This window comes from Pseudarthrobacter sp. NPDC058329, assembly GCF_042879835.1.
Lineage (GTDB): Bacteria > Actinomycetota > Actinomycetes > Actinomycetales > Micrococcaceae > Arthrobacter.
On record NZ_JBHVZR010000016.1, the window covers coordinates 57,672 to 111,952 of the forward strand.

Genomic DNA, 54,281 nt, shown 5'->3' on the forward strand with positions numbered 1-54,281 from the left:
ACGGGTACTGGAAATCCTGGGGGCCCTGGCCATCGCCGGCACCTACATCTACCTTGTCCTCAACCAGCCCGCGGACATCACCGGCGGTCCGGGAAGCGCCTCGGCGCTGATCGCCCTCTCCGGCTTCCTCGTTGGTGCCATCCTCCTTGTTGTTGCCGTCCTGCCTACGCTGCCGACGTCAACCGTGGTGCTGATCCCGGTGGCCCTGGTGCTGAATATCGTGCTCGGCCAGTTCGTGGGCAGCACCCTGGTCCCGTTCTACCTCGACGCGATCGGCACGGTACTGATCGCGGTCCTCGCCGGCCCGGCAGCCGGGGCAGCAACCGGCGCGTTGAGCAGCATCGTCTGGTCCTTCTTCAACCCCACGGTGCTGCCCTTCGCCGCGGGCGCGGCACTGATCGGTTGCCTTGCCGGCCTGGCTGCCCGCTACGGCCTGTTCCGCCGTTTCTACCTCGCGCCCGTCGCCGGGTTCCTCACCGGGATTGTCGGCGGAGTGGTGTCGGCCCCGGTGGCGGCCTTCGTCTTCGGGGGCACGTCCGGTGTGGCCACCGGAGCCATTGTCAGCGCCTTCCGTTCCATGGGGGACACCCTCCTGGCGGCGATCACCAAGCAGGCCCTTATCTCCGACCCCATGGACAAAGCCATCGTCTTCACGGTGGTGGCCGTTCTGGCCTACGCCCTGCCCCGCCGGGCCAGCCTGCAGTTCCCGTTTGTCCGGCGGCACCGCGTGCTGGCGGGCAAGGCGCCCGAACAGGGTTCCTGACCGCCCGCCCATGCGACTGCATCCGCTGACGTCCCTCGCGGCTGCCGGCAGCGCGGCAGTCATCACGACGGCGGCAGCGAGCTGGCATGTGTCCCTCGCCGTGATCGCGGCTGCCTTGGGTCTCGCGGCCTTTGGCGGCATACTCCGCCGACTGCTTCCCGCGGCAGCTGCCATCCTGGTGCCGCTCTGTTTGTCGCTGCTGGCCCTGCACGGCCTGTTTTTCCCGGAAGGGGTTACTGTGCTGGCCCAGTGGGGCCCGGCCCGCATCACCTCCGAAGGGCTTTTCTTTGCGCTCCAGCGGGCCGCGCAGCTCTCGGCCGCCGTCCTTGCCCTCCTGGTGTTCTCCTCGAGCGTCAGCGTGCCGGACCTGGTGGCGGCGTTGTCAGCCAAAGGCCTCCAGGGCCGGGTTGCCTTCGTGCTGGCCTCCACCCTGACCCTACTGCCCGCTGTCTCATCCCGGTTGGAAACTGTCAGGCAGGCCCAGGAAGCGCGCGGACTGGTGATCCGCCGCGGCCTGCTGCACCGGATCGCAGCATTCCGGCTGCAGGCCGTTCCTTTGGTGTCGGCACTGGTGGAGGAGGCAGGAACCCGAGGCGCCGCACTCGAAGCCCGCGGCTTCGGCAGCACCGGCCCCCGCACCAGCTACCGGGAAGTGCCGGACCGGCCATCCGAGCGGTTGCTGCGGATCCTTCTGCTGGTGGCCGCTGCGGCTGCGGTGGTGGCGCGGTTGTGGCAGGCGGGCGTCTAGGTGCGTACTTCCCTTGCCCTTGGCGCGGCCATCAGGAGCTTTGCCTTCCACGGCGATGACGTGCCAGTCCTTCATCACGTGGATGCCTCCTTCACCCCCGGAACCTTCACGGCGATCCTCGGTGGCTCCGGAAGCGGCAAGTCCACCCTCGGCCGGCTCCTCGCGGGCTGGCTATCCCCAGTGGCAGGTGGGACCCTTCACGGGCACCTTGAACTTGCGGGGACCCGGTTGCACTTCAGCGGAGCTGATGACGATCCGCGCATCAACCCTGCCTACTGGGCCGGCCAGGTGGGTTTCGTCCCGCAGGACGCTTCGTCCGCCTTGTCCACTGTCAGGGCCACCGTGGCCGAAGAACTGGCGTTTGGCCTTGAGAACGCCGGCGTGGGCCTGGCCGCCATGGAGGCAGCCGTCAGACGCACCGCGGACCTGCTGGGACTGGCCGGGCTGCTGTGCCGCCACCCTGGCACGCTGTCCGGCGGGCAGTTGCGGCGCCTCGCCATTGGCTGTGCTGTCATTACGGAACCACCCGTCCTGGTCCTGGACGAGCCCTTTGCCTCCCTCGACGCGGCAGGGACGGACGAACTGTCAGTCCTGCTGCGCAAGCTCGTGGCCGGCGGGACCGCCGTCGTGGTGCTCAGCCAGGCCATCGACGCCGTGTTGTTGGAGGCCGACTGGTGGCTTGTCATGGACGCCGGCACGGTGTCGGCCACCGGCACACCCGAGGAACTGCATGTGGCATCAGGACGCTTGCCGGCAGCGATCCGGCGGCCCGCCGCGCAGCAATATTCCAAGCAGCCGGTGCAGGCCAGTGCGGTCCCGGACGCCGGCGCAACAACCCATCAGCATCCGCGGCCCGCCACCGCGAAGGGGGTTGCTGCTGCCGCGCCGCTCCTGGAGCTCCGGAAGGTGGGATTCGGGTACCGCAGCAGCCGGGGCCGCGGCAGGATGTCCAAAGCGGCCACCGGCGGTGCCGGCCGGAATGCCCGGAACACGGTGCTGCAGGGGATCGACCTGGTCCTCCAGCCGGGGGAAATCGTTGCCGTGACCGGAGCCAACGGCACGGGCAAATCCACGCTTTTGCGGCACTTCAACGGATTGCTGCGGCCCACGTCCGGCGTGGTCCTGGTGGGCGGGGAGGACATTGCCGGCGTCCCGGTCGGGGAGGTGGCAGCTTCGGTGGGGCTGCTCTTCCAGAACCCGCGCCACCAGCTGTTCGAACGCACTGCTGCCCGGGAGGTCCGGTTCGGCCTGGACCGGCGGTTCAGTCCCGACGAGGCGGAGGAAAGAACCGCCGCAGCCCTGGCATTCGTGGGGTTGTCCGCAGCCGCCCAGGACCACCCGGTTGAGCTGCCCGCATCCCGGCAGCGGCTCCTGGCATTGGCAACAGTCCTCGCCCGCCGGCCATCCGTCCTTGCCATGGATGAGCCCACGGTTGCCCTGGACGGGGCGGGCCTTGCTGTACTGGACGCAGCGGTGCGGTCCGCGGCAGCGGCGGGTGCCGCCGTCGTTCTTGTCACCCATGATGTGCCGTACGCACGGTCGGTGGCTGACCGCGTGTTAATGCTCGACGGCGGGCGGCTGCTGGGCGGCTGACACCGGTGGGAGCGCGGCAGGGCTCCGTCCGAAGTGCCGGACGGAGCCCTGCGCGTGTCACACGTGATGGGCCCGCTGTCTTAGGCGCCGTCCGGCTGGCCTGCCGGACGGGACGCAACCCCCGGCGGGAGGAACGTTGTGCCGTTGACCCGCTCCGAGGCGCCCACCCTGTCAAGGTAGGGCGTGATGCCGCCCAGGAACAGGGGCCAGCCGGCGCCAAGGATCATGCATAGGTCGATGTCCTCCGGGCCGGCCACCACGCCCTCTTTCAGCATTAGGCCGATTTCCTCGGCGAGGGCATCCTGGGTGCGCCGAAGCACCTCCTCAGCGGTGGAGGGGCTGGAACCGAAGGACATCAGCGACAACGTGGACTGCGGGATCTCCTGCGAGCCGTCAGGGCCGGGAGCCCAGAGGCTCTTCACGCCGTTGTCGATCAGCTTTTGCAGGTTGGCGGACACGGCAAACCGCTCACCGAAGGCGGAGTGCAGCGATTCCTGCACGTGCTGGGCCACGGGCAGCCCCACCATGGCGCCGAGGGTGAAGGGGGTCATCGGCAGGCCCATGGGACGAAGCGCGTTGTCCGCCACCTCGGCGGGGGTCCCTTCATCAAAGGCGGCCGTGACTTCACCCATCAGCCGCAGCAGGATCCTGTTGACCACAAACGCGGCGGCATCCTTGACCAGCACTCCGGTCTTTTTCATGGCCTTGGCAAGCTCAAAGGCCGTGGCCAGTACGGCCTCGTCGGTCCTCGGAGCGCGCACAATCTCCAGCAGCGGCATCACCGCCACCGGGTTGAAGAAATGGAAGCCCACCAGCCGTTCCGGGTGCTGGAGGTCCTCCGCCATGGCCGTGACGGACAAGGAGGACGTGTTGGTGGCCAGGATGCATTCAGGTGCGACGATGGCCTCCAGTTCGGCGAACACCTGCTTCTTGACGTTCAGCTCCTCAAAGACGGCCTCGATCACGAAGTCGGCATCGGCGAAAACGTCCTTGGAAACGGAACCTGTCACGAGCGCCTTGGTGCGGTTGGCGGCGTCCTGGCTGATCCGCTTCCTGCCCAGCAGCTTGTCCACTTCGGCGTGGACGTAGCCCACACCTTTGTCCAGGCGGGTCTGGTCAATGTCGGTCAGGACCACCGGCACCTTCAGTTGCCGGGCGAAGAGCAGAGCCAGTTGGCTCGCCATCAGGCCCGCTCCCACCACTCCCACTTTGGTGACGGGGCGGGCCAGCGTGCGGTCAGGAGCGCCGGCCGGGCGCTTGGACCGCTTCTGGACCAGGTCCAGGAAGGCGTACACGGTGGCACGGAACTCATCGGTCTGCATCAGTCCGGCGAGGGTTTCGCACTCCAGGGCAGCGGACTCGGCCTGGGTCATGGTCCGGTTGACTTCGAGGATGTCCAGGACCTTGGCCGGGGCGGGTGCCGCGTTGGACGTTTTGGCTTCCACCAGCGTCCGGCCGGCAGATACGGCGGCGGCCCACCGTGCTGAGGTGTCCGGATCGGCGGAGTCGACGGCGTTGGCCCGCGCCGCCGTCGCCTCACCGGTGATGACCTTCGCGGCCCAGGCAAGGGACTGCTCCAGGAAGTCTGCGGGTTCGAAGATGGCGTCGGCAATGCCGAGCTCGAAGGCCTGCGGGCCGGTCAGCGTCCGGTTGTTGCTCAAAGGATTTTCGATCATGACCTTCACGGCGTTTTCCGGGCCGATCAGGCGCGGGAGGATATACACACCGCCCCAGCCGGGCACCAGGCCGAGGAAAGCTTCCGGCAGTGCCAGCGCGCCGGCTCCCGCGGACACTGTGCGGTAGGTGGACTGCAGGGCAATCTCTAGGCCGCCGCCGAGCGCCGCGCCGTTGATAAAGGCGAAGCTGGGCACGCCCAGGTTGGCCAGCGTGCCGTAGACGTCGTGGCCGAGCTGGGCCATCCATAATCCGTGCTCGCGTTTGTCCAGGGTCTTAACAGTGGAAAGATCGGCGCCGGCCACCAAATAGTAGGGCTTGCCGGTGACACCCACCCCCACAATTTCGCCGCGGCGCGCCCGGTCCCGAAGTTCCTCAAGCACGGAGCCCAGCTCCACCAGCGTGTTCGGCCCCAGCGTGGTGGGCTTGGAGTGGTCAAGGCCGTTGTCCAGCGTGATGAGAGCGAACGTGCCGGGACTCGGCTTTCCGGCGGGACCGGGAAGTTCGATGTCCTGGACGTAGGAATGCGTCACGGTTTCGTTGGGGAAGAGGCTGGAAAGCCGGGTGAAATCTGCGGCGCTCATGCTGCTCCTTCAGAGACGGTTTGGGTGGTTGCGGCGGATTCCCCTTGCGGGGCAACGTTGTAGCCGGGGTGGTGTGGGTTCTCCCAGATGACGGTGGCACCCATTCCCAGTCCCACGCACATGGTGGTGATGCCGTACCTTACGGACTGATCCTCCTCGAACTGCCGGGCGAGCTGGTTCATGAGCCGCACGCCGGAGGACGCCAGGGGGTGGCCCACGGCAATGGCTCCGCCGTACCGGTTGACCCGGGGGTCGTCGTCGGCAATACCAAAATGGTCCAGGAAGCTCAGCACCTGGACGGCAAAGGCTTCGTTGATTTCAAACAGGCCGATGTCCTCGATGGCGAGTCCTGCGTTCTTCAGGGCCTTCTCCGTGGCGGGAACGGGGCCGATCCCCATGACCTCGGGCTCTACCCCGGCGTAGGCGTAGCTGACCAGGCGCATGCGGACCGGCAGCCCCAGTTCAACGGCTGCCTCGGCGGATGCCAGGATCGCGGCGGTGGCGCCATCATTCAAACCTGCGGAGTTTCCTGCGGTGACACGGCCGTGGGCACGGAACGGGGTGCGGAGGGTGGCAAGGTCGGCGATGGTGGTGTCCGGCCGGGGCGGCTCGTCCACGGTGTTCAGGGTCCAGCCCTGGCCCGGCTTCAGTGTTGCCACGGGCACCAGGTCCTGCTGGATCCGGCCGCCGTGCCGTGCATCATCAAACTTCTTCTGCGACGCCACCGCGTAGGCATCGGCCCGCTCTTTCGTGATGGAGGGAAAGCGGTCGTGCAGGTTCTCGGCCGTGTTGCCCATGTTGAGCGCTGCCGGATCGACAAGCCGCTCGGACATAAAACGCGGGTTGGGGTCTGCTCCCGATCCCATGGGGTGGTTGCCCATGTGTTCAACGCCGCCGGCAATCACCACGTCATAGGCGCCAAAACCGATACCGCCAGCGGTGGAAGTGACGGCTGTCATGGCTCCGGCGCACATGCGGTCGATGGCGAAGCCGGGAACAGTCCTGGGAAGCCCGGCCAGGAGGGCAGCTGTGCGTCCGAGGGTCAGGCCCTGGTCGCCGCTTTGGGTGGTGGCCGCGATGGCCACTTCATCGATGCGTCCGGGCGGCAGCGAGGGGTTCCGGCGCAGCAGTTCGCGGAGGCATTTCACTATCAGGTCGTCAGCCCGGGTTCCGGCGTAGATGCCCTTTTCTCCTGCCCGGCCGAAGGGTGTGCGAAGGCCGTCGACAAAGACGACATCCCGGACTGGGCGGCCTGGCGCGCTGCTTCCGTTGTGGCTCACGTGTAACTCCTCATCGAGACGTAGGCGTCAGTGATGCCGGAGGACGGCAGGCAACTGAACGGCAATAACACCGATGTTACTCGTGAGTAACTTAGGCCGCAAGGTCCGGACAAAAGGGAACGCTCTCCCACTTACTGCACCGTTTTGGCCAACCCTCTCCCACTTTCCTCAAGAAAGTGAGCGGGCGTGGCCAATATTCGTGCATCAAATGAGAGAGCGTTGAGAACCCGTGACCTGCGGGGGCTACGGGGGCTAGTGTCCGGCGGCCGCCACGTCAGGTTTGGATTCCTTGGGCGGCCGCCACGTCAGGTTTGGGTTCCTTGGGCGGCAGCGGCTGCGGGTTGAGGAATGCGTCCGTGATGAGGGGCGCCGCCAGTTCCACCTGCCACTCGCGTGCGCCGAGCGTACGAAGCTCCGCCGCGACAGCCGGTCCGCTGATCTCCGCCGGAGGCCGCCAGGCCACCCGGCGCAGGAAGTCGGGGGTCAGCAGGTTCTCCAGAGGCAGGTTCAGCTGATCGGCCTTCTCCTGCAGCAGCGGCCGTGCGGTGGCCAGCCGGGCAGCAGCCTCCGGGTCGCGGTCGGCCCAGACGCGCGGCGGGGGCGGGGCGTTCGTGGCCAGGTGCAGCGGCGGAAGCTCCTCCATGTCCCTGGCCGTGGCGATGCACCGCAACCACCGGGGAGCCTCGCGCTGTGCCGCCCGTCCATGGAAGCCTTTGGTGCCCAGCAGTTGCGGAACGGTGGACGGCATGGCCTTCGCCGCGGCCACCAATGCGGAGTCCGGAATGAGCCTCCCGGGGGCCACGTCACGCTTCTGGGCCAGGGAATCGCGTTCCAGCCACAGCTCCCGGACAGCCGCCAGCTGCCGCCGGTCCCGGATCTGGTGGAGGCCTGACGTTTTCCGCCACGGATCAACCCTGGGTGGGGCAAGTCCTGCGTCCAGGATCGCCGCAAATTCCTGTTCCGCGTACTCCAGCTTGCCGTCGGCTTCCAGGAGTTCAATGAGTTCTTCGCGGAGTTCTGTCAGGACCTCCACGTCCAGTGCGGCGTAGCGCAGCCAGGGCTCGGGAAGGGGCCGGGTGGACCAATCGGCGGCGGAGTGTTCCTTGGCGAGCCCGAACCCCAGCAGTTGTTCGATAACGGCTGCCAGGCCAACCCTGGGCAGGCCGGCCAGGCGGGCTGCCAGTTCGGTGTCAAAGAGCCTGTCCGGCCACATGCCCAGTTCGGACAGGCAGGGCAGGTCCTGGCTGGCGGCATGCAGGATCCACTCGACGCCGCGCAGGGCGTCGTTGATGATGTCCAGGTTGTCGAAGGGCTCGGGATCGATCAGCCACGTCCCCGCGCCCTCGCGGCGGATCTGGACCAGGAAGGCCCGCTGTCCGTAGCGGAAGCCGGAGGCGCGTTCTGCGTCCACTCCGGCCGGGCCGGTGCCGGCGGCGATCGCGGCCGCGCACCGCTCCAGCCCGGCCTGCGTTTCGATGACCAGCGGAACGCCGTCGCGGGGCGAAGCGAGCTCAATGATTTCGGGGATGGGGCTGTCAAAGCCTTCCACCGTGATGTGGGGTGCGGTATCAGCAGCCGGAACGCCGGCCGTGGTGTTTTCCGGAATGTTAGGGGTCATGATGGCTTTAGTTTACCGGCCGGCCGGTTCCGGACTGCCTTCGGGGCCGCGCCGGGACGGCCTCCGGCCGCGCAGGGGGCCACCCGGCTAGCTCCTGCGCCGGTTGGGGAGCGGGGTGACGCCGTCAGGGAGGGGCGGCAAGCCGGCGAAGGTGCACACCATGTCAGACCAGGCTTCGAGGTGGGCAGTCACGTCCGAGCTGGCGGGAGTCCAGGACGCGCGGAGCTCGATATCGATGGACCCCGGCCGTTCCGCAAGTGTTCCGAAGCTTTCGGAAAGCACCCTGGTGGCCGTGCCGCCGGCCGCACGGTAAGGGGCTTTGTGGTTCTCGAGCGCCTCCACCAGCCAGGTCCATGCCACGGTTCCGAGCATCTCGTCGTTGCCCATTTCGGGCTCCAACTGGGCGCGGATGTAGGTGACGATGCGGAAATCCCCGTCCCATACCGCGGAGCCCTCGGGGTCGTGGAGCAGGATGAAGCGGCCCGTTGCCAACTCTGTTTCGTCGTCGTCCGCTGTTCCTGACGCTGCAGCCAGCGCCATCGCAGCCGGACCGTGCAGAGGAGTGGTGGCGGTGCCGGGACCAGGAGCCAGAACCTCCGCACCCAGCGCTACGGCGAAGGGCGCCAGCCTTGCCGGCGCGGGAATCTCCGCCAGGTGGAGTTCCCCGCGGCACTGGGCTTTCCTGAGGGTTCCCAAGGCGTGGAGAAATTCCGGGGGAACCTTGTCAAGTGCGTTCACCTTCGCAGGTTACGCAACCGGGCAGGTGACGGCGGGAAGGCTCGCCGTCACTGGGCGCCGTCTAGCTGGTCTGCACGCTCCCCAAAGCGCGAAGCTCATGGCGGATTGCTGCCACAAAGGCATCAATGTCCTCCTCGGTGGTGTCGAAGGAACACATCCACCGGACTTCCCTGGCGGCCTCGTTCCAGTCGTAGAAACGGAAGGATTTCCGCAGCCTGTCCGCCACGCCCGCGGGCAGCGTGGCAAAGACGCCGTTGGACTCGGTTTTCTGTGTTGGCTGCACTCCGTCAATGGTGTCGACGGCGGTGCGAAGCCGGGTGGCCATGGCGTTGGCGTGCGCGGCGGACCGCAGCCAGAGGTCGCCCTCCAGGAGCGCGATGAACTGCGCCGACATAAAGCGCATCTTGGACGCCAGCTGCATGTTCATTTTCCGCAGGTACACCAGGCCGTGGGCTGCCTCCGGGTTCAGGGCAACCACTACCTCACCGAACAGCAGCCCGTTCTTGGTCCCGCCGAAAGACAGGATGTCCACGCCGGCGTCGCGGGTGAACGCCCGCAGCGGCACCTGCAGGTGCGCTGCCGCGTTGGCCAGCCGGGCGCCGTCCATGTGGAGCTTCATGCCTCTGGCGTGTGCATGGTCCGCGATAGCCCGCACCTCGTCCGGCGTGTAGCAGGTTCCGAGTTCAGTGGTCTGGGTGATGGAGACGGCGAGCGGCTGGGCGCGGTGCTCGTCGCCCCAGCCCCAGGCCTCCCGGTCGATCAGTTCGGGGGTGAGCTTGCCGTCCGGGGTGGGGACATGCAGGAGCTTGATGCCGCCGACGCGTTCCGGCGCGCCGTTTTCGTCCATGTTGATGTGGGCGGTGGAGGCACACACCACGGCGCCCCAGCGGGGGAGCAGCGACTGCAGTGACAGGACGTTGGCTCCGGTGCCGTTGAAGACGGGAAAGCACTCGATGCCGGACCCGAAATGTTCCTCCATCAGTTCCTGCAGCCTGGCGGTGTAGTCATCCTCCCCGTAGGAGACCTGGTGGCCGTCGTTGGCCGCTGCCAGGGCAGCGAGCACTTCCGGATGGACCCCCGAGTAGTTGTCCGAGGCGAATCCGCGAATATTCGGATCGTGCAGCCGGGTTCCGGCGGCAGTTCCTGCTGGTGTTGTCATGGTTTTGCTCACGCTTTCAGTCTAAATACAGTGGGGCCGTGCCATCAGGGCGCAAGGCGGAGCCGGGTGCCGTTCAAACCGTCCGCCGGAGCTTCAAAAAGTCCGACGACGGCCCGGGCCAGGTCTTCGACATCTGTGGCGCCGGGGAAGCTGCGTTCCGGGTTGCTGCGGCGCAGCGCGTCGTCCACCAGTGCTTTGACCACAAGGACGACGGCGGCCGCTTTCCCGCCGCCGCTGCCTTCAGGGGTGCTGTTGTCAGCTCCGCCGCCGCTGGAAGGTGGCCGGCGGAAGCCGTCGGCCATTGCCATGGTCCAGGCTTCGGCTGCGGCTTTGGCGGCAACGTAGCTGGCCGTGGCCGCCGCCGGCTTTTCCACCGCGGTGGAGGACACCATGGCAAACCGGCCGCAGCGCGACCCGACGATATCTTCAAAGAAGATGCGCGAGACGTTCCGGAGTGTGGTGATAGCGCCGCGTTCCAGGAAGTCCCAGTCCTCGTCCGTCTGGTCCGTGAGGCCTTTGGCGCCCCGCCAGCCGCCCACCAGGTGGATGACGGCGTCCGCGGTTCCGCCGGCTGCGGCTATGTCCTTTCGCAGCTGCCGCACGTCCTCCAGTTGGGCGAGGTCGCACACGAGGCCCGTGACGCCGTCGCCCGCTTCCTTAGCCGCGGCTCCGATCCGTGCCTGGTCCGAACCTACGGTGAACACCCGATGGCCGGCTCCACGGAGGGCACGGGCAACAGCGATGCCGGAGGCTCCGCTGCCACCGGTTACCACAATGGTCAGCCCCGCCGAAGTCCCCGCTGCCCCAGGTGCTGCTTCCCCTGCCGACGGTTCTTCAGTCACAGGGCTGATGCTCCCGTGATTCCGGCCGTGGACTCAATAACTGGGCGCATCTTCTTCTCCAGTGCTTCGTAGAACATGGACAGCGGGAATTCGTCATCCAGCACCTGGTCCGTCAGGCCGCGTGGCGGACCAGCCAGGGCCAGCGCTTCGGGACCCTTGGCCCAGGCGGAGGCCGGGTTGGGAGTAACGGTAGCGGAGATCAGCTGGTAGGCGGCCAGCCAGTGCGCAGTTTTGGGGCGGTCAATGGAGCGCCAGTAGAGCTCGTCGATGCTTGCACCCAGGGCGATGACAGAGTCCGCTACGTCGTCCCAGTCAATGGTGAGCCGTGTGTCGGTCCAGTGCAGGACATGTTGCTGGTGCAGCCAGGCAAACAGGAGCTGGCCACCCAGTCCGTCGTAGTTGCGGACCCGGCTGCCGGTGATGGCGAAGCGGAAAATCCGGTCGAAGATGATGGCGTACTGCACCAGCTTGGCGTGGCGGCGCGCTTCCGGATCGGCGTCATCGTCCTTTTCGATGCGGACAGACTCGCGGAACGCGGTCAGGTCGCAGCGCAGTTCCTCGAGGGAGTACAGGAAGAAGGGCATCCGCTGTTTGATCATAAAGGGATCGAACGGCAGGTCGCCGCGCATGTGTGTCCGGTCGTGGATGAGGTCCCACATCACGAACGTGGCCTCCGTCAGGTCCTGGTCCGCGAGGAGTTCTGCTGCGCCGGCGGGAAGTTCCAGGCGGGTGGTCCCGGCGGCTGCCTTGAGCACGCGGCGGAACCGGGCCGCCTCGCGGTCGGCAAAAATGGCTCCCCACGTGAAGGTGGGGGTTTCCCTGACGGCAACCGTTTCTGGGAACAGGACGGCGGAGTTGGTGTCGTAGCCGGCGGTGAAGTCCAGGAACCGGATGGGGACGAACAACTTGTTTGAGTATTCTGCGGCCTCCAGTCCGGCAATGAATTCCGGCCAGATCACCTCGATCAGGACCGCCTCCACCAGCCGGTTGCTGCTGCCGTTCTGGGTGTACATCGGAAACACCACCAGGTGCTGCAGGCCGTCCCGGCGCTGTTCCTGCGGCTGGAACGCCAGCAGCGACGACAGGAAGTCGGGGATGTTGAACCCGCTCGTTTCCCAGGCCGAAAAGTCTGCGCAGACGGCATCCAGGTAGCGGGTGTCGTGCGGAAAGGCCGGCACAAGGGCGCGGACGGCTTCAACGATAATGCCAACGTACCGTGAGGCTTCCCCGTGGGCGCCGGCGTCGGGGATGGAGCCGTCCTTTACCTGCAAGGACTGAAGGGATGAGGCGGCGGCTTTGAGCCGGAGCCAGTCCTGGTTGTCCGCGGTTATTCCGGTCGAAGCGGTGATCAGTGTTTCGGTCATCGTCGGCTGCCTTTCTCGTTGCGTGCCCTCTACGGCGAGCGTAGCAAGCAACCAGCAGGACTAATCTGAAAAGCGCCTTAGCCTAAGAAAACCTTTCGCTCGGGGCGCTGTGGGCTGTTAGAGCTCCAGCGCACCGAACCCTCAGGCGTCGGTCTCGGGCGCGCTGACCTGCGCGTCCTCACGCGGAACGAGCTTCAGGGAGACGGAGTTGATGCAGTAGCGCTGGTCTGTTGGCGTTCCGTATCCCTCGCCGTCGAACACGTGGCCCAGGTGCGAATCACACGTGGCACAGCGGACTTCCACACGTTCCATCCCCAGTGTCCGGTCGTGGATGTACCGGACGGTGCCGTCAGCCAGAGGTGCCCAGAAAGAGGGCCAGCCGCAATGGGAATCGAATTTCTCATTGCTGGTGAAGAGTTCCCTCCCGCACGCCCGGCACTGATAGACGCCGGCAGTGTGGGTGTCCCAGTATTCGCCGGTGTAGGGCCGCTCGGTCCCGGCCTGCCGGAGCACATGGTATTCCTCCGGCGTCAGCTCCTGCCGCCATTCAGCGTCGCTCTTTTGGACGCCCGGTTCGGACTCGGGAACCTCAGGAGCGGGATCCGCGGCCTTGTGTCCGAAAATGCTGTTACCCAGGATGTTGTTTCCGAAGATGCTCATAGCCTTGTCAACGCTCAGGAGTCGCCGATAAATCCCGAACCTGCGTACAGGTGGAGGACAGGCAGGCCCAGCTGGTCCTGGGCCTTGTTGGCCCAGTCGGTGTGGAAGGTGTCGGCCACAGCGTGCGGCCTGGTGATCACGACAGCCTGCGAAGCGCCGGTCTCCTTGACCTTGGACACCAGGCCCTGCACCGCCCCGCCGTCCACCACCTCTCCGGTGACGCCCGCGCCCAGTCCGGCCAGCGCCGCCAGCGAGACGGCAAGGGTTTCCGCAGCCTGCGCCCGCTCCGTTGCGGGGTCCGGAGCGTGGCTCGTCAGCTCCCGGAAGGCCTTCGCTATGTCCAGCAGGGAAAGGTTTTCAAGGAAGTCCACCAGCAGGTGCCGCTCCGTGTTCGCCGGGACCAGCACCACGAGCCGGGTATCTGCTCCGTCCACCAGTCGCTCGATGTTCAGGCGGTCGTCCGCCCCCAGGGGTTCTTCGGTCAGGATGACGATGGGATCACTCATGGCCTTAGCCTAGTCCGGGGTTTGGTGTGCCGCACTCCTTCGAGCACGCAGGCCTTGCGCACCGGGCCGCGGGAAATACGGTCCAGCGGTGCCTGGGCGGTAAGAATAGTTCCATGGCACTTTTCCAGCGCTCCCGCCCTGCTTCGGCCCCGCGTCCTCAGGACCCGGGCGCCGGATTGTCCCTCCGCGCAAAATGGGCCATCGGCGGGGCCATCGGCGGCGGCGCCCTGACGGGGCTGCTGGCCACGGGGTCATCGGCGCTGGCCGTCTACTTTGCCCGCCGCGTGATCACCCCCGCCCGGCAGCGCACAGCCGACCAGGAAGTCCTGGCCGTGATCCGGGACGGCAACAGGCAGCAGGTGATCCTGGCGGCCAACGGCGACACCACGGTGGACGGGGTGTACGGGTTCTTTTTCGACGGCGGAAAGGGGCACGCGCGGATTGGCCACATCGTTTCGTACTCTCCCGCCGAACGGACGGTGGCGCGGGAAGTCGAAGCGGTCTACTCCGGCGACCTCGGCAAAGCGCGCTGGGGCTGGTGGAGCGGCGCCGTCTATCCCGACCCGGCCGCCGTCGGAATTCCTGCAGAAGATGTGCTGATCGATGTGGACCGGGGACAGGCGCCCGCCTGGCTGGTCCGGGCCGGCGGGACGGCGCGGACCTGGGCAGTGATGGTGCATGGACGTGGGGCCAGCAGGCAGGAAGCGCTGCGCGCAGTCGGGCCCGCCCTTGAGCTCGGACTGACCAGTCTCCTGGTGTCCTACCGAAACGATGGACTGGCGCCCTCCGCGGACGACGGGCGGTACGGCCTGGGTTCTACGGAATGGCGCGACATCGAAGCGGCCATTGAATACGCCCTGGCCAACGGTGCCGAGGAGATCGTGCTGTTCGGCTGGTCAATGGGCGGTGCCATCTGCCTGCAGGCCGCCGACCTGTCGCGATACCGGCACCTGATCAGGGCCATGGTGCTGGACGCGCCGGTCATCGACTGGGTGACCGTCCTGGCACACCATGCGCAGCTGAACAGGATCCCGTCGCTGGTGGGGCGGTACGGGCAACTCATGCTGGGACACCCGCTGGGGCGGCGGCTCACAGGACTGTCCGCTCCGGTGGACCTCAAGGTGATGGACTGGGTGTCACGTGCAGTGGAACTGCGGACGCCTACCCTCATCATCCACAGCGTGGACGACGAGTATGTGCCGTACAAGCCATCAGCGCTCCTGGCCGAACGAAACCCGGAAATCGTCACTTTCGAGGCGTTCAACCATGCCCGCCACACCAAGGAGTGGAACGTTGATCCAGAACGGTGGGAGAGCGTGGTGAAGGCGTGGCTGCGGCAACAGCTGGCGCCCAGGCTGAATCCCGGCGGGATCAGGCAGGGAACCGATGCAGCAGCGCCGGAGGACGGGGTTCAATAAGAAGCGCTGGCCAGCGGCTCCGCGCGGGGCGGGCCGGCCAACGGGTGGGCCGACCGGTGACGTAGTGTCAACCGATCGGGTGACCCTTGCTGCAGGTGCTTTCGCCTGGCAGGATCTCGTGTCCTTGAATGCACGTCACGGATGGCGGTGACGGGTTTTCGTGGGCGATGAAAAAGAAGCTGCTCTTCCCGTGGCTGATTGCGGCATCTTCGCGCTCAAGCCAGGAGGAGTGATGAGAGGTGTTCCTGGCGTCCCCGCCGGGTTCATGGGGGGAGTGTTTAAATGGATTTTTGACCACGGTGACCGCGACCTTCCAGTGCCGTCGCTGCCTCTGCAGTGAACCGCCGGTGCAACGATTATAGGCCTGCCGCAGGTAACCTGTCCGCCTGCCTTACGAGGCGGACAGCGAGCTGATGCGTGCGGTGAGGGCGTCGGTGAGGCGGATGAGGTCGGCCGGGGCGAGCTCAATGTCCAGGCCGCGCCTGCCACCCGAAACCAGCAGCGTCTCCAGCACCAGTGCGCTGCGGTCCAGCACCGTAGGGGAGGGGAGCCGCTGCCCCAGCGGGGAGATGCCGCCCAGCACATACCCGGTGCGCCGCTGCGCCGCAGCGGGATCTGCCATCGCCGCCTTTTTTGCTCCCAGGGCTGCTGCAAAGGCCTTCAGGTCCAGCGTGACGCTGACCGGCACGATGCCCACCGCCAGCCTGCCCTCCACCTCGACCATCAGCGTCTTGAACACTTTCGACGGATGGATACCGAGGACTTCGGCGGCCTCCGCCCCGTAACTGGCCACCGAGGAATCGTGGCTGTAGGGGTGCAGCACAAAGGAAACTCCGACTGCCGCCAATACGGCGGTGGCCGGAGTTCCCTGTGATGCGTTTTTGCGTCCCATTGATGCTGTGCGGGGCTAGGAGCGCACGGCGGAGGAAGCCGCCACCTTGCGCTTGATCCTTCCCAGCATGGCCGTCATTCCCCGCATCCGCAGCGGTGTGATGGCGCGGGTAAGGCCCAGCAGTTCCGGCATGTCGTCGGGCACCGACAGGATTTCTTCAGCAGACAGCCCGTCCAGGCCCTCATGCAGCACGCCGGCGAAACCGCGTGTGGTGGGGGCCTCCGGGGGAGCCTTGAAGTACAGCCGCACCGCGCCGGCAGGGCCGCCCTTTTCCGTCTCGATGGTCAGGAACAGGGGGGATTGGCACTCCACCACCTGTTCGAGCAGCTCGGGGTGGTCCTTGAGCCGCTCGGGCAGGTCAGGCAGTCCCTGGGAGAACTCGAGCAGCAACTGCAGCCGCTCGGGCTCGGTCAGGGCCTGGAAGTCGTCCACGATGGCCGCAAGGGCGGAAGGCAATGCTTGTGTAGTCATCATTCCAAGTCTACGCAGGAACCGATCGTCAGGCGTCGTTAGACTCCGAGGGCGACGGGAAAGGAACCGCGTTCAGCGCCCTTGGCAATGGGGACCCGCACCGCGTTGCCCCACTCGGTCCACGAACCGTCATAGTTACGGACGGAATCGAAGCCGAGGAGGTACTTCAGGGCGAACCAGGTGTGGCTGGAGCGCTCACCAATCCGGCAGTACGCCACGACGTCGTCACCTGCGGTAAGGCCCGCTTCGCCCAGGTAGAGCGCTTCAAGTTCCTCGCGGCTGCGGTAGGTTCCATCGGGAGCTGCTGCCCGTGCCCAGGGGATGGACGCAGCAGTGGGGATGTGGCCGCCGCGCAGCGCACCTTCCTCGGGGTAGGCCGGCATGTGGGTCCGCTGGCCGGTGTATTCCTCGGGGGAGCGGACATCGATAAGCGGCTTGCCCAAGTGGGCCAGGACGTCTTCCTTGAAGGCGCGGATCGGAGCATCGTCGCGCTCGACGACGGGGTAGTCGCCCCTTGCCGGAGCCGGCTTGTCCGTGGTGAGCTCCCGGCCCTCGGCGATCCACTTGTCCCGGCCGCCGTCGAGCAGCCGCACGTCCTGGTGGCCGAAGAGGGTGAAGACCCACAGCGCATATGCGGCCCACCAGTTGGATTTGTCCCCGTAGATCACTACTGTGCTGTCCCGGGAGATGCCCTTCGACGCCGCCAGTTCCGCGAACGCTGCGCCATCCACGTAGTCGCGGGTGACTTCGTCATTCAGGTCCGTGTGCCAGTCGATTTTCACCGAGCCGGGGATATGGCCGGTTTCGTACAGGAGGACGTCTTCGTCAGACTCCACCACTACCAGCCGGCCGCTGGACACGGCATCGTTGTCGATGGCGGCAGCAAGCCACTCGGTGGAAACCAGGCGCTCGGGGTGGGCGTAGGCGGCGAACTTCTCGTTTTGTTCAACAGGGTAGGACATATTCTTGGCCTTTCATCGAGAACACGGCTGATCCGCGGGGTCGGCATGGGACCTCCTTCCACACTAGCCACCGCCTCCGGTGATGTCTGTTTTCCGTTAACAGGACGAAATGTGGTCTTCGTCACCCGGGCTGGCCGGGTTGTCCGCACACCGGGGATGGGGGTTGGTTGCCGGTATCCTTTCTGGGGACCAACCACCAGCAGAACGGACCACCTTGGTACAGATCGAACAGCTTGCCGCCCGAACTCCGTCAGTATCGGTGGACGAGCTCCTCAAGGGCTTCTTTCCCTCGCCGCGCTTTGGCAAAGTCTCCTTTGCGAGTTACCGCCCGGATCCCAAGCAGCCCAGCCAAGCTGCCGCCGTCCGGGCCCTTGAGGGGTTTGCCGGCGGCGTCGGGGCCAATGACGGAGGCGGGCTGTTCAAGAAACTGTTCGCGAAAAAGGACACGTCCCGCGCGGGCATCTACCTGGACGGCGGGTTCGGCGTGGGCAAGACCCACCTCCTGGCCTCGCTGTGGCACTCGGCGCCCGGGCCCAAGGCCTTCGGCACCTTTGTGGAGTACACCAACTTGGTGGGCGCCCTGTCCTTCCGCAAGACGGTGGACGCGCTGAGCAGTTACAAGCTCGTCTGCATTGACGAATTTGAGCTCGATGATCCGGGCGACACCGTGCTGATGTCGCGCCTCATGCGCGAACTTGCCGACGCCGGCGTGAAGCTGGCCGCCACCTCCAACACGCTGCCGGGCTCGCTGGGTGACGGCAGGTTCGCGGCAGTGGATTTCCAGCGCGAAATCCAGGTCCTCGCAGACCAGTTCGATGTTATTCGGATCGATGGGGAAGACTTCCGCCACCGCGGACTGCCGGCGGCACCATTGCCCTTGAAGAACAGCGAGCTCTCGGGTCACATGAAGGCTGAGTTCGACGGCAAGACCGTGGCACAGGACGAGTTCAGCACCCTCATCGCCCATCTTGCCGGCGTGCACCCGAGCCGCTACCGCCAGCTGATCGACGGAATCGACGGCGTGGTGTGGCGCAACGTGGACACCATCACCGAGCAGGCGGTGGCACTTCGGTTCGTGGTGCTGGCTGACCGGCTCTACGACAAAGACGTGCCGATCCTGGCCAGCGGCGTTCCCTTCGACAAGTTGTTCACCGAGGAAATGATGACGGGCGGCTACATGAAAAAGTACTTCCGCGCCGTCTCCCGCCTCACCGCCCTGGCCCGCGAGGGGCAGAACCACGAGCCGTCCTAGCTCGTCCCCGCAGCCGCCGCCCGCCGTCGTCCGTTCCTGAAGAGGCATGGAAGGCACATCCGGGCCGGCACTTTAAACGCCAAAGGTGCGGGTGCCGCCTCCCGGCGGGACCCGCACCCCGTTGACGTACTAGGGCAATGCCCTGGCCAAATCCTTTACGGAGCCTTGTCAACCGGCGGAACCGGGTTGACCGGCGGCACCTGCCCGGGGGCAGGTGCCTGGCCCGGAGTTCCGTTCTGGTCAATGAGCTTGGAAGCGCCATGCTGGATCTTGTCGACGTGACCTGAGTACTTGCCTCCGGTCTTGGTGTCGACGAAATCGCCGGCCTTGCTGATGCCGTTCTTGATGGCCTGCTCGTTGCCGCGGATAAGACCCTGAGCTTTGCCCTTTAGGTCGCCAATCAGTCCCACGAGCACCTCCCTTCAATCGCGGAGCCAGGTCGCTCCTCCGCATTCGATCCTAGCCCTGCCCGGGAGGCGTGCCAAGGAAATTGGGGGCTTTGGGCGTTCGCCGCTAGCGGATGCCCGCGCAAAGGAGGTTGAGGGGGCTGCGGCAGGGCAAGAAAAAAGCAGCTCCGGGGAGCTGCTGAATGTGGGCGATACTGGGTTCGAACCAGTGACCTCTTCCGTGTCAGGGAAGCGCGCTACCGCTGCGCCAATCGCCCGGAACCGGAAGTCCGGCTGATGGGATTGCAAGAAGTAAGAGAGCGGACGACGAGATTCGAACTCGCGACATCCACCTTGGCAAGGTGGTGCTCTACCAGCTGAGCTACGTCCGCATATGAAGCACGTTCCGGCCGGGGCCGGTGGTACTGCATAAAGCAAGTTTCCTTGCTTGGTGGGCGATACTGGGATCGAACCAGTGACCTCTTCCGTGTCAGGGAAGCGCGCTACCGCTGCGCCAATCGCCCATGTCTGTCCGGTATGAACCGGAAACCATGGTTTTCACCGAGGTGGGTACGGGATTCGAACCCGTGTAAACGGCTTTGCAGGCCGCTGCCTCGCCTCTCGGCCAACCCACCGTGTAAGCGCCGATTCAAAAGAACCTTTGCCGTGACAGTGTCCTGCGAGCGGACGACGAGATTCGAACTCGCGACATCCACCTTGGCAAGGTGGTGCTCTACCAGCTGAGCTACGTCCGCATTTTGGAGGGCCGATTCGCTGCCGTTCCCGGCATTTCCTCGCTTTCCAACGAGTAAAAACAATATAGGAGGTTCCGGGATTCTCCAAATCGGTCCGTGAATGTGTAGCAGCGAGGGCGCTGCTTCCCTGTGGTGGCGCGGATTTTCCCGAATTACAGGCGTGTAATTTTCGACGACGCCAGGCGGGCTTCCCGTCCGATGGGCGTCTGGGTGGGGAATCAGGGTGCGAATCAATAGGCTGTGGCTGCACCTTTTGTCCGGTTCTGCTGTTGGCGTTGAAGCGCCTTGGCCGGCAGGCTGACGCCGATTTCCGAAATGGCGGCAAGGTCCGCTAGCATTCAAGTGCATCAGGGCGATTGGCGCAGTGGTAGCGCGCTTCGTTCACACCGAAGAGGTCACTGGTTCGAACCCAGTATCGCCCACCGCATATTGGTCCGTTTCCGCTCATCCGCAGCGGAAACGGACCTTTTTTGTGCTCCCGGACATTCTGTCAGCCCCCTGTGAAAGAGTCTTTGTTATGACAGCTCCACTTCTTGCGCACGCCACGGAATACGGGCGGATGTATGCCCGGTCCACCTCTGAGCATTTCTCCGTGCCGTCCATCACCACGGTGATCGGCCAGCAGCCGCACGGACTTGACGGCTGGTTTGGATACATGGGGGCCAGCAGCCTGGCGAAGGATCCGCTGCTCGCCGATTGCCTGGGCAGCCCGGCCAAAATCAAGCAGGCCGTCAACCGTGCCGCCAAGGCCGCCGAAACGTACCGTGACGAGGCCGCCAGGCGTGGGGACCGCGTCCACCACTACTGTGAGCAGGTGGCCTTGCGTGCCCTCGGCCGGCCGCACGCCATGAAAGAAGCGCGGGAGGCCCTGGCTTCCAACGGGGAGGAAGCCTTTGCTGTTCGGTTCGATGAATGGTGGGAGCTCTTCCGGGTGGAACCCATTGCCCCTGAAATCACGGTCTGGAACAACGCCGTGGGTTACGCCGGCACGCTTGACCTGGTGGCCAGGATCAACGGGCGGGTCTGCCTGATCGACTACAAGACCAAGGGCACCACCCGTGACGGCCTGGTCAAGCCGCTGGACGACAAAGTGGTGATGCAGCTGGTGGCCGGGATGAAGGCCGAAGAGAGCTTGGTGGACCCGGTGGCGGGGACCTGGGAGCCCTGGAAGTACGGCGAAAACCCTGTCCTGCTGGCAGTGGCCATTGGCGAGACCGAGGTCCGCCCGGTCCGTGCCAACCCTGATGTCCTCAAACACCACTGGTGGAAGTTCTGCGCCCTGCGCCGCGTGTGGGAGCTGTCAGCGGACACCATTTCGGCAGGGGCAGCACTGTTGCCCATCGCCCCGCCGCCGCTCGCGCAAGTACAGCCCGCCTAAGCCTGCGGGAACGAAACCGCTTGGAGTTTCGTCTGCGCCTAAACTGGATTGGTCCCCTTTGCCGCCTACCGTAAGGAAAAACAGCACATGGCTATTCTGAATATCCGCATCATCGGCGATCCTGTGCTCCGCACAGTTGCCGATCCTGTGACGGAATTCGGACCTGAGCTGGCCAAGCTGGTGGCGGACATGACCGAGACCATGGAAGACGTGGATGGCGCAGGCCTCGCCGCGCCACAGATCGGCGTCAGCAAGCGGGTCTTTACCTACCGCATCGACGGCGTTGAAGGGCACATCATCAACCCCGTGCTGGAAAACAGCGACGATTTCCAGCCTGACCACGTGGAAGGCTGCCTGTCCATCCCCGGTCTCGGCTTCCCGGTGCGGCGTTTCCGCGCCACCCGCGTCTCCGGTGTGGACATGCACGGCAACCCGGTCGCCGTCGAGGGCGAGGGGATGCTGGCGCGCTGCTTCCAGCACGAAAACGACCACCTGGACGGCATCCTCTACACGGACAGGCTGGAGGGGGAGGACCGCAAAGCCGCCCTGCGCTCTATGCGCAACGCCAACTATGACTCCGTCACCGAACGGACCACCGCCAAGCGCGCCAAGACGGTCGGTTCAAGTTTTGGCGGCTCCAGTTTCGGCGGGGCATCGAGCTTCGGTGCCGGCGCGGATGGTGCCAACGGGTGAGGGTCCTGTTCGCGGGGACCCCCGCCGTCGCTGTCCCGTCACTCAATGCGCTCATTGAAGCAGGCTTCGAAGTGGTGGCGGTACTCACGAGGCCTGACGCTCCCATCGGTCGGAAGCGCGTCCTCACTCCCTCTCCGGTTGCCGCCCGGGCAGCCGAACTGGGGATCGCCGTCATCCACGCGGCCCGGATCGATGCGGACACCATCGCCCGAATCTCAGCCGTTGGCCCCGACGTGGCGGCGATTGTCGCGTACGGCGGGCTGGTTCCTTCCGCAGCGCTCGTGATTCCGCGGCACGGGTGGATCAACCTGCACTTTTCCCTCCTTCCTGCCTGGCGCGGTGCAGCGCCGGTGCAGCGGGCAGTGATGGCCGGTGACGACGTCACCGGTGCCGTGACTTTCCAGCTGGAGGAAGGCCTGGATACCGGACCTGTCTTCGGAACTTTGACGGAATCGGTGGGGCCGGAAGACACCGCCGGTGAACTGCTGGAACGGCTGTCCCACAGCGGAGCCGTTCTCCTCACTCAAACGCTGTCCGCCGTAGAGGCCGGCAAGGCCGCCGCTGTCCCACAAACCGGTGAGGTCTCCCTGGCCCCTAAACTGACCCTTGATGATGGCCGGCTCGACTGGAAACACCCGGCCCTGGCCATCGGCCGGCAAGCGCGCGGTGTCACTCCCGAGCCGGGAGCATGGACAATGTTGGACGGCCAGCGCCTCAAGCTGGAACCAGTCCGGTTGCGCCCCGACGTTCCCGGGTTGGCGCCAGGGTCCCTGTCCCTTCACGGCAAAAGCGTGCTGGTGGGAACCGGCTCGCACGGCGTGGAGCTGACCCGGGTCCAGCCTGCGGGCAAAAAAATGATGGCCGCTGCTGATTGGGCACGCGGCATGGCTTCCCTTGAAAGCGTGGTGTTCGAATGAGCGGTTCCGGCGGCAATCAGGGTGGTGGCGGCAACGCCGGGCGCGGAAGCTCAGGCGGCGGGCAGCCCGGAAGGGGAAGCGGAGCCGGAGGCGGCGGCCGCGGCAACGGCGGGCCCCGCGATTCCAGTACCCGAAACGCCAAGGGCAGGGAACGCAACCGCAGCTCCCAGCGCAGCTTCACGGACAACACTCCTTCGCAGCGCACCCGCAGGGCGGATCCCGCCCGGCTGGTGGCGTTCGAGGTCCTCCGGGCCGTCGCTGCCGAAGACGCGTACGCCAACCTGGTGCTGCCGGCCCGCATCCGGCACCACGGGCTCGACAAGCGGGACGCCGGCTTCGCCACAGAACTCAGCTACGGGGCCCTCCGCGGACAGGGAACCTACGACGCCATCCTGGCCCGATGCGTCGACCGGCCGCTGGACCAGCTGGACCCGGCCATCCTTGACGCCCTTCGAATCGGCGCGCATCAGCTGCTGGCCATGCGGGTCCCGGCTCACGCCGCACTGGACCAGACCGTAGGCCTGGCCCGCGCAGTGATCGGCGCGGGTCCCTCTGCCCTCATCAACGCTGTCCTCCGGAAGACCACTGCGCACACTCTTGAGGAGTGGCTGGAGCAGCTGGTCGCCGGGGAAGACGACGAGACCAAGGTGGCGTCACTCCGCTATGCGCATCCCGAGTGGATCGTCCGCGCCATGCGCCAGTCCCTCGTGGCGCACGGACGCCCAGCGTCAGAAATCAACGATCTATTGGAGGCCGACAACGCCGCGCCGGTGGTGAACCTGGTGGCCCTGCCCGGAATCGGAAGCCTTAACGAGGCCCTGGAAAACGGTGCCACCCCCGGCGAACTCGTGGAAGGTTCGGCGCTCTCCAGCGGCGGGGACCTGGGCCGGCTCGCGTCGGTACGGGAAGGGAGCACCCGGGTGCAGGACGTCGGCTCCCAGCTGGTGGCCCGCGCCATGGCCGCGGTTGACCTTGGCGGGCACCGTACCGGTGGCGCAGCCGATGGGGCTGAAGGAGCAGACGCTGCTGAAGGCCCTGCCGAGGCCTGGCTGGACCTGTGCGCCGGGCCGGGAGGAAAGGCAGCACTGTTGGGTGCGCTGGCAAGCCAGAGGGGCGCCACCTTGCTGGCGAACGAGCCTGCGCCGCACCGCGCCAAGCTGGTGAGCCAGGCTCTTTCGGCCGTGCCGCGGGAAACCTGGCAGGTCCGCACTGGCGACGGCCGGGAGGTAGGGACGGAGAAGCCGGAATCCTTCGACCGGGTACTCGTGGACGTCCCCTGCAGTGGGCTTGGCGCGCTGCGGCGGCGGCCGGAGTCCCGCTGGCGCCGCACGCCCAAGGATCTTGCAGACCTTGGACCGCTCCAGCGCGACCTCCTCAAGTCGGCTCTGGCGGCAGTGCGCCCCGGGGGAGTGGTGGCCTACGTGACCTGCTCGCCCCACCCGGCCGAAACCACGGCTGTGGTCGCCGACGCACTCCGCAAACGGGATGACCTCGAACTGCTTGAGGCCGGCGAGGCACTTGACAGCGTCAGCCTGACCGGAAGCCTCGGCGCCGGGCACGAGTCAACCGCCCAGCTGTGGCCCCACGTCCACGGAACGGACGCCATGTTCCTGGCCCTGATCCGCAAGAAGCCCTGATACGCAACAGCACTGACCACCAATAGCCCTGACCACCAATAGCCCTGATCCGACAACAGCCTCCGGCCCGCCAAGGCCGTGAACGGCAAAGACCTGCCCCGTGAAAGGTTCCCCTGTGACGCAATGCTGCATCAACCCGAGCATCCTGTCGGCCGACTTCGTCAACCTCGAGGCTGAACTGCAGCGCATCAGCAACGCGGATGCGGTTCATGTGGACGTGATGGACAACCACTTCGTGCCCAACCTCACCCTGGGGCTGCCGGTGGTTCAGCGGATCCAGGCCGTAAGCCCGGTTCCCCTCGACGCGCACCTGATGATTGCTGACGCCGACCGCTGGGCACCCGGGTTTGCCGACGCGGGCCTGGCATCAGTGACCTTCCACGCCGAGGCTGCCATTGCCCCCATCAAGCTAGCCCGCGAACTGCGCGCCAGGGGCGCAAAGGCAGGAATGGCCCTTCGTCCCGGGACGCCCGTGGAACCGTACCTGGACATGCTCTCCGAGTTGGACATGCTGCTGATCATGACGGTGGAGCCCGGTTTCGGCGGCCAGGCGTTCCTGGACGTAACCCTGCCGAAGATCCGCCGCGCCCGGAAAGCCATCGACGGCTCGGGGATAGGCGTGGCAATCCAGGTGGACGGCGGCATCACCGAGGAGACCATCACCCGCGCCGCGGAGGCGGGCGCCAACGTCTTCGTCGCGGGCTCGGCCGTCTACGGTGCAGAAGATCCGGCGGCGGCTATCCACCGGCTCCGCGAAGCAGGAAGTCAAAAGTTACGCTCAGCGGCGGAATAGCCGGGAGCAGTACGCCGTTATGGCACAATAGCTACACACATACGTGCTCCGGGGTCGGTGTAAGTCCGAACCGGCGGTGACAGTCCGCGACCCGCGAGCCGGCGGTTTTCCCTTGGGAGAATCCCGGCGGACGGTTGAACCGGTGAAATTCCGGTACCGACAGTTAAAGTCTGGATGAGAGAAGCACGTACAGCTGTTTTCTGCGGCGTCCTTGGACGCCGCGGCCTTCTGCTGTCGTATACCCCCGGAGCCATCGCGGTTCTAGAGGGAAGGAACGACACCAGCACAATGAACCTGCTGCGATGGCTCTTAGACGCCACAACTCCTGCTGCCATACCTGGCAGTACAACCATCGAGGCTCCAGCATGACGGCCGGAGTCGTTACAGCTTTTACTGCCGCCGAGACCACTGCGATGGACACCGCGCTGAAGGCTGCCCACCGCGGTCCCCGTGGGGCCAATCCCCTGGTGGGCGCCGTCGTCGTCGATTCCGGCGGCCGCGAGCTCGTCACCGGTTTCCACCGCGGCGCAGGCACCCCCCACGCCGAGGCGGACGCAATTGCGCAGGCGGCCGCCGCCGGGCTCGATCTTTCCGGCTGCACCATGATGGTGACCCTGGAGCCCTGCAACCACATCGGCCGCACCGGACCGTGCGCCCAGGCGATCATCGCCGCAGGAATAACGGACGTGGTTTACGCCGTTGATGATCCCCACGACCCCGCGGCAGGCGGTGCCGCCACTCTTCGGGAAGCGGGCATACGCGTCCGCAGCGGACTCGGCGCCGGCGAAGCACTCGACCTGAACCGGCACTGGTTCGAGGCAGTGGCCGCCAAACGTCCGTTCGTCACGCTGCACATCGCGCAGACCCTGGACAGCCGGATCGCGGCAGAAGACGGTACCAGCCAGTGGATTTCCAGTCCCGAGTCCCTGGCCGACAACCACGGCATCCGGGGCCGCATCGATGCCATCCTCGTGGGAACCCAGACTGTGCTGGTGGACGATCCCCGCCTCACTGCCCGTGACACCACAGGAACGCCGGCGGCGAAGCAACCCTTGAGGGCCGTGATGGGACTGCGGGACATTCCGGCAGGCGCCGCCATCCACGGGAACGACGGCCTGGCAACGCACCTGCCCACCCGCGATCCCCACGAAGCGTTGTCCAGCCTCTACGGGTCCGGGATCCGCCACGTGATGGTCGAGGGGGGATCGCGCATCCTCAGCGCCTTCCTCGCGGCAGGCCTCGTTGACGAACTCGTTGTCTACCTGGCCCCCACCTTGCTTGGCTCGGGCACCCCCGCGCTGACCGGCCTGGGAATTACTACCCTCACCGATGCGCAGCACTGGGAATGGGACCCGTCCGACGGCGGCGCGGTCCGAACGCTGGGCCGGGACCTCAGACTCCACCTTCGACCGCAACGCGCTGTTGCCCTAGACCCACAACCGTCCCGCAGTACCGCGGAGCAAGCCCAGGGAGGCTACTGATGTTTACCGGAATTATTGCCGAGCAAGGGCACGTTTTGTCCGTCGAGAGGGATGGCGATGCCAGCGCCACCGTCAGGCTGCACGCCCCCGGCACCACGGAAGGCCTCGCCCTGGGCGGGTCCATTGCCGTCAACGGCGTTTGCCTCACCGCCACCGAAATAGACGGCAAGGAATTCAGCGTGGACGTGATGGGGGAGACCCTCGTCCGCAGCACCATCGGCGAGCTGGCCCCGGGAGACGCCGTCAACCTGGAGCGTTGCGTCCCGGCGGGCGGAAGGCTGGACGGGCACGTGGTGCAGGGCCACGTGGACGGCGTCGGCGTTCTGCTTGAACGCGAACCCCTCGGAAACTGGGAAAGGCTTCGGTTCGGGGTGCCCGCCAACCTGGCCCGCTACATTGCGGAAAAGGGATCCATTGCCATTGACGGCGTCTCCCTCACCGTCACGGCCGTCAGCCGCGCAGCCGAACAGAGCCCCTGGTTTGAGGTGGGACTCATCCCCACAACCCTGGCCGAAACGGGTCTCGGCGCCAAAAGCACCGGCAGCCGGGTGAATTTGGAAGTAGACGTCCTGGCCAAGTACACCGAACGCCTGCTGGCGTTCAGCACCCCGACTCCCGCCGCTGTTGAAGAAGGAACACGATGAACGCCGCAGTCCGGTTCGAGCCCGAGGTGGCTCCCGCCGCCGTTCCCAATACCCAGGACGTGGCCGCTGCGCCGCTGGACTCCATTGAGGAAGCAGTCCGGGCCATCGCGGCCGGCCGGCCGGTCCTGGTGGTGGATAACGAGGACCGGGAAAATGAGGGCGACATTATTTTTGCGGCCCGGCACGCCACCCCCGCGCTGATGGGCTGGACCATCCGGTACAGCTCCGGCGTCATCTGCGTTCCGGTGTCCGGCGACCGCGCAGACGCGCTGGCCCTCCCTCCCATGGTTGAAGTCAACGAGGATGCAAAGGGCACGGCATACACCGTTTCCTGCGACGCCGCCACGGGGGTCAGCACCGGTATTTCCGCAACGGACCGGGCCCTGACGGCCAGGGTCCTCGCGGATCCGCAGTCCGGACCGTCCTCCCTGACCCGCCCCGGGCATATTTTTCCGCTTCGCGCGGTTGACGGTGGTGTGCGGGAACGTCCTGGCCACACCGAGGCAGCCGTCGACCTGTGCCGCCTGGCCGGCCTGGAAGCTGCGGCTGTGATTGCCGAAGTTGTCTACGATGACGGTGAAATGATGCGGCTGGACGGGCTCCGTGCCTTCGCTGCTGAGCACGGATGCCCCCTGATCTCCATTGCAGACCTGGTGGCCTACCTTGAGGCGGCAGGCACATTGGCTGACGGCAATACCCGGGCAGGACGCCAGGGCGGAGAAGAGGAGATACGATGACGGCTTCCGGAGCTTCGGGGAACGGCCACCACAAAGCCGATTCAGGCAACGGCCACCACCAGGCTGAATCAGGCACCGGGCGTGTGCCCCATCCCGTCAGTGGCGGCCCGATCGTGCAGCTGCCCACGGCTTTTGGTGACTTCGTCGCCCAGGCCTGGACCGACCTGGTCACCGGCGCCGAGCACCTGGCCGTCAGTTCCCCCAATCCGCCCACCAACGGCAAAGCACCCTTGGTCCGGCTGCACTCAGAGTGCCTCACGGGCGACGTCTTTGGTTCCTACCGGTGCGACTGCGGCGAGCAGCTGGCATATGCGCTGGAAATGATCCGCGAAGAAGGCGGAACCCTGCTGTACCTGCGCGGCCAGGAAGGCAGGGGCATCGGCCTCGCCAACAAGATCAAGGCCTACGCGCTCCAGGAGGCCGGCTTCGACACCGTTGAAGCCAACGAACAGCTCGGGCTGCCGGTGGACGCCCGCTGCTACAAGGCAGCTGCGCAGGTCCTCGCGGAAATGGGACTGCACGAGGTCCGGCTCCTGAGCAACAATCCGGACAAGCAGAACAGGCTGGCCAAGGCCGGTGTGAAAGTCGTTGAGATGGTCCCCACCGAGGTCCCGTCCCGCGACCAGAACATCCGGTACCTGCAGACCAAAAAGGACCGCATGGAGCACCGCCTGGTGCTCGACTCCCACGTGGGCGGCGCAGTGCCGGTCACCACCCCGGACTTTGACCACGAGCAAGACTGACTCACCAGCACACTGACTAACAACAAAACTGAACGGAACAGCACTGACTTATGAGCGGACACGGCGCCCCCGACATTGACCTGACCACCCTCAACCCGGCCGAAACATCCCAGCTGCGGCTGGCCATCGTTGCAGCCAGCTGGCACACGCAGATCATGGACGGCCTCCTCGACGGCGCCCTTCGCGCTGCCAAGGACGCCGGCATCGCAGAGCCCACAGTCCTGCGGGTCCCGGGCAGCTTCGAATTGCCGGTCGCAGCTGCCAGACTGGCACCGCACTTTGACGCCGTGGTGGCCCTCGGCGTCGTGATCCGCGGCGGCACGCCGCACTTTGAATACGTCTGCCAGGCCGCGACGTCGGGACTCACCGACGTCAGTGTCCGCACCGGCGTCCCTGTGGGCTTCGGCGTCCTCACCTGCGACACCGAGCAGCAGGGCCTGGACCGCGCCGGCCTTCCCGGCTCGAAGGAAGACAAGGGCCACGAGGCAGTGACCGCGGCGCTGGCCACCGCCGTCGTGCTGAAGCAGTACAGCTAGCAGACAGCCGGCCGGCGGGCGCGGTGTGTGTTCACTCACATCGCGCCCGTCATGCAACGGCCCGACAGGCGCCCTGCGGGCCGCAGCAAGTAGGCTGGAGGGCGTGAAGAATTTCGAGACGCTGTTCGCTGAACTCAGCGAGAAGGCAGCCACCCGCCCGGAAGGCTCCCGCACCGTCGCTGAATTGGACTCCGGTGTCCATGGCATCGGCAAGAAAGTCGTTGAAGAAGCAGCTGAAGTATGGATGGCTGCCGAATATGAATCCGATGAAGCGGCGGCCGAGGAAATTTCCCAGCTGCTGTACCACCTGCAGGTTCTGATGCTCGCCAAAGGCCTGACCCTGGAAGACGTCTACAAGCATCTGTAGCCACCGGTCCGGCGCGCCCTGAGCCGCCGGTGCCCGCCGTGGCCTGCATTGCCTGAACACCTAGACATTTTCGAATCCAGAAAGATTTCCCATGCTGCGAGTTGCCGTCCCCAATAAGGGCTCCCTGTCCGAAGCCGCCTCCGCGATGCTTTCCGAAGCCGGTTACCGCCAGCGCCGCGATACCCGTGAGCTGGTGATGGTGGACCCGGACAACGACATCGAATTCTTCTTCCTCCGCCCCCGCGACATCGCGGTCTACGTCGGCCAGGGAACGCTCGACGTCGGCATCACCGGACGCGACCTGCTGCTGGACGCGGAGGTGGAAGCCGAGGAGCTGCTCCCGTTGGGATTCGCCGCCTCCACCTTCCGCTTCGCCGGGCCGGTAGGGGACTTCGCCAAGGTTGAGGAGCTTGAAGGCAAGCGGCTGGCCACCAGCTATGACGGACTGCTCCGCGGCTACCTCGCCGAACGTGGCGTCAACGCCAAGGTGGTCCGCCTGGACGGCGCCGTGGAGTCCTCGGTCCGGCTGGGCGTTGCAGACGCCATCGCGGACGTCGTCGAAACCGGCAACACCCTTAAGGCCGCCGGTATGGAGATTTTTGGCGAACCGATCCTGAAGTCAGAGGCCGTGCTGATCCGCCGCACTGGCGACGGCGGCGCCGCTAACGGCACGGCCAAGGAGATTGAGGTCCTGATCCGCCGCCTGCAGGGTGTCCTCGTGGCCCGCCAGTACGTCCTGATGGACTACGACATCCGCAAGGAACTCGTGGAACAGGCTGCCGCTCTCACCCCCGGGCTCGAATCGCCTACGGTCTCGCCGCTGCGGGACTCGGACTGGGTTGCCGTCCGGTCCATGGTGCCCAAGCGGGAAACCAACCGGATCATGGATGAGCTGTACGACCTCGGCGCCCGCGCCATCCTGGTCAGCAGCATCCACGCCTGCCGCATCTGATCCCGCCCGCACAGCATCACTCCCGCACCACAGAATTCCAGGAGTTCCCATGGCAGTAGCCGTACGCGTCATTCCCTGCCTCGACGTGGACGCCGGGCGCGTCGTCAAGGGTGTTAACTTCGAGGGCCTCCGCGACGCCGGCGACCCCGTGGAGCTCGCCCACCGCTACGACAACGCCGGCGCGGACGAACTGACGTTCCTGGACGTCACGGCATCCTCCGGCAACCGCGAAACCACCTTCGACGTGGTCCGCCGGACCGCCGAGGAAGTGTTTATTCCGCTGTGCGTGGGCGGCGGCGTCCGTGGTGTGGCAGAGGTGGACAAGCTGCTCCGCTTCGGCGCGGACAAAGCCTCCATCAACACCGCAGCAGTGGCCCGCCCGGACGTCATTGACGAGATCACCAGGCACTTCGGTTCCCAGGTCCTTGTCCTGTCCGTCGATGCCCGCCGCACCCGTCCGGGGTCCCGGCCCACGGCATCGGGATTTGAAGTCACCACCCACGGCGGGCGCACCGGCACGGGAATTGACGCCATTGCCTGGGCCAAGGAAGCGGCGGACCGCGGAGTGGGGGAGATCCTGCTCAACTCCATCGACGCCGACGGCACCAAGGACGGCTTCGACCTGGAACTCATCAGCCTGGTCCGGGCCGCCGTCAACGTGCCCATCATCGCTTCCGGCGGCGCAGGGGAACCGGCGCACTTCCCGCCCGCAGTCGCAGCCGGCGCGGACGCAGTGCTGGCAGCATCCATCTTTCACTGGGGCCCGGATGACATGATGTCGCAGGTCAAGAAAGCGATCCGCGAAGCAGGCTTCGAAGTCCGCTGACACCCATCTGACTCGCAATTGTTGTCGTTTTGAGCGCTCATAACGACAACAACTGCGAGTCAGTTGCGTTAAAGCCCGACTTCGGCTGACTGGAGAAGCGCGACGGCGTCCGGCTGGCCTTCGAAGGTGACCAGAGCGTGGCGCGTGCGGCCATGGGCGTGCATCAGCAGTTCCCCCGGCTCGCCAACGATGGCCACCGAAACGGGGGCGCGCTTGGCAACATGCCGTGGTCCGGAAGGCCGGACCAGCACGATGCCCAGATCGACTCCCCGGTACAGGATCGCGGCACGCTTGACGAGTTCATCCCAGAGGGCGTCTGAATAGGCTTCATCCAGTGCCCTTGGCGCCCAACGGTCCACTGCGCGCCGCACGTCTTCGGTGTGGACAAAGTACTCAATGAGGTTGGCGCTCTCGTCCAGTCCCTTGATCTTCATGGGCGAAAGAACAGGCGGCCCGGCGCGGAAGGTATTCACCAGCCGGGCGTAAGCCTCGGCCGTGGTCAACTTCGCGGCCAGCTTGGCGGTGGCCTGGTCTGACGCCTTCGCCAGGCGCTTGATGATCAGGCCCAGTCCCACGGCGGCTTTGCGTTCGCGCAGGTAAAGGTGCGCGGCAAGGTCCCTGGTGCGCCAGCCCTTGCAGAGCGTGGGCGCGTCAGGGCCGGCCGCAAGGAGGGTTTCGGCCAGGACTTCTCGGGACGGGTCGACGAAATGCATCACTTGTGAAACTAGCACGAGAGCCGCGCAGTTGGGCAGCGCGTCCACGCGCGCAGGCGTGCCGTTGTTCACACAGGAATTCAGGCATGGGCAAGGCACTAGACTTGACCTGATGTCTGAGCAGCCCGCCCCCACCGCACTCCCTGGTTCCGCCCTGCCCGCAGCGCCGTCGGCAGGCCCGGCCACGCCCTCCGCTGCATCGCCGGCAGGCCCGCTCCCGTCCGAGCTGGCCGCGGCACTCAAGCGTGACAGCGCCGGCCTCGTTGCCGCCGTCGTGCAGCAATTCGACACCAACGAGGTGCTGATGCTCGGCTGGATGGATGACGAGGCGCTGCACCGCACACTCACAAGCGGCCGGGTCACGTTCTACTCCCGCTCCCGCCAGGAGTACTGGCGCAAGGGAGACACCTCCGGGCACGTGCAGTGGGTCAAGTCCGTGGCCATGGATTGCGACGGCGACGCCCTCCTGGTTCGTGTGGACCAGGTAGGCGCCGCGTGCCACACCGGCACCCGCACGTGCTTCGACGGCAGGGACCTGGAAGTCACCACCAGCCCGGCAGGCTGACCATTTTGACCGCAGGTTGCTGCGGAGCGCAGGGGAGGGCTGGCCACCCCTGCAAGCACATCAACAGGCGCCGGCACGGCCGGCCCCTTCTAGAACAGGCGGAACAGCATAGCCATGCAGGACCTTGGAATCATCAGCCCGGGCCTTGAGGAGTTCCGGGAACTGGCCGGCCACAGCCGCGTCATCCCAGTACGGCTTAAAATACTTGCCGACGCGGAGACGCCCATTGGTTTGTACCGGAAGCTCGCGCAGGGGCAGCCCGGAACGTTCCTTATGGAGTCGGCTGCCGTGGGTGGGGCCTGGTCCCGCTATTCCTTCATCGGCGCAAAGTCCCGGGCAACGCTGACCACCAAGGACGGGAGCGCACACTGGCTGGGTGAACCGCCCGCAGGGGTCCCGGTTGACGGCAGCCCCGTGGAGGCCGTCCGGGACACCATCGAAGCCCTCCGCACGGACCGGTTCGAGGGCCTGCCCCCGTTCACCTCCGGCCTGGTGGGGTTCCTCGGCTGGGAAACCGTACGGCACTGGGAGCGGCTGGTAAGCCCGCCCGAGGATGACCTGCAGCTGCCGGAAATGGCGCTGAACCTCGTTACGGACATGGCCGTGCACGACAACGTTGACGGCACGGTGCTGCTGATCGCCAACGCCATCAACTTCGATGACAGCTCCGAGCGCGTGGACGAGGCCTGGCACGACGCCGTGGCCCGGGTCAAGGCACTCCTGGCCAAAGTCAGCACCCCGGTGGCGCAGCCCGTCTCGGTCCTGACCCCTGCTGCTTTAGACTTTGCCTCCAGCGTGCAGGAGCGCTGGGACGAAGCCGAGTACCTGGCTGCCCTGGACCGCGGCAAGGAAGCCATCGTGGACGGCGAAGTCTTCCAGGTAGTGATTTCCCGGCGCTTCGAAATGGAATGCAAGGCCTCCGCCCTGGACGTTTACCGGGTCCTGCGGAACACCAACCCCAGCCCCTACATGTACATTTTCAGCCTCGAGGACGCCGACGGCCGGGAGTACTCCATCGTGGGTTCCTCGCCGGAGGCCCTCGTGACGGTGACCGGTGAAGAGGTCATCACCCACCCCATCGCCGGGTCGCGCCCGCGCGGCAAAACAGTGGAGGCGGACAAGGCACTCGCTGAGGAGCTCCTGGCGGACCAGAAGGAACGCGCCGAACACCTGATGCTCGTTGACCTCTCGCGTAACGACCTTTCCAAGGTCTGTGTGGCCGGGACCGTAGACGTCACGCAGTTCATGGAGGTGGAGCGTTTCAGCCACATCATGCATCTCGTCTCAACCGTGGTGGGCCAGCTATCGCCGAAGGCAAAGGCCTACGACGTCCTAAAGGCGACGTTCCCGGCCGGGACGCTCTCCGGTGCGCCGAAACCCCGCGCCCTGCGTCTTCTCGACGAGCTGGAACCGCACCGCCGCGGCATCTACGGAGGCGTTGTGGGCTACCTCGACTTCGCCGGGGACATGGATATGGCCATCGCCATCCGCTCCGCCCTGCTGCGCGGGGGACGGGCCTATGTCCAGGCCGGCGGCGGGATCGTAGCTGACTCGGTCAACCCCACGGAGGCCCTTGAAACCGTGAACAAGGCCGCCGCTCCGCTTCGGGCCGTCCACACGGCAGGGTCGCTGCAGAACATCTCGGCAGAGGAATTGCCGGACGGGACGGGTTCCTGATGCCCGCTCAAGGGCCGGACACGGGGCACGCTGGAGGCGCCGGAAAGGCTTCCGGCGCCCCTGCGTGGGCCCGGAAGTCCACGCTGGTGCTGCTCGTCGCAGTCCTGGCGCTGGCGGTGTTTGGCACGACCACCCAAACGTGGATGACCGTCACACTGGACCCGAACCAGGTGGGCCAGGCCGGTGCCGCGCAAACGGCGCTGGAAGTCCAGGGCAGCAAGGCCGCCACCGCCGTCACGGCGCTGGCCCTGGTTGCCCTTGCCGGCGGACTGGCCGCCGCGATCGCAGGCAGGATCGCGCGGTGGATCATCACCGCCATCATCGTCCTCGCGTCGGCAGGAATCGTCGCCGCCGCGGCCACCGTCCTCGCCAATCCGCTCGCCGCAGCCCAGGGAGCCATCGCGGCCGCCACCGGGATCACAGGCAGCCAGGCGCACGTTTCCGTCACCGCATTCCCGGTGCTCGCCGTCGTCGCGGGCTGCTTGCTGGCCATGGCAGCCCTGCTCATCATCCCCGCCGGGCGGCACTGGAAAACCAGGACAAAATACGACGCCCCGGCCGCCGGAGGCTCTGCCGCGGCGGCAGGTCCTGTCGATGAGATAGACAGCTGGGACCGGCTCTCGCGCGGCGACGACCCCACCTGAGACGCCTCCGCGCCGCCGCGGTCCACGCGGGCAGGCGCCGATACGCGGCCACCGGCCAAAAAATGGCAGAATGTAAGCAGTATCCACCCTGAGGAGATTTTTCCATGAGCAAAGCACCTGCGTCCGTTTCCAAGTCAGGCACCCGCACGGTGGCCCCCGGCGCCATTGACCACAGCCAGGAACTCGGCCACGGCAACAGCCCCGCGGCCTGGACCTGCGTCATCGTGATGCTGGTGGGCGCGCTCATCGCGTCAATCGCCTTTGTCATCGCCAGCACCCCCATCTTCATTGCCGGCGGCGTCGTGATGGTGATCGGACTGATCCTCGGCTGGATTATGCGCAAAGCAGGCTACGGCGTCGAAGGCAGCAAGCTGAAGAACTCCGGCCACTGATGGCAACTGTTCTCGACGACATCAACGCCGGTGTCAGGGAGGATATGGACGCGCGGAAACGCCTGGTTTCCCTCGCTGAACTGAAGGACCTGGCCCAGGCCGCGGCACCTGCCCGCGACGCCTGGGCAGCGCTCGGCGGCCCCTCCCGGTCCCGGGAACAGCTGAAAGTCATCGCGGAGATCAAACGCCGCAGCCCCTCCAAGGGTGACCTCGCCGCCATCGGCGATCCCGCTTCCCTTGCACGGCAGTATGCCGACGGCGGCGCCTCAGTCATCAGCGTCCTCACCGAACAGCGCCGCTTTAACGGGTCCCTGGCGGACCTGGACGCCGTGCGCGCCGCGGTGGACGTGCCCTTGCTGCGCAAGGACTTCACGCTCGACGAATACCAGATCTGGGAAGCCCGCGCCCATGGGGCAGACCTGATCCTGCTCATCGTGGCATCGCTCTCGGACGCACAACTCACCGAGTTTTCGGCGCTCAGCCAGGAACTCGGCATGAACGTGCTCGTGGAGACCCATACCGAAGCGGAGATCGAGCGGGCCGTCGCTGCCCGGGCGCGCATCATCGGAGTCAACGTGCGGAACCTCAAGACGCTCGACGTCGACCGTTCCGTTTTCGCGTCCCTGGCAGGCCTGATCCCGGCTGAGGCCCTCGTGGTGGCCGAATCCGGCGTCCGCGACGTTGACGATGTCACGCACTACGCCGCGAGTGGAGCCAACGCCATCCTGGTGGGCGAGGCCCTGGTCAGCCACGCCACCCCGCGTGAGCGGATTACGGAATTCACGGCGGCAGGCGCCGCCGCCATCGCAGCCCGCGGCTGACCGGGACGCCCCTGCACCCTCGGTGGACAGGGGCTGCCTGCCGCCCGCGGAAATTAGTTCCGGCACCGCTGCCGGAACACCACATTTATTGAACAAACAACTTCGAACAGGACGGGACTGATGGCCGACGCACCCTCAGCGAACGCTGACAACAACGCCGCGGAAGCATTCCTGCAGGGCGGCTCCCTCAAACACGCCCCGGGACCCTACTTCGGCAGCTACGGGGGACGCTGGATGCCGGAGTCCCTGATCGCCGCCTTGGACGAACTCGAGGAGACCTTCGACAAGGCCAGGGAAGACCCTGAGTTCCGGGCGCAGATCGCGGACCTGAACAAAAACTATTCCGGGCGTCCCTCCCTGCTCACCGAAGCCAGGCGCTTCTCCGAGCACGCCGGGGGAGTCCGGATCTTCCTCAAGCGCGAGGACCTGAACCACACCGGCTCACACAAAATCAACAACGTCCTGGGCCAGGCTGTGCTTGCCAAGCGCATGGGCAAGACCCGCGTCATTGCCGAAACCGGTGCCGGCCAGCACGGCGTGGCCAGCGCCACCGCCGCCGCCCTGATGGGGCTGGAGTGCGTGGTGTACATGGGAGCTGAGGACTGCCGGCGCCAGGCGCTGAACGTTGCCCGGATGGAACTCCTTGGCGCCACCGTCATTCCCGTCACCAGCGGCTCGCAGACCCTCAAGGACGCCATCAACGAAGCCCTCAGGGACTGGGTGGCCAATGTGGACAACACCCACTACCTCCTGGGCACCGCTGCCGGCGCCCATCCCTTCCCGGCCATGGTCCGCTACTTCCACGAAGTCATCGGCGAGGAAGCCCGCGGCCAGATCCTGGACCAGGTTGGCCGGCTTCCTGACGCCGTCTGCGCCTGCATCGGCGGCGGCTCCAACGCTATCGGGATCTTCCACGGCTTCCTTGATGATCCGTCCGTGAAGATCTACGGCTTTGAAGCCGGCGGCGACGGCGTGGAGACTGGCCGCCACGCGGCCACCATTACGCTCGGCAAGCCCGGCGTCCTGCACGGCGCCCGTTCCTACCTCATGCAGGACGACGACGGCCAGACCATCGAATCCCACTCAATCTCTGCCGGCCTCGACTATCCGGGGGTCGGCCCGGAGCACTCCTACCTGGCGGACATCGGACGGGTCAACTATGAACCCATCACCGACGCCGAGGCCATGGAAGCCTTCCGCCTCCTGTGCCGCACCGAAGGCATCATCCCCGCCATCGAGTCCTCGCACGCCCTCGCCGGCGCCATCAAGGTGGGGCAGCGCCTCGCTGATGAAGCTGACGCCACCGGCGCAAGCGCGGAGGACAAGATCGTGATTGTGAACCTCTCCGGCCGCGGCGACAAGGACGTAGCCACCGCAGCCGAATGGTTCGACCTGTTGGACAAGAATTCCGCCGAGTCGGAAATCGGCAAAGAGGGGGAGCAGCTGTGAGCACTGCACAGACCATCAGCAAGTCAGCCGCGGCCATCGACAAGGCCCGCGCCGAAGGCCGCGCCGCCCTCATCGGGTACCTTCCCGCCGGGTACCCCAGCGTCGAGGATACGATCGCTGCAGGCATCGCCTTGGCAGAGAACGGCGCCGACCTCATCGAAATCGGCATCCCTTATTCGGACCCGGTCATGGACGGCCAGGTCATCCAGGCAGCCACCACGGAGGCACTGGCCAAGGGCTTCTCGGTGCGCCAGGTTTTTGATGTGGTGGCAGGCATCACCAGCAGGACCGACGCTGCCGTCCTGGTCATGACGTACTGGAACCCGGTGGTCCGGATGGGCGTGGACGAATTCTCGCGGCGCCTGTCCGAGGCCGGGGGAGCCGGGCTCATCACCCCGGACCTCATTCCTGACGAGGCAGCCGAGTGGATGGAGGCTTCGGATAAATACGGCCTCGACAGGGTGTTCCTGGTTGCACCGTCCTCCACCAAAGAGCGTATGCAGCGGACAGTGGACGCGAGCCGCGGCTTCGTCTACGCCGTGTCCATCATGGGCGTCACCGGCGCCCGGACCTCCGTCAGCACCGCGGCCAAGGATGTGGTGGCTGCGGCACACGCTGCCGGCGCCGAACGCGTCTGCGTGGGGCTGGGTGTGTCCAACGCCGGGCAGGTCCGGGAGATTGCCGCGTACGCCGAAGGGGTCATCGTGGGCACCGCCCTGGTAGCGGCCATCCGCGACGGCGGCGTGGACGCCGTCGCTGCACTCACCAAGGACCTCAGTGCCGGACTGACCAGGGAAGAAGCCTAAAGCAATGCAGACGCTCCTTCAGGCGGCAGCCATGGTGCCCGCCAGCATCCCCAGCCCGGACTGGTCCGGCTTCGACATTCCCCTGCCCTGGGGAACGCTGCGGATTCACGCGTACGCGCTGTGCATCCTCGCGGGGATCGTGGTGGGCCTGTGGCTGACCTCAGTCCGCTGGGCCAAACGAGGGGCACCTGAAGGCAGCGTGTGGGACATCGTCGTCTGGGCGATTCCCTTTGGCATCATCGGCGGCCGCCTGTACCACGTGGTCTCCTCACCCGACGCGTACTTCGGGCCCGGCTTCGACGGCACCGGCGACCTCTCGCTGATACCGCAGATCCAGCGTGGCGGCCTGGGCATCTGGGGTGCCGTGGTCCTGGGCGTTGTGGGCGCGTGGATCGGCTGCCGCCGCAGCGGGGTCAAACTCAGTGCCTTCCTTGACGCCGCCGCACCCGGGCTGCTGCTGGCCCAGGCCGTGGGACGCTGGGGCAACTACTTCAACCAGGAGCTGTTCGGCGGCCCCACCACCCTGCCGTGGGGGCTGCAGATCGACGCGGACAACGCCAACTTCCCCGCAGGAGTCCCCGCCGACACCCTGTTCCATCCCACGTTCCTGTACGAATCGCTGTGGAACCTGGCCGGCGTCGTCATACTGCTCGCACTGGACCGGAAGTTTAACTTCCGCCGCAGCAGGCTGTTCTGGCTCTATGCCATGTATTACACCCTGGGCCGGGTCTGGATCGAAGCCATGCGCATCGACGATGCCGAGCAGATTTCCCTGTTCGGCATCACCACGCGCCTGAACGTCTGGACCAGCATCTTCGTTTTCCTGGTTGCCCTCGCGGCGTTCATCCTGCTGGGACGAAAGAAACGGACGGAGCCGGACACCGTCTACCTTCCGGGCCGCGAACCGGCGGAAAAGCAAGACGTGAAGCCGGGTGAAAAGGCGGTGGCAGCCACCGTCGATCCAGTCCGTGATACGGACTCCGTTGTCTCAGATAGTGAATCGCGTGATAATCTCCCTGAGAACAAAAGCGGTTCCCGGCATGCCTCCGTCCCCACGGAACAAGCCGAGGCTGCGCCGGCGGGCCCCAAACCCGGACCGGATGCAACCGTTGCCGGAAGTTCCGGCAGCACAGCCACAGGAACCGCGCCGGAAGCCGGCACTACCAAGTAGCGCGCAGGCCAGGCAGGGCAGCAGAGCCACCGCTCGAAGCGCCCAATCACCACAACGTCGTGGCAGCGGGGCCACCGTGGACAGCATAGAGCTGCTGTCCTGTGTTGCCCGGGGCAGGGGCCTGCTTAACTGTTAGTTCAGCGGGCCATGCTGACCTACAATTTCCAGTAATCAACACTTTGTTGTGCCCATAACCGCGGCGCCGCACGAGTGGGGCCAATGGTGTCCCTTCCATACGCACGATCAGGAGGAAGGACGTCTCCCATGACCCAAACTCTTCACACTCCCAGTTGGTCTGAACCGGATCAGCCTGAGACCGCCATGTCGCCGTTCAAGCGCTTCGCGGCTCTTCCGGAGGCACACGGGCTGTACAACCCGGAGCAGGAGAAGGACGCCTGCGGTCTTGCGATCATCGCCACCCTCCGCGGCGAACCGGGCTATGACATTGTGGACGCCGCCCTCACTGCCCTGCGCAACCTCGAGCACCGCGGTGCCGTTGGCGCGGACGAGGGCACCGGTGACGGTGCGGGCCTTCTGATGCAGATCCCGGACGAGTTCTTCCGTGCGGTTACGGAGTTCGAACTCCCCGCTCCCGGCCAGTTTGTGGCCGGCACCGCTTTCCTCCCCGCCGAGCAGCGGGAGTCCGACGCCGCCAAGGCAGGCATCGAGGGCCTCGCAGCTGACGAGGGCCTGAAAGTCCTCGGCTGGCGGGAAGTGCCCATCGTCGCCGACCTCGTCGGTGCCATGGCACGCGCCTGCATGCCTTACTTCTCCCAGCCGTTCCTGGCGTCCGCCACCGGTGAGGAACTGGACCGCAACGAGCTGGACTCCCGCGCCTGGCGGATCCGGAAGCGCGCCCAGAACAAGTTCGGCGTCTACTTCCCCTCGCTGTCCTCGCGGACCATTGTCTACAAGGGCATGCTCACCACGGCCCAGCTTGAGCCGTTCTACCCGGACCTTTCGGACAAGCGCTTCAAGACCAAACTGGCGATTGTGCACTCGCGCTTCTCCACCAACACCTTCCCGTCCTGGCCGCTGGCCCAGCCGTTCCGCACCATCGCGCACAACGGTGAGATTAACACGGTCAAGGGCAACCGGAACTGGATGCGTGCCCGCCAGTCGCAGCTCGCCAACCCGCTGCTGGGCGACTCGCCGGAAGAGCTCTACCCCATCTGCACCCCCGGCGCCTCCGACTCCGCGTCCTTCGACGAGGTAGCCGAGCTACTGTGGCTCTCCGGCCGCCCCATCACGCACTCGATCATGATGATGATCCCCGAAGCCTGGGAAAACCACGCCACCATGGATCCGGCCCGGCGTGCGTTCTACGAGTACCACTCCCTGCTGATGGAACCGTGGGACGGTCCCGCGGCTGTTTCCTTCACCGACGGCAACCTCGTCGGCGCCACCCTGGACCGCAACGGCCTGCGCCCGGGCCGGTATTGGATCACAGAGGACGGCCTGATCGTCTTCGCCTCCGAGGTGGGCGTCATCGACGTCGAACCCTCCAAGGTGGTGAAGAAGGGCCGCGTGTCCCCGGGCAAGATGTTCCTGGTGGACACCGAGTCCGGCCGCATCATCGACGACGAAGAGGTCAAAGCCGAGGTCGCCGCCGCCAACCCGTGGGCGGAGTGGGTCAAGGACAACCTGATCGACCTCAAGGACCTGCCCGAGCGCGAGCACGTGGTTCACACTGCTGCATCGGTGAACATCCGCCAGCGCACCTTCGGCTACACCACCGAGGAACTGAAGATCCTGCTGGGCCCGATGGCCCGCACCGGTGCGGAGCCGCTGGGCGCCATGGGCTCGGACACCCCGGTGGCCGTGCTGTCCAAGCGCCCCCGCCTGCTCTTCGACTACTTCGTGCAGTCCTTTGCGCAGGTCACCAACCCGCCGCTGGATGCCATCCGTGAAGAACTGGTCACCTCGCTGACCTGTGCCATCGGCCCCAATGGCAACCTGCTGGACACCAAGCAGGTCCGCCAGCCCCAGGTCCAGGTGCCGTTCCCGGTGATCAACAACGACCAGCTCGCCAAGATCGCCAACATCGAGGACGCCGACGGATTCCGTGTCGCGATGAAGGTCCGCGGGCTCTACCGCCCCGAAGGCGGCGAGAACGCGCTCCGCGCCCGACTGACTGAAATCTGCGAGCAGGTCTCCGGCGCCATCAACCGCGGCGTCCAGTACATCGTGCTGTCCGACCGCGACTCGAACGCGCAGTGGGCGCCCATCCCGTCCCTGCTCCTGGTCAGCGCCGTGCACCACCACCTGCTCCGCAGCGCCAACCGCACAAAGACCGCTTTGGTCGTTGAAGCGGGCGACGTCCGCGAGACGCACCACGTGGCGGTCCTGATCGGCTACGGCGCTTCCGCCGTCAACCCGTACCTGGCCATGGAATCAGTGGAGCAGCTTATTGCTGCCGGCGACGTCACCGGGGTCACCCCGCAGGACGGCGTCTACAACCTGATCAAGGGCCTGGGCAAGGGTGTCCTGAAGATCATGTCCAAGATGGGCATCTCGACGGTCGCTTCCTACACCGGTGCCCAGACGTTCGAAGCCCTGGGCCTGGGCCAGGAGCTGGTGGACGAATTCTTCGCCGGCACCCATTCGCAGCTTGGCGGCGTGGGCCTGGACGTTATCGCGGCCGAGGTCTCGGCGCGGCACCAGATGGCGTACCCGGAGGGCGGCATCGAGCAGCCCCACCGCCCGCTGCTTGGCGGCGGCGAGTACCAGTGGCGCCGCGACGGCGAGCCGCACCTGTTCAACCCCGAGACGGTGTTCCGGCTGCAGCACGCCACGCGTGAGCGCCGCTACGACATCTTCAAGGCCTACACCAGGGGAGTGGACGACCAGTCCCAGAACCTGATGACCCTGCGCGGCCTGCTCAAGTTTAAGAATGAGCGGCCCGCGGTTCCGCTCGAAGAAGTGGAGCCTGTCTCCAGCATCGTCAAGCGGTTCTCCACGGGTGCCATGAGCTACGGGTCCATCTCCCAGGAAGCCCACGAGACGTTGGCCATCGCCATGAACCAGTTGGGCGGCAAGTCCAACACCGGTGAGGGCGGCGAGGACGTGGACCGCCTGCTCGATCCCAAGCGGCGTTCCGCCGTCAAGCAGATCGCCTCGGGCCGATTCGGTGTCACCAGCCTCTACCTGACGAATGCCGACGACATCCAGATCAAGATGGCGCAGGGTGCAAAGCCCGGCGAGGGCGGCCAGCTCATGGCGCAGAAGGTCTACCCGTGGGTAGCCCGCACGCGTCACTCGACTCCCGGCGTCGGACTCATCTCCCCGCCCCCGCACCACGACATTTACTCGATCGAGGACCTCGCGCAGCTCATCTACGATGCCAAGCGCGCCAACCCCTCGGCCCGGGTGCACGTCAAGCTCGTCTCCGAAGTGGGGATCGGCACTGTGGCGTCCGGCGTGACCAAGGCGAAGGCCGACGTCGTGCTCGTTTCCGGCCACGACGGCGGAACCGGCGCCTCGCCGCTGAACTCGCTCAAGCACGCCGGCGTCCCGTGGGAGCTCGGCCTCGCCGAGACCCAGCAGACGCTGATGCTCAACGGCCTGCGCGACCGCGTGGTGGTGCAGGTGGACGGCCAGCTCAAGACCGGCCGTGACGTGGTGATCGCCGCGCTGCTCGGCGGCGAGGAATTCGGCTTCGCCACCGCCCCGCTGGTGGTGGAAGGCTGCATAATGATGCGCGTCTGCCACCTGGACACCTGCCCGGTGGGCGTGGCCACGCAGAACCCGGAACTCCGGGCCCGCTTCACCGGCAAGCCTGAGTTCGTGGTGAACTTCTTCGAGTTCCTTGCCGAGGAAGTCCGCGAGATCCTGGCAGAGCTGGGCTTCCGGAGCCTGGAAGAGGCCATCGGCCACGCCGAGGTCCTGGACAGCCGTGAAGCCGTGAACCACTGGAAGGCCGACGGCCTGGACCTGGATCCGATCCTGCACGGGCTGGAGTTCGACGACGACGCTCCGCTGCGGAACATGACCGGCCAGAACCACGAGCTGGACAAGCACTTCGACCAGCGGCTGATCACCATGGCCACGGAGGCCCTGACGGACCGCAGCCCGGTGAAGATCTCCGTTGACGTCATCAACACGGACCGCTCTGTGGGCACCATGCTGGGCCACGTGGTCACCAAGACGTTCAGCACGGACGTCCTGGCCACGGACACCATCGATGTGACCCTCAGCGGCACCGCCGGCCAGTCGCTCGGCGCCTTCCTGCCTGCAGGCATCACCCTGCGGCTGTTCGGCGACTCGAACGACTACGTGGGCAAGGGCCTCTCCGGCGGGCGCATCATCGTCCGGCCGGACCGCACCAACGTGTTCAAGGCGGAGACCAACGTCATTGCCGGCAACGTGATCGGCTACGGCGCCACGAGCGGCGAAATGTTCCTGCGCGGCCAGGTGGGCGAACGCTTCCTGGTCCGCAACTCAGGTGCCACCGCCGTCGTCGAAGGCATTGGCGACCACGGCTGTGAGTACATGACCGGCGGCCAGACGCTGATCATCGGCCGTACCGGCCGCAACTTCGGTGCCGGCATGTCCGGCGGCACCGCCTACGTCCTGGACCTGGACACTGCCAGGGTCAACAAGGACGCACTGCAGTCCGGCGAACTCCAGCTCCGCGAGCTGGACGCCGAGGACCGCGACATCGTGCACGGCCTCCTGGTCAAGCACCTTGAAGAAACTGACTCCCAGCTGGCCGCGCGCCTCCTCGAGAACTTCGATGACACCGCCGCCCGCATTACCAAGGTGCTGCCGCGCGACTACGCGGCTGTGCTGCAAACCCGTCTCGACGCCATCGAAGAGGGCCTGGACCCCGACGGCGAAGAAGTGTGGTCTCGAATCCTGGAGGTAACCGGTGGCTGATCCACGCGGATTTTTGAAAGTACGTCAGCGTGAAACCCAGCCGCGCCGTCCTGTTCCCGTCCGCATCATGGACTGGAAGGAAGTGTACGAGGCGCAGGAAAAGGGCACCCTGAAGGCCCAGGCCGGCCGCTGCATGGACTGCGGCGTGCCGTTCTGTCACCAGGGCTGCCCGCTGGGCAACCTCATTCCCGAGTGGAATGACCTCACATGGCGGGACAAGGGCGAGGAAGCGATTGAGCGCCTGCACGCCACCAACAACTTCCCGGAGTTCACCGGCCGCCTATGCCCGGCCCCGTGCGAGGCGTCCTGCGTGCTGGGAATCAACCAGCCTGCCGTGACCATCAAACAGGTGGAAGTCTCGATCATCGACGAAGCCTGGGACAACGGCTGGGTCAACCCGCTGCCTCCGGCGCGCCTGACCGGGAAGACCGTTGCCGTCGTCGGCTCCGGACCTGCCGGCCTGGCCGTCGCCCAGCAGCTGACGCGGGTGGGCCACACTGTCGCCGTGTACGAGCGGGACGAAAAGATCGGCGGCCTGCTGCGGTACGGCATCCCCGACTTCAAGATGGAAAAAGAGCAGGTTGACCGCCGCGTCGAACAGATGAAGGCGGAGGGGACCCGCTTCCGCACCGGTGTCGCCGTGGGTACGGACGTGACCTGGGAGCAGCTGCGCAGGCGCTACGACGCCGTCGTGGTCTGCACCGGTGCCACCGTCCCCCGCGACCTGCCCATCCCGGGCCGCGACCTGGAGGGCGTGCACTACGCCATGGATTACCTGGTGCCGGCCAACCGCGTCGTCGCGGGGGAGACCGTGGAAAACCAGATCCATGCGCAGGGCAAGCACGTGGTGATCCTGGGCGGCGGCGACACCGGCGCGGACTGCCTCGGCACCGCCCACCGCCACGGGGCTGCCTCCGTAACCACCCTTGCCATCGGCAAGCAGCCCCCGGCTGAGCGTGCCGGCCACCAGCCGTGGCCGACGTTCCCCACCCTGTTCGAGGTTGCCAGCGCGCACGAGGAAGGCGGCGATCGGACCTATCTCGCCTCCACCGTTGAGTTCGTAGGGGAAGACGGCCGGCTCACCGGCGTCAAGGTGGCCGAGACGGAATTTGTTGACGGAAAGCGCCTGCCCAAGGCCGGCACCGAGCGGATCATCCCAGCGGACCTGGTCTTCCTTTCCCTGGGCTTCACCGGCGCAGAGCCGGCGGGAATCACCGAGCAGGTCAACGCCGAGTTTGACGGCCGCGGCAACGTGTCCCGGGACGGCTACTACATGACCAACACCGAGGGCGTTTTTGTTGCCGGCGACGCCGGCCGTGGCCAGTCCCTCATTGTCTGGGCCATCGCCGAAGGCCGCGCAGCAGCAGCCGCAGTGGACAAGTTCCTGATGGGCAGCACCATCCTGCCCGCTCCCGTTGCGCCCACCGACCGGGCTATCGCGGTCCTCTAGCGCAGCATCGAGGGTTCACCTCCACGCCAACTTAACCAATGCAAGAGACCAATAGGGTAGGTATATGAGACGCGCAAAAATTGTGGCTACATTCGGTCCGGCAATTGCCAGCTACGAAAACACCCTCGCGGTGCTGGAGGCCGGTGTTGACGTTGCCCGTATGAACATGAGCCACGGTGACTACTCCGTGCATGACAACACCTATGAGAACGTCCGCAAGGCAGCGGCCGACCTGAGCAAGCCGGTTGCCATCATGGCTGACCTGCAGGGACCCAAGATCCGCCTGGGCCGTTTTGTGGACGGTCCGCACGCCCTCGCCGAGGGTGACACGTTCACCATCACCACTGAGGACGTTCCGGGTACGAAGGACATCTGCTCCACCACGCTGAAGAGCCTCACCGAGGACGTCAACGTGGGCGATGCGCTCCTGATCGACGACGGCAAGGTGGCCCTGCGTGCCATCGAGGTTGACGACGTCAAGGTTGTCGCTGAGGTGACCGTGGGCGGCATGGTGTCCAACAACAAGGGCATCAACCTGCCCGGTGTTGCCGTCAACGTTCCGGCGCTGAGCGAAAAGGACGAGGACGATCTCCGCTGGGCCATGCGCCGCGGTGTTGACCTGGTGGCCCTCTCGTTCGTCCGCGATGCGTCCGACATCGTCCGCGTGCACGAGATCATGGACGAGGAAGGCCGCCGTGTGCCGGTGATCGCCAAGATCGAAAAGCCGCAGGCGGTGGACCAGCTGCACGAGATCATCGACGCGTTCGATGCCATTATGGTGGCCCGTGGCGACCTTGGCGTGGAGCTTCCGCTGGAGGAAGTGCCGATTGTGCAGAAGCGTGCCATCGAACTGGCCCGCCGCTGGGCGAAGCCGGTCATCGTGGCAACCCAGGTCCTGGAATCCATGATTGACAACCCGCGCCCGACCCGCGCTGAGGCGTCCGACTGTGCCAACGCGGTGCTGGACGGTGCCGACGCCGTGATGCTGTCCGGTGAGACCAGCGTGGGCAAGTACCCGATCGAGACCGTCAAGGTCATGGGCCGGATCATCGAGTCCACCGAGGTCCACGGTCTGGAGCGCGTTCCTCCGCTGGGCACCAAGCCCAAGACCCGCGGCGGCGCGATCACCCGGGCCGCCGTCGAAATCGCCGACCAGCTGGACGCGAAGTACATCTGTGCTTTCACCCAGTCCGGCGACTCCGCACGCCGCCTCTCGCGCCTGCGCCCCATCAAGCCGGTCTTTGCGTTCACTCCGGTGGAGCAGGTCTGGAACCAGCTGGCACTGACCTGGGGCATCCAGCCGGTGCTGGTCCAGATGGTGGACCACACCGATGAGATGACCGCCCAGGTGGACCGCAGCCTTCTTGAGATGGAGCTTGTGGACGACGGCGACCTGGTGGTTATCGCCGCCGGTTCGCCTCCCGGAAAGGCCGGCTCCACCAACTCGCTGAAGGTGCACAAGGTGGGCGACCTCGCCGATACCGCTCGTGTAGGCGAAGCGGTCAGCAACAAGGAAAAGCTCGGCCCCTGGCCGGAAAAGAAGAAGAAGGCCTAGGCTTTCGAGTAGCGAAAAGGACCCCTGCCGGTTGGCAGGGGTCCTTTTTCGGTGATTGGGCTTGTCGGGATTCCAACAGGCCCAATCAGGCGACGCTAGTTGACCTGGTTGATGATGGTTTCGGCCACTTCGCGCATGCTGAGGCGGCGGTCCATGGAAGTCTTCTGGATCCAGCGGAACGCTTCAGGTTCCGTGAGGCCCATCTTGGTGGTGAGCAGGCTCTTGGCGCGCTCCACGAGCTTGCGGGTGGCGAACTGCTCCTGGAGGTCGGAAACTTCGCTTTCGAGTGCCTTGATCTCCTCGTGGCGGGAGAGGGCGATTTCGAGCGCCGGGATGAGGTCAGCCGGGGTGAAGGGTTTCACGACGTAGGCCATGGCGCCGGCGTCGCGGGCGCGCTCCACGAGTTCCTTCTGGCTGAACGCGGTCAGCAGCACCACGGGGGCGATGCGTGCCTTCACGATCTTCTCTGCTGCGGAGATGCCGTCCATAACGGGCATCTTGACGTCCATCAGGACCAGATCCGGCTTCAGTTCCTCGGCGAGTTGCACGGCCTTCTCGCCGTTGTCCGCTTCGCCGATGACGTCATAGCCTTCGCCGCGCAGGATTTCGATGATGTCGAGGCGGATGAGGGTTTCATCCTCGGCCACAACGACGCGGCGCGCCGGTTGGGACGTGGGTTTTGACTCCGTCTGTTCAGTCACGGGATCTCCTTGGAAAGGTACGGCGGGGACATCACTATCTTAGGTGCGCCCGGTCCTGTACTTGATCTGCATGGTCGGTGTGCGGCGTCGGCGGCGCGATTCTGGAATTCAGCCTATCTGCATGTAGAGTAATTCCGCGTACGTGAAGCGATCGCGTTGCTCACAATCAGCTGTGGGCGTACCCATTTGCTTCATGTATTCCGCGCCCGAGTGGCGGAATTGGCAGACGCGCCGCACTCAAAATGCGGTATCGAAAGGTGTGTGGGTTCGAGTCCCACCTCGGGCACAGCATATCCCCTCGTGAGAGGGGTTTTTGCTTTAACGTGTTGACATGCCTTGTGGTGGCGTCATCTGAGGCTAGGTTGCGGGCTGTGGCCTGGCCGCCGCGGAGCCTAGTCAGGTGTGTGGGGTGGCGGGTTCATGACCGTGGCTGGTAGATCTTCCGCCTGCTGTGATGGGGTTTTGGGGTTCCTAATTCCTGTTCGGTCGGGTTGGCCGGGGGTGGCCAACACCTATTCACGGTCCGGGGCCGCGGCCACAACATGACATCACCGGTTCTGCTGGAAAACTTCCTTGGAAGCTCCGCCCTGGCGTCATGGCAGCTTCGGGGGCTCTGTTTGTCGTGCCAAAGGAAGTGTGGACAGCGTCCACACTTACGTCTGCTTAAAACACTTGGACGTGCCGCGGCGACGTGGGAACGCAACGGGAGATTTCGGATTGCTGTCGGAGCGTAAGGCTCAGGGTGGGGGACGGGGCTACGGAATTCAGAATGAAAGCCACCGTGGCGTTGCGGTTCGAAGCGGGTCAAAAGTGTCCGCTTTGGGTCTCTGAGTTTCTTGAGCCGTCGTCAACAAACGTGGAGATCGTGCCCTATTCTGACACCTGGCGCCCGGACGCCTGACGTCAGATTGGGGTGTGCTTCACCTTGCTGCAATGCCCGCGAATAACTGGCTGGTACTGTCGCGCACCCGGCACCGGCTACCGAAATCGGAACAATGTGTGCAACGCGTAGTTGCGAGGATGCCCGCGACTCAGGAGTGACTGCAGGGGACCCACCTGGCCTGCTGCCAGACTTCGTCCGCGAACTACCGCCGCAGGCACTTTTGCCCAATATACCCCCCGGGGGTATATTGAATTTGTTGTCAGTGACTTGGTATGTCCCGGCCGGTGCTTTGCATCCGCCTTCACAGCCGTCATCCCCAGCGCCCATTGATGCTTCGTCAAGGAATGGAACTGGCATGTTCAAATCTCGAAATTGCTACCAATTGCCCCTTACCCAGGCGGCTGCAGGCTGCAGCTGCTGCTCATCCGAGCCATCCACTTCGGCCGCCGATACCGGTGCGGTTGAGTTCAGCGTTGAAGGCCTGACCTGCGGGCATTGTGTCCGGACTGTGGAGGACGCCGTCAGAGCCCTTGATGGTGTGGAATCTGCTTCCGTTGAGCTCGTTTCCGGCGGCCGGTCCCGTTTGCGTGTGAGCGGCATAGCCGCCGGCGCTGATGTTCGTGAGGCTGTCACCTCCGCCGGTTATACCGTCGGCAACAACTGAACTTGTAGCTCGGTCATCCGACCGGTCCAACGTTCCGCCGGGATAAGACGGCAGAAGCGGGAAGCGTGAGCCTTGCTTCCGGCGTACGGGAGTCTGTCCGCGAACTTAACCAGGCGGTCTAGCCCCAACGGATGTGCGAGCCCACTTTCGTGACTTGGGGCCCTGCTGCCCCCGCAAAATTTTTAGGAGATGTTGTGACAGAAAAGGCAGGACAGCGCAGTGGTTTGATACCGCTGCTGGTGATTGCGTCCGCGCAGCTGATGCTGGTGCTCGACGACTCGATTGTGAATATTGCATTGCCGAGCATTCAGCAGGAACTCGGGGTAGGTCCCGTGCATCTGTCGTGGATCGTGAATGCATACATCCTTGCTTTTGGCGCCTTGCTGTTGCCGGGCGGGCGGATCGGTGACCTTTATGGTCGTCGACGGGTCCTGCGGGCAGGCCTGGCCATCTTCGTGCTCGCATCGCTGGCCGGTGGAATCGGTATCAGCAGCGAAATACTCATTGCCGCCCGCGCCGTTCAAGGGCTGGGGGCCGCGCTGGTGGCCCCAAACGCGTTGGCACTGATCACCACCACCTTTTCGGAGCACAAGACCCGTGACGCGGCGCTGTCACTGTACGGTGCGATGTCCGGCCTGGGAATCGTAGTTGGGCTACTCCTCGGCGGGGTCCTGACCGGCACGCTTGGCTGGCGGTGGGTTTTCTTCATCAATATCCCCATTGGGATCCTCGTCCTCTTTGGCAGCCGAAACCTCCCCGAAGCAGACCGCCACCCTGGCAACCTTGATGTCCGAGGCGCGGTGCTGGGAACCGGCGGCATGGTCTCCCTGGTGTACGCCATCACCCGCTTTGGTGAGGATGGCTTCACGGACCCGATCGGGCTCGGACTTATCGGTGTCGCTGCCGTGCTGCTTGCGGCGTTCATCGCCACACAGGCCCGCAGCCGCACGCCGCTGGTCCCCCTGAGCCTGTTCCGGGATCGCAGCCGCGCCGGAGCCTACGGGTCCATGCTGCTGCTCGCCATCGGACCCATGGGCACCTTTTACGTCATCACTCTCTATCTTCAGCAGGTCCAGCAGTACAGTCCCCTGCAGACCGGCACCGGCTGGCTACCATTCGCAGCCGGGCTCGTGGTCGGCGCAGGCGCTGCCCCCAAACTGCTCAACCGGGCCGCTCCACGCTTCGTCGCCGCGGCGGGCGCGCTGCTCAGCTCCTTGGCTGCTTTTTGGTTCTCCTTCATCCAGGTCGACACGAATTACTGGCTGCACTTGGCACCGGCCATGTTCGTTCTCGCCCTTGGGTTCGGACTCGGCGTCATTGCCCTGACCCAGGCCGCGGTCTACCACACTGAACCAAGGGAGGCCGGGATTGCGTCCGCCCTGCTGAACTCCGCCCAACAGATCGGCGTCGCGCTTGGTTTGGCCGTTCTGGCCGGTATCGCCGCAACCGTCACTGGCAGCGGAGGCCATGCGGACCTCTCCGAAAGCGGTCAACTTGTCGCCGGGTACGGCAGTGCGCTCACCGTCGCCGCCGGCCTGCTCATAGCAGCCGGAATACTCGCCGGTACCACACTGCCCTCCAAATTGACGGCACAAGCACATGGCAAGTCCAGTGCCGCTAGGGTAGACCAGCCGAGCCACTAGCTGCAGAGACGAAGTTTAGGAATGCCGCCGGATCAGGGCGGCATGCCCGCCATTGGAGCCGGAGCTAATCATGGTGGTTGGATGCGAAGATGCGTCGGCCGGATTCCGCTCACAAGCTACCTTGCAGCTGTGCGTGCTTGGCCCATCGGACCGAAGGGGGACCCGGCAGCACATCAATTCATGCGGTGTGTAGCGCGCGTTTACGCGCGTACGCGCGTGCCGCACGGACACGGTCCCCGCAGCGTGTAGAGCACCATTGCCTTCGCGCGTGCGTGCGGAGGAAGAATCGCTGGCACCCGTCCGCTTCGCAGGACGCGAGCACAGATGCCTGGTCGCCGCTTAGCAGCGAGGCAGCGTCCTCGGCCAGGACGGCCATGACGTGCTCGACGACCTGTGTCACGGGGTGCTTGGCGCTGCGGGTGAACCCAGCCGCCGGGTCGAACTGAAGCAGAAGCGCCCCGGGTGCACAGGTCAGTGCACGATTTAGAGCTTGCACGGCCGCTGCCGTGGGGACGTCCCCTGTCGCGTGCGCGGTGAAGAGATCGCGCAGATCCGCGCGCAGGGATGCGAGCCTGCCCCGGCAGTGCTCCTGCAGCACCGTCTCCGGTCCGATGAGATCGTGCGCGATCAGCCAAGCCGCGGCGTCATCAGGACCGTCCAATTCGTCGCAGCGTCTGCCCCCGGGCAGTTCATTTGCGCTGTTGACCAGCGCAAGGCTGGGATGCTCCTCGGCGCCCGGGGCTGCAGTTAGTGAAGCATCTTTCATGGTTCTCATGTTATCAGCTTCGGTTAACCGTGATAGTCCTGCTACGCTTCATCACGGTAAAGAGCAGATGTTTCCATGAGGAGTTTTTTATGCAGTTCGGACGACCATCCGGCACGTCCCCGTTCACCCTGTCGGTGCTGTCCGCAGGTGGCACCGGTGTCGGGATGACCGCGGGGGAGGGGCTCGCGGGTACGATCTCGCTGGCACGGGCGGCGGACCAGCGGGGTTATCACCGGTTCTGGATGTCTGAGCATCATGGGATGGGTGCGACATCGGTGTCTTCACCACCGTTGATGATCGCCCGCCTCATCGCCGAGACGGCGCGCATCCGCCTCGGCGCTGGAGGGGTGATGCTGCCTAACCACGCCCCGCTGCTGATTGCCGAGCAGTTCGGGATGCTGGAGGCTCTCGCCCCGGGCCGGATCGATCTTGGGCTGGGCCGGGCACCTGGCACGGACGGGGCGACCGCTGCCGCGCTCCGGCGGGGCGCGGCAGCCGACGAGGGATTCCCGCAGCAGGTGCTCGAGCTGCTCGGCTTCCTGGGCGACGTCTTCCCTCCCGGGAACCCATACCGGAACGTTCACGCAGTTCCCGGCCCTTGGCAGGCAAAGGAAAACCGGGTGCCTGCGTCATTGACTGCGCCGGAGGTATGGGTGCTGGGTTCCTCTCCGTACTCAGCTCAGCTGGCCGGGCAGCTCGGCCGGCCGTATGCATTCGCATTGCAGTTCGGCGACGCTGACATCGACACGGCCTTGCGTCTCTACCGTGAGAGCTTCCGGCCCTCTGACGTGCTGGCCGAGCCCCACACCCTCGTCAGCGTGCCCGCGGCGATCAGCGACGACCCGGCGGAGGCAAAACGGCAGGCGGCAACATCGGCCATGGCGATGCTGCGCATGTTCAGAAGCGAGGGCTACCTGCTCCTGCCTCCGGACGAGGTCGAGGCGTACCCTGCCACGATCCAGGAGCGGCAAATCCTGGACGCTTACACCGAACGCAGTTTCCACGGCACTGCCGCTACTGTCGCCGACCGTCTCGAAGTCCTGCACGAGCGCACCGGCGTCGATGAAGTGATGCTCGTGGTCGGCGGCCACTCAGCAGCCCTGGACCAGCGTGGGATCACCCTCATCGCCGATCACTACGAACTCCCGCACCTGAACGAACCGCTACCGGCCACCGCGCAATAAACACATTTCGACACTTCGACGTACACAACCCACCCCCAAGAAGGAGAACCCCATGACCACCCCCAACCGAGCCCTCATCGTCATCGACGCCCAACAGGAATACTTCGACGGACTGCTTCCGATCCAGTACCCCGCCCGTGACCAATCCATCACCAACATCCAGACCGCGATCAACGCCGCGGAGCAGGCGGGAACTCCCGTCGTGCTCGTCCAGCACGAACTTCCGGCAGAAGCCCCGGTGTTCGGGTCCGGGTCCGCCACCTGGCAGAACCACCCCGAAGTCGCTGCCCGCGAGGACGCGGCAACTATGCGCATTAGCAAACAGTTCTCCAGCGTCTTCGCTGGCACCGACCTCCAAGCCTGGCTGCGTGAACAGGGCATCGACACGATCACGCTCGTTGGCTACATGACAAACAACTGTGTAATCGCCTCCGCCGCGGCCGCCGAGCCCCTCGGTTTCTCCGTCGAAGTCCTCTCCGACGCGACCGGAGCAATCGACCTCACCAACGACGCCGGCACCGCGCCGGCACGCCAAGTCCACGAGACCCTCATGGCATTGCTGCATTCAAACTGGGCCGCCGTCACCGACACCGCAACCTGGGCCACGGCACTGCGTACGGGCGCGCCGCTAACCAAGAGCGACCTCATCACCTCCGCCGCACAAGGCCGCAGCACCCGGTAGAAAACCCGAGTCAGCGGTCATACCGGACCCCACACACCGTTTATCGGACAGTCCCTTAGGTGCAGCTGGTGGCATTTTTGCCGAAAATCTGTCTGGTTGTCATTCGGTAGCTGAGTTCGCCGGAAAGCGTTTGGGGCGTGACCCAGACCTGGTGGCCTTGGGACGCTTCGAACGGGACTGTCCGATTTTCGGTGGATCCACGGTTGGCATTTAGTTGATTCTTCCGTCGAAGCTGATGGCGAAGGCGTTCAGGGCCGGCTTCCATCGT

Annotated in this window: 50 protein-coding genes, 7 tRNA genes and 1 riboswitch (1 of these 58 only partly in view); of the genes, 35 read left to right on the plus strand and 22 right to left on the minus strand. The window is 65.7% G+C overall.

Annotated elements, in window-relative coordinates:
• The 3 genes in view from ACFVYC_RS17795 to ACFVYC_RS17805 are tightly spaced (at most 10 nt apart) and all read left to right on the plus strand, a layout consistent with a single transcriptional unit that may run on beyond the window.
• On the plus strand, positions 1–763 hold the 3' portion of the coding sequence (locus ACFVYC_RS17795; protein WP_387552732.1) for an ECF transporter S component. It extends 56 nt beyond the left edge of the window; only the last 763 of its 819 coding nucleotides appear in the window; the start codon falls outside the window, past its left edge; the stop codon is at positions 761–763.
• Positions 764–773: 10 nt separating this feature from the next.
• The gene (locus tag ACFVYC_RS17800) at positions 774–1,511 is read left to right on the plus strand and encodes an energy-coupling factor transporter transmembrane component T (protein WP_387552734.1); all 738 of its coding nucleotides are present in this window, start codon (positions 774–776) and stop codon (positions 1,509–1,511) included.
• On the plus strand, positions 1,512–3,104 hold the full coding sequence (locus ACFVYC_RS17805) for an ABC transporter ATP-binding protein (RefSeq protein WP_387552736.1): 1,593 nt from the start codon (positions 1,512–1,514) through the stop codon (positions 3,102–3,104). It begins immediately after the preceding gene.
• Positions 3,105–3,184: 80 nt separating this feature from the next.
• Here the strand turns inward: ACFVYC_RS17805 and ACFVYC_RS17810 are convergent, their stop codons facing one another.
• From ACFVYC_RS17810 to ACFVYC_RS17850, 9 genes are all read right to left on the minus strand, one after another.
• The gene (locus tag ACFVYC_RS17810) at positions 3,185–5,362 is read right to left on the minus strand and encodes a 3-hydroxyacyl-CoA dehydrogenase NAD-binding domain-containing protein (protein WP_387552738.1); all 2,178 of its coding nucleotides are present in this window, start codon (positions 5,360–5,362) and stop codon (positions 3,185–3,187) included.
• A complete protein-coding gene (locus ACFVYC_RS17815; protein WP_387552740.1) occupies positions 5,359–6,642 on the minus strand; it encodes a thiolase family protein in 1,284 nt (427 codons plus the stop codon). Before ACFVYC_RS17815 ends, ACFVYC_RS17810 begins: the two co-directional genes overlap by 4 nt.
• A gap of 274 nt (positions 6,643–6,916) precedes the next feature.
• Complete coding sequence (locus ACFVYC_RS17820) at positions 6,917–8,260, minus strand: HRDC domain-containing protein (RefSeq protein ID WP_387552742.1); 1,344 nt, start codon at positions 8,258–8,260, stop codon at positions 6,917–6,919.
• 87 nt (positions 8,261–8,347) lie between these two features.
• A complete protein-coding gene (locus ACFVYC_RS17825; protein WP_387552744.1) occupies positions 8,348–8,998 on the minus strand; it encodes a DUF3000 domain-containing protein in 651 nt (216 codons plus the stop codon).
• Positions 8,999–9,059: 61 nt separating this feature from the next.
• Complete coding sequence (locus tag ACFVYC_RS17830; protein ID WP_387552819.1) at positions 9,060–10,157, minus strand: threonine aldolase family protein; 1,098 nt, start codon at positions 10,155–10,157, stop codon at positions 9,060–9,062.
• 44 nt (positions 10,158–10,201) lie between these two features.
• Complete coding sequence (locus tag ACFVYC_RS17835) at positions 10,202–10,999, minus strand: SDR family oxidoreductase (protein WP_387552746.1); 798 nt, start codon at positions 10,997–10,999, stop codon at positions 10,202–10,204.
• Positions 10,996–12,363 (minus strand): DUF6421 family protein, encoded by a 1,368-nt coding sequence (locus ACFVYC_RS17840; RefSeq protein ID WP_387552748.1) that lies wholly within the window; start codon positions 12,361–12,363, stop codon positions 10,996–10,998. Before ACFVYC_RS17840 ends, ACFVYC_RS17835 begins: the two co-directional genes overlap by 4 nt.
• A gap of 141 nt (positions 12,364–12,504) precedes the next feature.
• Positions 12,505–13,023: a peptide-methionine (R)-S-oxide reductase MsrB gene (msrB, locus tag ACFVYC_RS17845; protein ID WP_387552750.1), complete on the minus strand. Its 519-nt coding sequence runs from the start codon at positions 13,021–13,023 to the stop codon at positions 12,505–12,507.
• Between the two features lie 14 nt (positions 13,024–13,037).
• Complete coding sequence (locus ACFVYC_RS17850; protein WP_387552753.1) at positions 13,038–13,529, minus strand: hypothetical protein; 492 nt, start codon at positions 13,527–13,529, stop codon at positions 13,038–13,040.
• A gap of 113 nt (positions 13,530–13,642) precedes the next feature.
• Here ACFVYC_RS17850 and ACFVYC_RS17855 point away from each other — a divergent pair, with 113 nt between their 5' ends.
• Positions 13,643–14,947 (plus strand): alpha/beta hydrolase family protein, encoded by a 1,305-nt coding sequence (locus ACFVYC_RS17855; protein WP_387552755.1) that lies wholly within the window; start codon positions 13,643–13,645, stop codon positions 14,945–14,947.
• 391 nt (positions 14,948–15,338) lie between these two features.
• Here ACFVYC_RS17855 and ybaK read toward each other — a convergent pair whose 3' ends face one another.
• The 3 genes from ybaK to ACFVYC_RS17870 are packed head-to-tail and all read right to left on the minus strand — an operon-like array spanning position 15,339 to position 17,272.
• On the minus strand, positions 15,339–15,839 hold the full coding sequence (gene ybaK, locus ACFVYC_RS17860; protein WP_387552756.1) for a Cys-tRNA(Pro) deacylase: 501 nt from the start codon (positions 15,837–15,839) through the stop codon (positions 15,339–15,341).
• 15 nt (positions 15,840–15,854) lie between these two features.
• Complete coding sequence (locus tag ACFVYC_RS17865; protein ID WP_387552758.1) at positions 15,855–16,310, minus strand: SufE family protein; 456 nt, start codon at positions 16,308–16,310, stop codon at positions 15,855–15,857.
• Between the two features lie 38 nt (positions 16,311–16,348).
• Complete coding sequence (locus ACFVYC_RS17870) at positions 16,349–17,272, minus strand: sulfurtransferase (protein ID WP_387552760.1); 924 nt, start codon at positions 17,270–17,272, stop codon at positions 16,349–16,351.
• Positions 17,273–17,486: 214 nt separating this feature from the next.
• Between ACFVYC_RS17870 and zapE the strand changes: the two genes are divergently transcribed.
• Positions 17,487–18,524, plus strand: coding sequence for a cell division protein ZapE (gene zapE / locus ACFVYC_RS17875; RefSeq protein ID WP_387552762.1), 1,038 nt, complete (start codon positions 17,487–17,489; stop codon positions 18,522–18,524).
• 155 nt (positions 18,525–18,679) lie between these two features.
• Here zapE and ACFVYC_RS17880 read toward each other — a convergent pair whose 3' ends face one another.
• The 6 genes from ACFVYC_RS17880 to ACFVYC_RS17905 all read right to left on the minus strand — a co-directional run bounded on the left by ACFVYC_RS17880 (position 18,680) and on the right by ACFVYC_RS17905 (position 19,665).
• Positions 18,680–18,934: an antitoxin gene (locus ACFVYC_RS17880; protein ID WP_307095343.1), complete on the minus strand. Its 255-nt coding sequence runs from the start codon at positions 18,932–18,934 to the stop codon at positions 18,680–18,682.
• A 182-nt stretch (positions 18,935–19,116) separates the two neighbouring features.
• Positions 19,117–19,188: transfer RNA gene (locus tag ACFVYC_RS17885), tRNA-Val, on the minus strand.
• Positions 19,189–19,229: 41 nt separating this feature from the next.
• A tRNA-Gly gene (locus ACFVYC_RS17890) sits at positions 19,230–19,302 on the minus strand.
• A 57-nt stretch (positions 19,303–19,359) separates the two neighbouring features.
• Positions 19,360–19,434 (minus strand) — tRNA-Val (locus ACFVYC_RS17895).
• Between the two features lie 40 nt (positions 19,435–19,474).
• Positions 19,475–19,545, minus strand: a tRNA-Cys gene (locus ACFVYC_RS17900).
• 47 nt (positions 19,546–19,592) lie between these two features.
• Positions 19,593–19,665, minus strand: a tRNA-Gly gene (locus ACFVYC_RS17905).
• Positions 19,666–20,015: 350 nt separating this feature from the next.
• On the opposite strand from ACFVYC_RS17905, the gene ACFVYC_RS17910 reads away from it, so the two are divergent.
• The 14 genes from ACFVYC_RS17910 (at position 20,016) to hisF (ending at position 31,369) form a co-directional block, all read left to right on the plus strand.
• A tRNA-Val gene (locus tag ACFVYC_RS17910) sits at positions 20,016–20,087 on the plus strand.
• A gap of 95 nt (positions 20,088–20,182) precedes the next feature.
• On the plus strand, positions 20,183–21,043 hold the full coding sequence (locus ACFVYC_RS17915; RefSeq protein ID WP_387552765.1) for a cytochrome: 861 nt from the start codon (positions 20,183–20,185) through the stop codon (positions 21,041–21,043).
• An 87-nt stretch (positions 21,044–21,130) separates the two neighbouring features.
• Positions 21,131–21,736, plus strand: a complete 606-nt coding sequence (def, locus tag ACFVYC_RS17920) for a peptide deformylase (protein WP_387552766.1) — start codon at positions 21,131–21,133, stop codon at positions 21,734–21,736.
• Positions 21,733–22,653, plus strand: a complete 921-nt coding sequence (fmt, locus tag ACFVYC_RS17925) for a methionyl-tRNA formyltransferase (protein ID WP_387552768.1) — start codon at positions 21,733–21,735, stop codon at positions 22,651–22,653. Before def ends, fmt begins: the two co-directional genes overlap by 4 nt.
• Positions 22,650–24,290, plus strand: a complete 1,641-nt coding sequence (locus ACFVYC_RS17930) for an RsmB/NOP family class I SAM-dependent RNA methyltransferase (RefSeq protein WP_387552770.1) — start codon at positions 22,650–22,652, stop codon at positions 24,288–24,290. The genes fmt and ACFVYC_RS17930 overlap by 4 nt, the downstream gene beginning before the upstream one ends.
• Before the next feature lie 115 nt (positions 24,291–24,405).
• Positions 24,406–25,083 (plus strand): ribulose-phosphate 3-epimerase, encoded by a 678-nt coding sequence (gene rpe / locus ACFVYC_RS17935; protein ID WP_387552821.1) that lies wholly within the window; start codon positions 24,406–24,408, stop codon positions 25,081–25,083.
• A gap of 39 nt (positions 25,084–25,122) precedes the next feature.
• Positions 25,123–25,274, plus strand: a riboswitch (FMN riboswitch).
• A 174-nt stretch (positions 25,275–25,448) separates the two neighbouring features.
• A complete protein-coding gene (gene ribD, locus ACFVYC_RS17940; RefSeq protein ID WP_387552772.1) occupies positions 25,449–26,564 on the plus strand; it encodes a bifunctional diaminohydroxyphosphoribosylaminopyrimidine deaminase/5-amino-6-(5-phosphoribosylamino)uracil reductase RibD in 1,116 nt (371 codons plus the stop codon).
• Positions 26,564–27,208, plus strand: coding sequence for a riboflavin synthase (locus tag ACFVYC_RS17945; protein ID WP_387552774.1), 645 nt, complete (start codon positions 26,564–26,566; stop codon positions 27,206–27,208). The genes ribD and ACFVYC_RS17945 overlap by 1 nt, the downstream gene beginning before the upstream one ends.
• The gene (gene ribB, locus ACFVYC_RS17950; RefSeq protein ID WP_387552776.1) at positions 27,205–27,945 is read left to right on the plus strand and encodes a 3,4-dihydroxy-2-butanone-4-phosphate synthase; all 741 of its coding nucleotides are present in this window, start codon (positions 27,205–27,207) and stop codon (positions 27,943–27,945) included. The genes ACFVYC_RS17945 and ribB overlap by 4 nt, the downstream gene beginning before the upstream one ends.
• Entirely contained in the window at positions 27,942–28,688 is a 747-nt protein-coding gene (ribA, locus tag ACFVYC_RS17955; protein WP_387552777.1) for a GTP cyclohydrolase II, read from the plus strand. The genes ribB and ribA overlap by 4 nt, the downstream gene beginning before the upstream one ends.
• A 50-nt stretch (positions 28,689–28,738) precedes the next feature.
• Entirely contained in the window at positions 28,739–29,224 is a 486-nt protein-coding gene (gene ribH / locus ACFVYC_RS17960; protein ID WP_387552779.1) for a 6,7-dimethyl-8-ribityllumazine synthase, read from the plus strand.
• A gap of 103 nt (positions 29,225–29,327) precedes the next feature.
• Positions 29,328–29,591, plus strand: coding sequence for a phosphoribosyl-ATP diphosphatase (locus tag ACFVYC_RS17965; RefSeq protein ID WP_015936881.1), 264 nt, complete (start codon positions 29,328–29,330; stop codon positions 29,589–29,591).
• A gap of 91 nt (positions 29,592–29,682) precedes the next feature.
• Positions 29,683–30,543, plus strand: coding sequence for an ATP phosphoribosyltransferase (gene hisG / locus ACFVYC_RS17970; protein WP_387552781.1), 861 nt, complete (start codon positions 29,683–29,685; stop codon positions 30,541–30,543).
• A gap of 49 nt (positions 30,544–30,592) precedes the next feature.
• On the plus strand, positions 30,593–31,369 hold the full coding sequence (gene hisF, locus ACFVYC_RS17975; protein ID WP_387552783.1) for an imidazole glycerol phosphate synthase subunit HisF: 777 nt from the start codon (positions 30,593–30,595) through the stop codon (positions 31,367–31,369).
• Positions 31,370–31,437: 68 nt separating this feature from the next.
• On the opposite strand, the gene ACFVYC_RS17980 is transcribed toward hisF, so the two are convergent.
• Positions 31,438–32,082 carry a TIGR03085 family metal-binding protein gene (locus ACFVYC_RS17980; RefSeq protein ID WP_387552823.1) on the minus strand — a complete coding sequence of 215 codons (645 nt, stop codon included), beginning with the start codon at positions 32,080–32,082 and terminating at the stop codon, positions 31,438–31,440.
• Positions 32,083–32,194: 112 nt separating this feature from the next.
• On the opposite strand from ACFVYC_RS17980, the gene hisI reads away from it, so the two are divergent.
• The 11 genes from hisI to pyk all read left to right on the plus strand — a co-directional run bounded on the left by hisI (position 32,195) and on the right by pyk (position 47,490).
• Positions 32,195–32,647, plus strand: coding sequence for a phosphoribosyl-AMP cyclohydrolase (gene hisI / locus ACFVYC_RS17985; RefSeq protein WP_387552785.1), 453 nt, complete (start codon positions 32,195–32,197; stop codon positions 32,645–32,647).
• A gap of 114 nt (positions 32,648–32,761) precedes the next feature.
• Positions 32,762–34,324, plus strand: a complete 1,563-nt coding sequence (locus ACFVYC_RS17990; RefSeq protein WP_387552787.1) for an anthranilate synthase component I — start codon at positions 32,762–32,764, stop codon at positions 34,322–34,324.
• A complete protein-coding gene (locus tag ACFVYC_RS17995) occupies positions 34,324–34,968 on the plus strand; it encodes a Trp biosynthesis-associated membrane protein (protein ID WP_387552789.1) in 645 nt (214 codons plus the stop codon). The genes ACFVYC_RS17990 and ACFVYC_RS17995 overlap by 1 nt, the downstream gene beginning before the upstream one ends.
• Positions 34,969–35,072: 104 nt before the next feature.
• Entirely contained in the window at positions 35,073–35,360 is a 288-nt protein-coding gene (locus ACFVYC_RS18000) for an HGxxPAAW family protein (RefSeq protein WP_387552791.1), read from the plus strand.
• Positions 35,360–36,181 carry an indole-3-glycerol phosphate synthase TrpC gene (trpC, locus tag ACFVYC_RS18005; RefSeq protein ID WP_387552793.1) on the plus strand — a complete coding sequence of 274 codons (822 nt, stop codon included), beginning with the start codon at positions 35,360–35,362 and terminating at the stop codon, positions 36,179–36,181. The genes ACFVYC_RS18000 and trpC overlap by 1 nt, the downstream gene beginning before the upstream one ends.
• Positions 36,182–36,301: 120 nt before the next feature.
• Positions 36,302–37,630 (plus strand): tryptophan synthase subunit beta, encoded by a 1,329-nt coding sequence (trpB, locus tag ACFVYC_RS18010; protein ID WP_387552795.1) that lies wholly within the window; start codon positions 36,302–36,304, stop codon positions 37,628–37,630.
• Complete coding sequence (trpA, locus tag ACFVYC_RS18015) at positions 37,627–38,436, plus strand: tryptophan synthase subunit alpha (RefSeq protein ID WP_387552797.1); 810 nt, start codon at positions 37,627–37,629, stop codon at positions 38,434–38,436. The genes trpB and trpA overlap by 4 nt, the downstream gene beginning before the upstream one ends.
• A 4-nt stretch (positions 38,437–38,440) precedes the next feature.
• The gene (lgt, locus tag ACFVYC_RS18020) at positions 38,441–39,607 is read left to right on the plus strand and encodes a prolipoprotein diacylglyceryl transferase (RefSeq protein WP_387552799.1); all 1,167 of its coding nucleotides are present in this window, start codon (positions 38,441–38,443) and stop codon (positions 39,605–39,607) included.
• Positions 39,608–39,871: 264 nt separating this feature from the next.
• Positions 39,872–44,485, plus strand: a complete 4,614-nt coding sequence (gene gltB, locus ACFVYC_RS18025) for a glutamate synthase large subunit (RefSeq protein ID WP_387552801.1) — start codon at positions 39,872–39,874, stop codon at positions 44,483–44,485.
• On the plus strand, positions 44,478–45,935 hold the full coding sequence (locus tag ACFVYC_RS18030) for a glutamate synthase subunit beta (RefSeq protein WP_387552803.1): 1,458 nt from the start codon (positions 44,478–44,480) through the stop codon (positions 45,933–45,935). The genes gltB and ACFVYC_RS18030 overlap by 8 nt, the downstream gene beginning before the upstream one ends.
• A gap of 64 nt (positions 45,936–45,999) precedes the next feature.
• Positions 46,000–47,490 (plus strand): pyruvate kinase, encoded by a 1,491-nt coding sequence (gene pyk, locus ACFVYC_RS18035; protein WP_387552805.1) that lies wholly within the window; start codon positions 46,000–46,002, stop codon positions 47,488–47,490.
• A 95-nt stretch (positions 47,491–47,585) separates the two neighbouring features.
• Here pyk and ACFVYC_RS18040 read toward each other — a convergent pair whose 3' ends face one another.
• Complete coding sequence (locus tag ACFVYC_RS18040; protein WP_163163231.1) at positions 47,586–48,191, minus strand: ANTAR domain-containing response regulator; 606 nt, start codon at positions 48,189–48,191, stop codon at positions 47,586–47,588.
• Between the two features lie 204 nt (positions 48,192–48,395).
• Here ACFVYC_RS18040 and ACFVYC_RS18045 point away from each other — a divergent pair.
• The 3 genes from ACFVYC_RS18045 (at position 48,396) to ACFVYC_RS18055 (ending at position 51,381) form a co-directional block, all read left to right on the plus strand.
• A tRNA-Leu gene (locus tag ACFVYC_RS18045) sits at positions 48,396–48,477 on the plus strand.
• Positions 48,478–49,429: 952 nt separating this feature from the next.
• Complete coding sequence (locus ACFVYC_RS18050; protein ID WP_387552807.1) at positions 49,430–49,738, plus strand: heavy-metal-associated domain-containing protein; 309 nt, start codon at positions 49,430–49,432, stop codon at positions 49,736–49,738.
• A 194-nt stretch (positions 49,739–49,932) separates the two neighbouring features.
• Positions 49,933–51,381, plus strand: a complete 1,449-nt coding sequence (locus tag ACFVYC_RS18055; protein ID WP_387552809.1) for an MFS transporter — start codon at positions 49,933–49,935, stop codon at positions 51,379–51,381.
• A gap of 178 nt (positions 51,382–51,559) precedes the next feature.
• Here the strand turns inward: ACFVYC_RS18055 and ACFVYC_RS18060 are convergent, their stop codons facing one another.
• Positions 51,560–52,156, minus strand: a complete 597-nt coding sequence (locus ACFVYC_RS18060; RefSeq protein WP_387552811.1) for a CGNR zinc finger domain-containing protein — start codon at positions 52,154–52,156, stop codon at positions 51,560–51,562.
• 80 nt (positions 52,157–52,236) lie between these two features.
• Here ACFVYC_RS18060 and ACFVYC_RS18065 point away from each other — a divergent pair, with 80 nt between their 5' ends.
• On the plus strand, positions 52,237–53,331 hold the full coding sequence (locus ACFVYC_RS18065; protein WP_387552812.1) for an LLM class flavin-dependent oxidoreductase: 1,095 nt from the start codon (positions 52,237–52,239) through the stop codon (positions 53,329–53,331).
• 52 nt (positions 53,332–53,383) lie between these two features.
• Positions 53,384–54,013, plus strand: coding sequence for a cysteine hydrolase family protein (locus ACFVYC_RS18070; protein ID WP_387552814.1), 630 nt, complete (start codon positions 53,384–53,386; stop codon positions 54,011–54,013).
• Positions 54,014–54,068: 55 nt separating this feature from the next.
• On the opposite strand, the gene ACFVYC_RS18075 is transcribed toward ACFVYC_RS18070, so the two are convergent.
• Positions 54,069–54,281, minus strand: a 213-nt coding sequence (locus tag ACFVYC_RS18075) for a hypothetical protein (RefSeq protein ID WP_387552816.1), incomplete at its 5' end; no start/stop codon positions are given.

Bases quoted from the DNA above. Each gene is read 5' to 3' on its own strand.
- ACFVYC_RS17980 (WP_387552823.1), bottom strand. From the start codon at position 32,082: ATGCATTTCGTCGACCCGTCCCGAGAAGTCCTGGCCGAAACCCTCCTT.
- ACFVYC_RS17855 (WP_387552755.1), top strand. From the start codon at position 13,643: ATGGCACTTTTCCAGCGCTCCCGCCCTGCTTCGGCCCCGCGTCCTCAG.
- ribB (WP_387552776.1), top strand. From the start codon at position 27,205: ATGAACGCCGCAGTCCGGTTCGAGCCCGAGGTGGCTCCCGCCGCCGTT.
- ACFVYC_RS18060 (WP_387552811.1), bottom strand. From the start codon at position 52,156: ATGAGAACCATGAAAGATGCTTCACTAACTGCAGCCCCGGGCGCCGAG.
- hisI (WP_387552785.1), top strand. From the start codon at position 32,195: ATGTCTGAGCAGCCCGCCCCCACCGCACTCCCTGGTTCCGCCCTGCCC.
- ACFVYC_RS17820 (WP_387552742.1), bottom strand. From the start codon at position 8,260: ATGACCCCTAACATTCCGGAAAACACCACGGCCGGCGTTCCGGCTGCT.
- msrB (WP_387552750.1), bottom strand. From the start codon at position 13,023: ATGAGCATCTTCGGAAACAACATCCTGGGTAACAGCATTTTCGGACAC.
- ACFVYC_RS18050 (WP_387552807.1), top strand. From the start codon at position 49,430: ATGTTCAAATCTCGAAATTGCTACCAATTGCCCCTTACCCAGGCGGCT.
- ACFVYC_RS17840 (WP_387552748.1), bottom strand. From the start codon at position 12,363: ATGACCGAAACACTGATCACCGCTTCGACCGGAATAACCGCGGACAAC.
- lgt (WP_387552799.1), top strand. From the start codon at position 38,441: ATGCAGACGCTCCTTCAGGCGGCAGCCATGGTGCCCGCCAGCATCCCC.
- ribD (WP_387552772.1), top strand. From the start codon at position 25,449: ATGACGGCCGGAGTCGTTACAGCTTTTACTGCCGCCGAGACCACTGCG.
- ACFVYC_RS17945 (WP_387552774.1), top strand. From the start codon at position 26,564: ATGTTTACCGGAATTATTGCCGAGCAAGGGCACGTTTTGTCCGTCGAG.
- ribH (WP_387552779.1), top strand. From the start codon at position 28,739: ATGAGCGGACACGGCGCCCCCGACATTGACCTGACCACCCTCAACCCG.
- ACFVYC_RS18065 (WP_387552812.1), top strand. From the start codon at position 52,237: ATGCAGTTCGGACGACCATCCGGCACGTCCCCGTTCACCCTGTCGGTG.
- def (WP_387552766.1), top strand. From the start codon at position 21,131: ATGGCTATTCTGAATATCCGCATCATCGGCGATCCTGTGCTCCGCACA.
- ACFVYC_RS17990 (WP_387552787.1), top strand. From the start codon at position 32,762: ATGCAGGACCTTGGAATCATCAGCCCGGGCCTTGAGGAGTTCCGGGAA.
- pyk (WP_387552805.1), top strand. From the start codon at position 46,000: ATGAGACGCGCAAAAATTGTGGCTACATTCGGTCCGGCAATTGCCAGC.
- ybaK (WP_387552756.1), bottom strand. From the start codon at position 15,839: ATGGGACGCAAAAACGCATCACAGGGAACTCCGGCCACCGCCGTATTG.
- ACFVYC_RS17930 (WP_387552770.1), top strand. From the start codon at position 22,650: ATGAGCGGTTCCGGCGGCAATCAGGGTGGTGGCGGCAACGCCGGGCGC.
- ACFVYC_RS18000 (WP_387552791.1), top strand. From the start codon at position 35,073: ATGAGCAAAGCACCTGCGTCCGTTTCCAAGTCAGGCACCCGCACGGTG.
- ACFVYC_RS18070 (WP_387552814.1), top strand. From the start codon at position 53,384: ATGACCACCCCCAACCGAGCCCTCATCGTCATCGACGCCCAACAGGAA.
- trpB (WP_387552795.1), top strand. From the start codon at position 36,302: ATGGCCGACGCACCCTCAGCGAACGCTGACAACAACGCCGCGGAAGCA.
- ACFVYC_RS17995 (WP_387552789.1), top strand. From the start codon at position 34,324: ATGCCCGCTCAAGGGCCGGACACGGGGCACGCTGGAGGCGCCGGAAAG.
- hisF (WP_387552783.1), top strand. From the start codon at position 30,593: ATGGCAGTAGCCGTACGCGTCATTCCCTGCCTCGACGTGGACGCCGGG.
- trpC (WP_387552793.1), top strand. From the start codon at position 35,360: ATGGCAACTGTTCTCGACGACATCAACGCCGGTGTCAGGGAGGATATG.
- ACFVYC_RS17810 (WP_387552738.1), bottom strand. From the start codon at position 5,362: ATGAGCGCCGCAGATTTCACCCGGCTTTCCAGCCTCTTCCCCAACGAA.
- ACFVYC_RS17830 (WP_387552819.1), bottom strand. From the start codon at position 10,157: ATGACAACACCAGCAGGAACTGCCGCCGGAACCCGGCTGCACGATCCG.
- ACFVYC_RS17915 (WP_387552765.1), top strand. From the start codon at position 20,183: ATGACAGCTCCACTTCTTGCGCACGCCACGGAATACGGGCGGATGTAT.
- ACFVYC_RS17800 (WP_387552734.1), top strand. From the start codon at position 774: ATGCGACTGCATCCGCTGACGTCCCTCGCGGCTGCCGGCAGCGCGGCA.
- ACFVYC_RS17850 (WP_387552753.1), bottom strand. From the start codon at position 13,529: ATGAGTGATCCCATCGTCATCCTGACCGAAGAACCCCTGGGGGCGGAC.
- gltB (WP_387552801.1), top strand. From the start codon at position 39,872: ATGACCCAAACTCTTCACACTCCCAGTTGGTCTGAACCGGATCAGCCT.
- ACFVYC_RS17865 (WP_387552758.1), bottom strand. From the start codon at position 16,310: ATGACTACACAAGCATTGCCTTCCGCCCTTGCGGCCATCGTGGACGAC.
- hisG (WP_387552781.1), top strand. From the start codon at position 29,683: ATGCTGCGAGTTGCCGTCCCCAATAAGGGCTCCCTGTCCGAAGCCGCC.
- ribA (WP_387552777.1), top strand. From the start codon at position 27,942: ATGACGGCTTCCGGAGCTTCGGGGAACGGCCACCACAAAGCCGATTCA.
- ACFVYC_RS17870 (WP_387552760.1), bottom strand. From the start codon at position 17,272: ATGTCCTACCCTGTTGAACAAAACGAGAAGTTCGCCGCCTACGCCCAC.